Below are 56062 nucleotides of genomic sequence, written 5' to 3' on the forward strand. Positions count from 1 at the left end.
GGCTTTCCTCCGGGCTTTCGTTCTTGCGTTTCCGACTCTATCAGAGTCAGTCCCGCTTGCTTTCCGGGGTCTTCGCTTTCGCGCTTTCCCTTTCCGGCGATTCCGACTCTATCAGATCCTTTCGGGCCTGACCCCCAGTCAGCGGGTTGCGCCGCTTGGGCTGTTGGGCCCTTGCGGCGAGTGAGACAGTAGCGGATTCCTTGCCCCCGAACCTAATCGGCGGCTGCGTCCTCGGACACGGATTCCTCATTCGCAAATACGCATGAAAACGAGACGACACAGTGCGCCGTTCGTTCGAATGTGTAGTGCGGGATGGCTGTCCGGGGACCGACCGGAGTCGGCGCTCACGTCGGACAACTCGAAGAACCTTACGGATCTCGGACTCGCGTGTCAACTCCAGGACAGAGGCCACCCTGCAGGGCTAGCCTGGGGTCCATGACCACGCATGTGCCCACGCTCAGCCTTCGTTGGTGGGCCGCCTGACGGCGGCCGACCTTCCATACGAGCACGCATGCGCTCACGGCCGCCGCTTACGGCGGCCGTTTCTGTCTCTCCCCTCCCGGGAGTGGCTCGGTCGCCCGACGCGGCGGTCCGACACCCAGCCACGAACAGGGAGACAGGACATGAAGAGGATCTTCAGCGGGATCAAGCCGTCCGGGCATCTGACGCTGGGCAACTACCTGGGGGCCGTCCGGCAGTGGGTTGCCGCCGATCAGGCGCCGGACGAGGCGCTGTTCTGCGTCGTGGACCTTCACGCCCTGACCGTCGAGCACGATCCCGCGCGGGTGCGCCGGCTCAGCAGGCAGGCGGCGACGCTGTTCCTCGCCTCTGGGCTGGACCCGGAGAAATGCACCCTGTTCATGCAGAGCCACGTCGACGAGCACACCCGGCTCTCGTACCTGCTGGAGTGCACCGCCACCGACGGGGAGATGCGTCGGATGGTCCAGTACAAGGAGAAGTCCGCGCAGGCGCAGACGTCCGGGCAGGGCGTACGGCTGTCGCTGCTGACGTATCCCGTGCTGATGGCCGCCGACATCCTGGCGTACGGGACCGAGGAGGTCCCGGTGGGTGAGGACCAGCGGCAGCACGTGGAGCTGGCCCGGGATCTGGCGGTGCGGTTCAACCAGCGGTACGGGCACACGTTCACGGTGCCGAAGGTGACGCTGCCGCAGGTGGCCGCGCGGGTCATGGACCTGCAGGAGCCGACTTCGAAGATGGGGAAGTCCGGCGGCGCGGGGCCCGGCGTGGTGTTCATGCTGGACGAGCCCGGGGTGATCCGGAAGAAGGTCATGCGGGCCGTGACCGACAGCGGGGACGGAGGGGTCGTCTACGACCGGGCGACAAGGCCGGGAGTCGCGAACCTGCTGGACGTGCTGGCCGCCTGCACGGGCGGGGATCCGGCCGCGCTCGCGGAGGAGTACAGCGGCTACGGGGCGCTCAAGCGGGATGTCGCCGATGCGGTCGTGGAGGTGCTGCGGCCGGTGCAGGAGCGGCATGCCGAGCTGGCGGCCGACCCGGCGGCGGTGGAGAAGGTGCTGCGGGACGGGGCCGAGCGGGCGCGGGCCCTGGCGCGGCCGGTCGTGGACCGGGCGTACCGGGCGATCGGGCTGCTGGAGCCCTGACGGAGGCGCAGGTACGGGCCCCGCTCGAGCAGGAGCCCGTACCTGCGTGCCTCCTGGGTCAGCTGTTGCCGGAGGCGAGTTCGCGGCTGCGGTCGCGGGCTGCTTCGAGGGCTGCGATCAGGGCGGCCCGTACGCCGTGGCGTTCGAGTTCGACGATCGCGTTGATGGTGGTGCCTGCCGGGGAGGTGACGGCCTCGCGGAGCTTGACCGGGTGCTCGCCGCTGTCGCGGAGCATCACGGCGGCGCCGATGGCGGCCTGGACGATGAGGTCGTGGGCCTGGGCACGGGGCAGGCCGAGGAGGATGCCGGCGTCGGTCATCGCCTCGACGAGGAAGTAGAAGTAGGCGGGGCCGGAGCCGGAGAGGGCGGTGGCGGCGTCCTGCTGGGACTCGGGGACGCGCAGGGTCTTGCCGACGCCGCCGAAGATCTCCTCGGTGTGGGCGAGGTGTTCGGCGGTGGCGTGGCTGCCGGCCGAGATGACGGACATGGCCTCGTCGACGAGGGCGGGGGTGTTCGTCATGACGCGGACGACGGGGGTGCCGGAGGCGAGCCGTTCCTCGAAGAAGGAGGTGGGGATGCCGGCGGCGCCGCTGATGACCAGGCGGTCGGCGGGGACGTGCGGGGCGAGCTCCTCGAGGAGCTTGCCCATGTCCTGCGGCTTGACGGTGAGGATGAGGGTGTCGGCGCGCTTGGCGGCCTCGGCGTTGCTGACGGCCTCGACGCCGTAGCGGGCACGGAGCTCTTCGGCGCGTTCGGGGCGGCGGGCGGTGACGAGGAGTTTGGAGGCGGGCCAGCCGCCGCGGATCATTCCGCTGAGCAGGGCCTCGCCGATCTTGCCGGTACCGAGGACTGCGACTGTCTGGGTCATGCCCGATTCACCTCGCCGAACGTTCTTGCACGTGTGCTGCGTCTGCCTGCTCATCCTTGCACCCGTGCGCGCGGCGGCGAGGCGGTGTCCGCAGTGCGGTCAGGGCGTACGGCGGCGGAGGGTGGCCGCGCCGAGGGCGAGGACGAACAGCGCGCAGGCGGCGACGATCACGGCGTCGCGGACGAAGTCGGCGGTCATGTCGGTGTGGGTGAGGACCTGCGTCATGCCGTCGACGGCGTAGGACATGGGCAGCACGTTCGAGAGGCCTTCGAGGACGGGCTGCATGGTGTTGCGCGCGGCGAAGAGCCCGCAGAGCAGGAGCTGGGGAAAGATCACGGCCGGCATGAACTGGACGGCCTGGAACTCGCTGGCTGCGAAGGCGGAGACGAAGAGACCGAGCGCGGTGCCGAGGAGGGCGTCGAGCAGGGCGACGAGCAGGAGCAGCCAGGGGGAGCCGATGACGTCGAGGCCGAGGAGCCAGAGGGCGAGGCCGGTGGCGAGGAGGGACTGGACGACGGCGACGGCGCCGAAGGCGAGGGCGTAGCCGGCGATCAGGTCGCCCTTGCCGAGCGGCATGGCGAGGAGGCGTTCGAGCGTGCCGGAGGTGCGTTCGCGCAGGGTCGCGATGGAGGTCACCAGGAACATGGTGATGAGGGGGAAGATCCCGAGGAGGGACGCCCCGATGCTGTCGAACGTGCGGGGGTTCCCGTCGAAGACGAAGCGCAGCAGCGTCAGCATCAGTACGGGGACCAGGAGCATCAGCGCGATGGAGCGCGGGTCGTGGCGCAGCTGGCGCAGGACGCGGGCGGCGGTGGCGGCGGTGCGGGCGCCGCTGATTGCGGTGGTGGCGGTCATGGCGTCTGCTCCTGGGCGGCGAGGGTGTCGGCGTCGTCGACGAGGCGGAGGAAGCCCTCCTCGACGGTGGCGGAGTGGGTACGGGTGCGCAGTGCGCCGGGGGTGTCCTGGGCGAGGATGCGGCCCTCGCGCATGAGGAGCAGGTCGTGGCAGCGCTCGGCCTCGTCCATGACGTGGGAGGAGACGAGGATCGTGGCGCCGCGGGTGGCGGCGATGTCGTGGAAGAGGTTCCACAGGTCGCGGCGCAGGACGGGGTCGAGGCCGACGGTGGGTTCGTCGAGGACGAGGAGCTCGGGGGTGCCGAGGAGTGCGACGGCGAGGGAGACGCGGCTGCGCTGGCCGCCGGAGAGGTTGCCGGCGAGGGCGGCGGCGTGGGTGGTGAGGTCGACGTCGGCGATGGCGCGGGTGACGGTGGCGCGGCGGCGCTCGGCGGCGGCGCGGCCGGGGTCGAGGACGGCGGCGAAGTAGTCGAGGTTCTGCCGGACGGTGAGGTCGTCGTAGACGGAGGGCGCCTGGGTGACGTAGCCGATGCGGGAGCGGAGCTCGGGGTGGCCGGCGGGGCGGCCGAGGACGTCGAGGGTGCCGGTGACGTGGGCCTGGGTGCCGACGATGGAGCGCAAGAGGGTGGATTTTCCGCAGCCGGAGGGGCCGAGGAGGCCGGTGATGCGGCCGCGGGGGACGTCGAAGGCGATGTCGTCGATGACGGTGCGGGGCGCGCGGCCGGTGCCGCGCCGGACGGTGAGGCCGCGGGCGTGCACGGCGGTGGCCGTGGTCTCCGGCGAGGCTTGCGCCGTGGCCGTGGCGGCTTCTCGCTCTCGGTTATTCATCATGTGATGAATAATGCTCCTGGCGGTGCCGGGGCGTCAACAGGACGGGCCGGCTGAAGGGGCGGGGGCGGCCGAAGGGGCCGGGCGGCTACTTCTTCCGCTTGGGGCGGCGCGCGGCCGGGTTGCCCGTACGGGCGCTGCGGCGGCGGGCGAATTCGGCGATGGCGAGCTGGTACTCGGCGCGGCGCAGCTTCTCGCCGGGGGCTTCGGCGAAGCAGCGCAGGAAGTACGCGATGAGGGAGCCGATGAAACCGATCGTCTTCAGGCCCTTGAGGGCGGCCTCGTCGGAGGACGGGGCGGGACGGCGGTTGAAGGAGTCCCAGGTCTTGACGAAGGCGATGGAGCTCGCGATCGCGAAGAGGACGACGACGGAGATGCTGAGGAACGAGCCGACGTTGCCGATCTCCAGGCCCTCGTAGGCGAGGCGGAGCAGGACGGCCGCGGCCACGGCGGTGACGAGCGAGCCGGCGGCGAGGCCGACGCGGCGCAGGGCGTAGCCGCCGTCGTGGTTCAGCCAGGTGGTGCCGAAGAACCGGATCGGCTCGGGCTCGGGCCCGTCGACGCGGGCGGGAGCCGCAGGGGCCTGCACGGCCGGCTCGGCGGGGGTCTGGTCTCGCTGGTCGTCGTCGCTCACGCCAGCGATTATCCACCGCCCCGCCGACCCGGCCGGGGTCGTCTCACGTGGCAGACGGGCGGCCTCGGCTCAGGGCCTAGCCGCAGCGCGTGGCGACGTAGCCGTCGCTGCCCGTCTTCACATAGGCGTCGGACACGAAGCGGCCGTTGCCGATGCAGTCCCAGATGTCCGACGTGCCGTACGGGCCGGAGACGGTCGTGCCGTCGCACTGGCAGCGGATCGCGACGGACGCGCCGTAGGGCAGGACGTCGATGACCGAGTAGTTGGTGCCCGGGCCGCTGCGGACGTTCACGCGGTACCCCGGGGCGACCGGAAATGTCGGGAATCCGGAGTCGGCTGCGAGGCTCTGGACTTGGCTGGAATCATTCTCTGTCGTCATGCGAAATCTCCCCCCACGGGTGTTGCCGTGCGCAACTCGCGCAGGGTAGCAGGACCCTTGGAGATTCGTACGGGTCATCGACTAGGCTCCGGCGGGGGTGGTGAGCGGTGCATTCGCTGCGCGCGGACTACGTGGGCTTTCCGGAGTACGCCGGGCAGTACCGGCTCGAATCGGTGCTCGGCTCCGGAGGGATGGGAGTCGTCCATCTGGCCACCTCCGGCTCGGGGCTGAAACTCGCCGTCAAGATCGTGCATGCCGAGCATGCGGTCGATGCGGAGTTCCGGGCCCGGTTCCGGCAGGAGGTCACCGCCGCCCGGCGGGTGAGCGGGGCCTTCACCGCGCCCGTCGTGGATGCCGATCCGGATGCCGAACGGCCCTGGATGGCCACCCTGTTCATCGACGCCCCGACGCTGGCCGAGCGCGTACGGGAGCGGGTGCTGGACCCCGTCGAACTGGCCAGGCTCGCCGCCGGGCTGGCGGAGGCCCTGCGGGACATCCACCGGGCGGGTGTGGTGCACCGGGACCTGAAGCCCAGCAACGTACTGATGGCCCCGGACGGGGTGCGGGTCATCGACTTCGGCATCTCGCGGCCGGCCGACAGCGATCTGCGGACCGAGACCGGGAAGCTGATCGGGACGCCGCCGTACATGGCGCCGGAGCAGTTCCAGCGGCCGCGGGAGGTGGGGACGGCCGCGGACGTCTTCGCCCTGGGCGCGGTGCTCGTCCACGCGGCGACGGGGCACGGGCCGTTCGACTCCGACAGCCACTACCTCGTGGCGTACCAGGTCGTGCACGCCGAGCCGGACCTCAGCGGGCTGCCGGAGCGGCTCGTACCGCTCGTCGCGCGGTGCCTGGCGAAGGAGCCGGCGGACCGGCCCACGGCGGCGGAGCTGATCGCGGAGATGCGGGCGGTGGCGTACCCGACCTCCGAGGACACCCAGACGTTCATCCCGCGGCCGCGGGAAACGGGCGGGGCCAAGGAGACCACGCACCGGCGGGAGCGGATCGCCGTCGAGCCCGGTCCCGCCGGCCGGGGGCGGCGGCGCAGGGCGATGGTGGCCGCGGCGGTGGTGGCCGGGCTGCTGCTGGCGGGCGGGGCCCTGGGCGGGTACCTGCACTTCGGGGCGGGTGCCGGACCGCCGGGGAAGACCGCCGCCGGGACGAAGGCCGGTCCCGTGCCGTCGAAGCCTTTCGTCCCGTGGGCGGTTGCGCTGGGCGCGCCGGGGGCCGGGAGCCGGACCGGCGCCGGGTCCTGTTCCTGGGAGGCTGCGCTGTACTGCGCGGGGCCGGGGGTGACCGCGGCCCGGCTCGACCCCGCGGACGGCACGGTGCTGTGGTCGGTGAAGGCGGCCACCCCGGCCACGCGGACGGCGACGGCGACGGACAGCGCGCCGCTGCACGCGGGCGGGCTGGTCCTCGCGGTCGCCCCGGGCAGCGGGACGCTCCAGGCGCTGGATCCGGGTACGGGCGCCGAACGCTGGAAGCGGAGACTGCCGGACGGCGCGCGGGCGGTGGCCGCGGGCGGGCAGGTGCTGCTCGTGCCGCCGGACGGGAGCGTGACCGCGCTCGACGCGGCCAGCGGGGCCGTGCGGTGGACGAAGCAGCTCGGCGGGGTGGGCTCCGTGTGGTGGGGCGGAGGCCCGGGTTCCGCCGGGGCGCCGGTGATGTACGTGGCGACGCCGGACGGGGGCGGGGGCGGCGGTACGACGCAGCTCGCGGCGGTGGACCCGGCGAGCGGGGCGCTGAGCTGGCAGTTGCGGACGGCGGGGCGGCTGCGGCCGGCCGGCCTCGCGCAGGGCGGGCTGTTCCTGCTGGACAGCGACGCGGAGGCCAGGACCGGTGCGGTGGTCCGGGTGGACCTGACGACTCATGCCGTACGGCGGGTCCGGCTGTCGGCGCCGCTGTTCGACGCGGAGGCGTCGGTGGGCGCGGACGGCGTCGTGTACGTGGTGGGGGTGTCGGGCGGGCTGGTCGCGGTGGGCGCCGAGCGGGAGCAGTGGCGGCTGGAGACCGGCCTGGCCGTGGCGTCCCGGCCGGTGGCGGCCGACGGCCGGATCCACCTGGCGGCGCCGGACGGGCGGCTGTTGGCGGTCGATGCGGGCAGTGGGCGGCTGGTGGGGCAGACGAAGCCGCGGATGGGTGACGCGGGGGACGGCTTCGCGGCGGCGCTGCCTGCGCCGGTGTCTGCCGACGGGCGGGTGTACGGGACGGCACCGGACGGATCGGTCTTCGCGGTCGCCTCCGCCGACCCCGCCGGCTGGTAACCCGGCCGGGCCGCCGGTGGTGCCCGAAGCCCAGCCCGCCGGTGGACGGCCCCGCGCCGCCTGGCGGACCCGGCCGTGGTGGCCGCTGCGCGGGGCTGGTCCCCTACCCGCCCTTCCACCGTTCCCCGGGGCTCCGCCCCGGACCCGTGAAAGACCCGGGGGCCGGCCCCCGGACCCCGCGCCTCAATCGCCGGCGAGGCTCAAAGACCGGGGAACTCCAGCCCCGTCGGCGATTGAGGCCGGGGCAGCGCCCCCGGCAACGGCGCAGCACCCGAGCCGCTGCGCAAGGCCGCGTCAGGCACCCGCAAGCGGAGCCGCCTGCGCGCGTCCGCGTCGCGCACCCGGCAAGCGGAGCCGCGCCTACGCAGGACCAGGTCATGCACCCAGCAGGCGGAGCCTTGGTGGCCGGGCCGGTCAGCCGCCCAGCAGGGTGACGTCGCGGACTGCGCCCTTGTCGGCGCTCGTCGCCATCGCCGCGTACGCACGCAGGGCCGCCGAGACCTTGCGCTCGCGGTTCTTCGGGGCATAGACGCCGCCCAGGGCCTCGTGGCGGGCAGCCAGCGTGGCCTCGTCGACCAGGAGCTCGATCGAGCGGTTCGGAATGTCGATCCGGATCCGGTCGCCGTCCTCGACTACGGCGATGTCGCCGCCCGAGGCCGCCTCCGGGGAGGCGTGGCCGATGGACAGGCCCGACGTACCGCCGGAGAAGCGGCCGTCCGTGACCAGCGCGCAGACCTTGCCGAGGCCGCGGCCCTTCAGGAACGACGTCGGGTAAAGCATCTCCTGCATGCCGGGACCGCCGCGCGGGCCCTCGTACCGGATGACGACGACGTCGCCCGCCTTGATCTCCTTGCGGAGGATCTTGTCGACCGCCTCGTCCTGCGATTCGCAGACGACGGCCGGGCCCTCGAAGGTCCAGATCGACTCGTCGACGCCCGCCGTCTTCACCACGCACCCGTCGACCGCGATGTTGCCGCGCAGGACCGCCAGCCCGCCGTCCTTCGAGTACGCGTGCTGCACCGACCGGATGCAGCCGCCCTCGGCGTCGAGGTCCAGGGTGTCCCAGCGCTCGGACTGGGAGAAGGCGGTGGCGGAGCGGACGCAGCCGGGGGCCGCGTGCCACAGCTCCATGGCCTCCTCCGAGGCCGTGCCGCTGCGGGCGTCCCACTTCCCGAGCCAGTCCTCCAGGTTCTCGGAGTGGACCGTGGTGACGTCCTTGTTCAGGAGCCCGCCGCGGTGCAGTTCGCCGAGGATGGCGGGGATGCCGCCGGCCCGGTGGATGTCCTCCATGTAGTACGTGCCGCCGGGCGCCACGTTCGGCGCGACCTTGGCCAGGCACGGGACGCGCCTCGACACCTCGTCGATGTCGGTGAGGTCGTACTCCAGGCCCGCCTCCTGCGCGGCGGCCAGCAGGTGCAGGATCGTGTTCGTCGAGCCGCCCATGGCGATGTCGAGGGCCATGGCGTTCTCGAAGGCCTGGCGGGTCGCGATGGAGCGCGGCAGGACCGAGTGGTCGTCCTGCTCGTAGTACCGCTTGGTGATCTCGACGACCGTGCGGCCGGCGTCCTCGTACAGGGCGCGGCGGGCGGTGTGCGTGGCGAGGACGGAGCCGTTGCCGGGGAGGGCCAGACCGATGGCTTCGGCGAGGCAGTTCATCGAGTTGGCGGTGAACATGCCGCTGCACGACCCACAGGTCGGACAGGCGTTCTCCTCGATCCGCAGCACGTCCTCGTCGGAGACGTTCTCGTTGGACGCGTCGACCATGGCGTCGATCAGGTCGAGCTTGCGGACGGTTCCGTCGACGAGGATGGCCTGGCCGGCCTCCATCGGGCCGCCCGACACGAACACGACGGGGATGTTGAGGCGCATGGCGGCCATCAGCATGCCGGGCGTGATCTTGTCGCAGTTGGAGATGCAGATGAGCGCGTCGGCGCAGTGCGCCTCGACCATGTACTCCACGCTGTCCGCGATCAGGTCGCGGGAGGGCAGGGAGTACAGCATGCCGCCGTGGCCCATGGCGATGCCGTCGTCGACCGCGATGGTGTTGAACTCGCGCGGGACGGCTCCCGCGGCGCGGATGGCGTCGGAGACGATCCGGCCGACGGGGGCAAGGTGCGTGTGCCCGGGGACGAACTCTGTGAACGAGTTGGCGACCGCGATGATCGGCTTCCCGATGTCCTCGCTCGCTACGCCCGACGCACGCATAAGGGCGCGTGCGCCCGCCATGTTGCGGCCGTGGGTGACGGTGCGGGACCTCAGCTCGGGCATCGGGTTCACTCCCCATGAGTGCGGTGGCGCGAGGCGCCGGCCGCGACTTTACGACTGTGGATATGGCTCGGTTACGAGGCTACGCCCCTGGCCCGTCATGCGGACAGGTTGTCCGCATGACGGGACGCCCGGCTCATTCCTCGGTCAAGTAGCGCTGGAGGGTCGGGGCCACCAGGGCGACGATGGCCTCCGGGTCGGCGGACGCGAGGGGCTCGACCTGGACCACGTACCGCAGGAGCGCGATGCCGATCATGTGGGAGGCGGCGAGCTCGGCGCGGAAGGTGGGGTCGGGCACCTTGAGGTCGGCCGCGACCCGTTCCAGGACCCGGCGCAGGACCAGCCGGCGCAGCACGGCAGCCGCGGCCTCGTGGGTGAGGGCGGAGCGGACGACGGCGAGGAGCGGGGCCCGGGTGGCCGGGTTCTCCCAGACCCCCAGGAAATAACGCGCGAGCCGCTCGCCGATGCCGTCGGGGCCCTCTCCCACGATCGCGGGGAGGACGAGGGCCGGCTCCATCGTGACCTCGATGGCGGCGGCGAAGAGGTCGTCCTTGCTGCCGAAATAGTGGTGTACCAGCGCCGGGTCCACGCCGGCGACCTTCGCGATGCCGCGTACGGACGTCTTGTCGTACCCCCGCTCCGCGAACACCTCGCGGGCCGCGAGCCGGATCCGCTCCTGGGTGCCGGGGCCGTCGTCGGCCTCGTCCTGACGGGGCCGGCCGGGGCCGCGGCGCGGCTTGGCGGGTTCCGTCATGGCCGCGGGGTCCGGACCGGGGCGGCACCGGCACTGGCCGCGAGGTGCAGCCGGGTGAAGGCCAGTGCCTCGGCGAGGTCGGCCTCGCGCTCCGCGGAGGACATCGCGCGGCGGGTGTTCACCTCGATGACGACGTGCCCGGCGAAGGAGCTGGCCGCGAGACGTTCCAGCAGCTCGGCGCAGGGCTGGGTGCCGCGGCCGGGGACGAGGTGCTCGTCCTTGGCCGAGCCGTTCCCGTCGGCGAGGTGCACGTGCGCGAGCCGGTCCCCCATGCGGTCGATCATCGCGGTGGCGTCCGTACGGGCGGTCGCGGTATGCGAAAGATCGACGGTGAAATGCCGGTAGTCGTCCTTGGTGACGTCCCACTCGGGGGCGTAGGCCAGCATCTCCCGGTCCCGGTACCGCCACGGGTACATGTTCTCGACGGCGAACCGGACGTCGGTCTCGTCGGCCATCCGCCAGATGCCGCTGACGAAGTCCCGCGCGTACTGCCGCTGCCACCGGAAGGGCGGGTGCACGACGACGGTGGAGGCCCCCAGCCGCTCGGCCGCGGCCTGCGCGCGCTGGAGCTTGGTCCAGGGATCGGTGGACCACACGCGCTGCGTGATCAACAAACAAGGGGCGTGCACGGCGAGGATCGGCACCTGGTGATGATCCGAGAGCCGCCGCAGCGCATCGACGTCCTGGCTGACCGGATCCGTCCAGACCATCACCTCGACGCCGTCGTACCCGAGGCGCGCGGCGATCTCGAAGGCGGTCGCCGTCGACTCCGGGTACACGGAGGCGGTGGAGAGGGCGACTTTCGCGGTCGGGATCCGGACTGGTTTTGCCACGGGGACAGGGTACGGGCCCGACACCCTCCCCCGCCGTGACGACCACCACCCGAAGCGCACAGCGATCTGACGCGTCCTGCACCCCGATGATGGTCCGGTCGCTGCCCAACTCCGGCTGGGCCGACCACGACCCGGAACGGTCCTCCTCAGCAGCGTGAGGGTCCGGGGGGAGCCCAGTCGGCGGAAGTCGCTATGCCGGCCTAAGCGCGTAGCGATCTGATGCGTGCCGGCCGCCTGCCCGGCGCCGCTGGGTGGTCTGGTCGCCGTCCGGCTCCGGCTGGGCCTGCCCCGACCCGGGACGGGCCTGCTCATGGGCCCCGGCTGGGCATCCGGATCCCCCCGGAACCAAGGCTCGCGATCGCTGATGCTGCCCTGCTCAAGGCTTGTGTCCAGGTGACCGTCCTTTGGGGGGCTTCCCGACAGTCCTTGTCTTTCCGGGGCGGGACGGGCGGTCAAGAGGGGCCGAAGGCCCTCGCGAAGCGACGCGAAGCGCCCTTGAGGGCCCGGCCCGACACGGAGAGACGATGGGACTGGCGGGAAACCCCCGAACCCTCCCTGATCCCGACCCACGGGCATGCCGTCCCCCGGAGCCCCGGCCTGCCAGACAGCGCCTGCCTGAGCGCAATGCCGCCAAGCCCGACCCTGCGGGGCTACCGGACCCAGGGCCTCGATCCCGAGGGCGGCGGGTGGGCAACCAGCGCGCCCGGGCGGTGGAGCGACGGGGATGGAGGCGCCGCCCGCGCCGCAGGCCCCGTACGGGCCTCGCTACGGGAGGTGGTCCAGGCGGCGGAGGATGACGCCCTCGCGGAGGGCCCAGGGGCAGATCTCGAGTTCGTCGACGCCGAAAAGGTCCATCGCGCCCTCCGCGACCAGCGCCCCCGCCAGCAACTGGGACGCGCGGCCCTCCGAGACGCCCGGGAGGGCGGCCCGCTGCGCGGTCGTCATCGCCGCGAGCCTCGGGACCCACTCCTCCAGGGACTTGCGGGTCAGGTCCCGCTGTACGTACAGCCCGTCCGCCGAGCGCGCCGCGCCCGCGATGCGGGCCAGCTGCCGGAACGTCTTCGACGTCGCCACCACGTGGTCCGGCGCCCCGAAGCGGCTGAACTCGCCGACCGTCCGCGCGATCTGGGCCCGCGCGTGCCGCCGCAGGGCCCGTACGTCCGCCGCGTCCGGCGGGTCGCCCGGGAGCCAGCCCGTGGTGAGGCGGCCCGCGCCCAGCGGCAGCGAGACCGCCGCGTCGGGGTCCTCGTCGATGCCGTACGCGATCTCCAGCGAGCCGCCGCCGATGTCGAGGACCAGCAGCTTGCCCGCGGACCAGCCGAACCAGCGGCGGACGGCGAGGAACGTCAGCCGCGCCTCGTCCTCGCCGCTGAGGATGGGGAGGTCGACGCCGGTCTCGAGCTTCACCCGGGCCAGGACCTCGTCCGCGTTGGTGGCCTCGCGTACCGCGCTGGTCGCGAAGGGCAGCACGTCCTCGCAGCCCTTGTCCTCGGCGGCCTGCGCGGCCTCGCCGATCACCGATACGAGGCGCTCTATGCCCGCCGGGGTGACCGCTCCGGCCTCATCGAGCAGCTCCGCCAGCCGCAGTTCCACCTTGTGCGAGTGCGCCGGCTGCGGGCGCGCGCCGGGGTGCGCGTCCACCACCAGCAGATGGATCGTGTTCGAACCCACATCAAGGACACCGAGTCTCATACGAGGAAACGCTACTGTGCGGCTGGAGTATGGGTGGAGTAAGGGGCGCTTAGGCTTGGGTTTGTGCCAAATACGAAGAAGGCCAACAAGTCCAAGCCCGCCGGGAAGCCCGAGAAGGCCGAGAAGGCCGACGACCTCGAGCCGGCCGGCAAGGCCAAGCCGGCCAAGAAGGCGAAGCCCCGGGCCAAAACCCCGGTCGCGCGTGACGACGAGAAGGGGCTCGACTTCCCGCGGGCCTGGGTGGAGTTCCCCGACCCTGCCGACGCCGAGCAGGTCTTCCGCTGCGACCTGACCTGGCTGACCTCCCGCTGGACGTGCATCTTCGGCAGCGGCTGCCAGGGCATCCAGGCCGGCCGGGCCGATGACGGCTGCTGCACCCTCGGCGCGCACTTCTCGGACGAGGACGACGAGCAGCGGGTCGCCGAGCACGTGGCACGGCTGACCCCCGAGCTGTGGCAGTTCCACGACGTCGGCAGCGAGACCGGCTGGACGCAGCACGACGACGACGGGGAGAAGCAGACCCGCCGCTGGGACGGCGCGTGCATCTTCCTGAACCGGCCCGGGTTCCCCGCGGGCGCCGGGTGCTCCCTGCACATCCTGGCGCTGAAGAGCGGCCAGGAGCCGCTGGAGACCAAGCCCGACGTGTGCTGGCAGCTGCCGATCCGCCGGACGTACGAGTGGATCGACCGGCCGGACGACACCCGCGTGCTGCAGGTGTCGATCGGCGAGTACGACCGGCGCGGCTGGGGCCCGGGCGGGCACGACCTGCACTGGTGGTGCACGTCGGCGACGTCCGCGCACGGCGCCGGCGAGCCGGTGTACGTGTCGTACCGCGCCGAGCTGACGGAGCTGATGGGCAAGGAGGGGTACGAGGCCCTCGTGAAGCTGTGCGAGGCGCGGCTGTCCTCGTTGCTGCCGATGGCTCCGCACCCCGCGGACCCGGCGTAGCCGACAGCAGCGCCGGGCCCGTTCACGCCGCTCGTGATCAATACGCCTAGCCCGCAGGCCCGCCCGGGTCCACGGGTGGGGAAACCGTTCCTTCTGAGGCGCTCGGCGTCGGGGTGGGGGTCGGTGTGGGCGTCGGCGTCGGCGGCGTGGGGGTTTCCGTCGGCGTGGGGGTGGCTGTCGGGGTCGGCGTCGGGTGCGTGGGCTCCGTCGGCGTCGGCGCCGGGCGGCCTCGGCCCTGGATGGAGACCACCGCGCCGCCCGGGTCCACGCCGACCCGGGCGGACCAGGCGCCCACGGGCTGGGCTTCGGTGTCCACGGCGATCTGCAGGGTGATCGATTCTCCGGGGGCCAGCGTGCCCGCGGTCCGGCTCGCGCGCAGCCAGGGGGCGTCGGACCAGAGCCGCCAGTCCACCGGGGCCCCGCCGGACGCGGTGAGGGTGAGCAGGGTGGTGCCCCCGCGCGAGGAGGCGGCGACGGAGAGCCGGCCGGGGTTCCCGGACCGGTCGGGAGCCGCGGTCGGCCCGGTGCTGATCACCTCGACGGAGACGTCGGGGGTGTCCGGGGCGGCGCTGCCCGTGGCGAAGCCGGGCTCGCCGGTGGTGTGGGCGGTGTTGCCGGCGTTCTCGTACGCGCGCAGCGGGCGGCCGTCCTGGTACGGAACCGGGATCTCGGACTCGCTCGCGGAGATCCGGGTGGAATCCGCGCCGACGCTTTCACCGGTCTCCGGGGCGCCGCGGTACGCGGCCCACAGCGCGAGGACCGGCGCCGCGACCACGGTGGCGACGACGGTGGTGGTCACGGCCCGGGCGCGCAGCCGGTCGCGGCGGGCCGCGCGGTCCCGGGGGTCCATCGGGAAGCCCGTTCGGTCGAAGCGCGGGCCGGGACGGCGGCGGCGCCGGCCGCCGCCGCCGGAGCGGAGCATGGCCGCGCGGACGGCGGTGCGCGGGGCGGGGACCAGCGGGAGCGCCGCGTGGATGCCGCCGGTGCCGGGCCAGGGGGCGGCGGCATCGACGCGTTCGGCGACGCGTCGGCAGCGGGGGCAGTCGTCGACGTGGCGGACCAGCTCGGCACGCAGGGTGGTGGACAGGAGCACCTGGCCGTCGCCGGTGAGCCGGGAGACGGAGGGGCAGCCGCCGGTCTCGACGACGGCGAGGGCGGCGCGGGTCCGCTCCACCTCGCAGGCGGCACCGGCCAGCAGCTCCCGGGCGGTGGCGGGGGGCGTGCCGAGGACGGCGGCGAGTTCGGGGACGCCGAGGCGGTGGCGGACGGCGAGTTCGAGGGCCTCGCGCTGCGCGGGCGTGGTCCCGGCGGCCTCGGGCCAGGCGAGGCGGGCCAGCTCGGTGCGCCGGTAGGCATGCACGTCCAGGGAGCGGTGCGCCGCCGGCGCGCGCTCGGAATCCGTGCGCTCCGGCGTGCGCTGGGCGGAATGCGCTCCCTGCCGGGTCCGCCGGTGCTCGGCCAGCCGCTGCAGACATCCCCAGCGGGCGAGGGCGTACAGCCAGGCCCGCAGGCCCCCCTCGTCGGGACATCGGCCGGGGTGCCGCGCGGCGACGGTGAGGACGTCGGCGAGCACCTCGGTGGCGGTGTCGTGGTCGCAGAGGACCGACAGGCAGTACGTGAACAGGCCATCGAGGTACGGCTCGTGCCGGAAGGGGGGCGGGTGCTCTTCTCCTCCGGGGCCTTTGGGGCCCTCGGGAGGCGTGCGCCCGTGCGCCGGGGGTGCGCCGGTGCGCTGGGCGGGGCTCTCCTGGTCGCTGCTGTTCACCCTGGCGAAGGTAGGCCGCACGCCGGTGACGGCCGTGAAGCCTTCAGCTGTTTTAGCCCTTACGGGTGAACAGATCGAACCCGTGCTGACCGCGGCCCTGACGCCTGGCGTGCGGCGGGGCCACGGGCCGGGGCTCGGGCCGTGGCGGGGGCCGGGGCGCGGGCGCTGTCACAGGGTCCGGATACCGTGGGCCGCATGGCTGCCCGTACATCTCGTTCATCCGCCAAGGACCGGCCGTCCTACCGCTGCTCCGAGTGCGGCTGGACGACCGCGAAATGGCTCGGGCGGTGCCCCGAGTGCCAGGCGTGGGGCACCGTGGAGGAGATGGGCGGCGCGCCCGCCGTACGGACCACCGCCGCCGGGCGGGTCTCGGCGCCCGCGCTCCCGATCGCGCAGGTCGACGGCCGGACGGCGACCGCCCGCAGCACCGGAGTGGACGAGCTGGACCGGGTCCTCGGCGGCGGGCTCGTGCCCGGCGCCGTCGTCCTGCTGGCCGGCGAGCCGGGCGTCGGGAAGTCGACGCTGCTGCTGGACGTCGCTGCGAAGGCGGCCAGCGAGGCGCACCGCACCCTCTACGTCACGGGTGAGGAGTCGGCGAGCCAGGTGCGGCTGCGGGCCGACCGGATCAACGCGCTGAACGACCACCTCTTCCTCGCCGCCGAGACCGACCTGTCCGCCGTACTGGGCCACCTCGACGCCGTGCAGCCCTCGCTGCTGATCCTGGACTCCGTACAGACCGTGGCCTCGCCCGAGATCGACGGCGCGCCCGGCGGCATGGCCCAGGTGCGCGAGGTGGCCGGGGCGCTGATCCGCGCCTCCAAGGAGCGCGGGATGGCCACCCTGCTGGTCGGGCACGTCACCAAGGACGGGGCGATCGCCGGCCCGCGGCTGCTGGAGCATCTGGTGGACGTGGTCCTCAGCTTCGAGGGCGACCGGCATGCGCGCCTGCGCCTCGTACGCGGCGTCAAGAACCGGTACGGGGCCACCGACGAGGTGGGCTGCTTCGAACTGCACGACGAGGGGATCACCGGGCTCGCCGACCCGAGCGGGCTGTTCCTGACCCGGCGCGCGGAGGCCGTCCCCGGGACCTGCCTGACGGTGACGCTGGAGGGCAAGCGCCCGCTGGTCGCCGAGGTGCAGGCGCTGACCGTGGACTCGCAGATCCCCTCGCCCCGGCGGACCACCTCGGGCCTGGAGACCTCCCGCGTCTCGATGATGCTGGCGGTCCTGGAGCAGCGCGGCCGGATCACCGCGCTCGGCAAGCGCGACATCTACTCCGCCACCGTGGGCGGGGTGAAGCTGACGGAGCCCGCCGCCGACCTGGCGATCGCACTGGCGCTGGCCTCGGCGGCGAGCGACGTGCCGCTGCCGAAGAACCTCGTCGCGATCGGGGAGGTCGGCCTCGCGGGCGAGGTGCGGCGCGTGACCGGAGTGCAGCGGCGGCTCGCGGAGGCGCACCGGCTCGGCTTCACGCACGCCCTGGTGCCGGGCGACCCCGGGAAGGTGCCGGCCGGGATGAAGGTCACCGAGGTCGCGGACATGGGAGACGCGCTACGGGTCCTGCCGCGCGGGCGGTCGCGGGCGACGGCCAAGGAGTAGGCGCTGGTGACGGGGCATGAGGGGCCCGTACGGGGCCCCTCGGGAGCGCACCTGGCCAAGCCACGGCGGGCGCGCAGCGCACGCCGGTAGACTTTGTGCTGGTCCGCCCGGCCGTACGCAGGCGGCGCAACCCGCGACCGGAGGAGTGCAGTGGCAGCCAAGGACGGGGCAGCAGCATCCGGAAAGTCGGGCGCCAGCTCCAGGCAGGAGGCCATGATGCGCGCCTCGCTGAGCGCGGTCGCACCTGGTCAGCCCCTGCGTGACGGTCTGGAACGGATCGTCCGCGGCAACACCGGCGGCCTCCTCGTCCTCGGGATGGACAAGACCGTCGAGTCGATGTGCACGGGCGGTTTCGTCCTGGACGTGGAGTTCACCGCGACCCGGCTGCGCGAGCTGTGCAAGCTCGACGGTGCGCTGATCCTCGACAAGGACATCACCAAGATCCTGCGGGCCGGCGTCCAGCTGGTGCCGGACGCGTCGATCCCGACGGAGGAGACGGGCACCCGTCACCGCACCGCGGACCGCGTCTCGAAGCAGTGCGGCTTCCCGGTGGTGTCGGTGTCGCAGTCGATGCGGCTGATCGCGCTGTACGTGGACGGGGAGCGCCGGGTCCTGGAGGAGTCCGGGGCGATCCTGTCGCGGGCGAACCAGGCGCTGGCCACGCTGGAGCGGTACAAGCTGCGGCTCGACGAGGTCGCGGGCACGCTGTCGGCGCTGGAGATCGAGGACCTGGTCACGGTGCGCGACGTGACGGCGGTCGCGCAGCGGCTGGAAATGGTTCGCCGCATCGCCACGGAAATCGCGGAATACGTGGTCGAGCTGGGCACGGACGGGCGACTGCTGTCGCTCCAGCTGGACGAGCTGACCGTCGGCATCGAGCAGGAGCGGGAACTGGTGATCCGGGACTACGTGCCGGAGCCGACGGCGAAGCGCTCCCGCACGGTGGAGGAGGCGCTGCCGGCGCTGGACGCGCTGACGCATCCGGAGCTGCTGGAGCTCGGCATCGTGGCACGGGCGCTGGGGTACACGGGCTCGCCGGAGACGCTGGACTCGGCGGTGTCCCCGCGGGGGTACCGGCTGCTGGCGAAGGTCCCGCGGCTGCCGGGGGCCATCATCGAGCGGCTGGTGGAACACTTCGGGGGCCTGCAGAAGCTGTTGGCCGCGTCGGTGGACGACCTCCAGGCCGTGGACGGCGTGGGCGAGGCGCGGGCGCGCAGTGTCCGCGAGGGCCTGTCCCGCCTGGCGGAGTCGTCGATCCTCGAGCGCTACGTCTAAAGCGCCGGCGGGGCCGGAACGGGCCCGGGCGCCCCAGGGGCGGTCGGGCCGGAGCAGGCCCGGGCGCCCCCAGGGGCGCTAGTGCTGTGACCGGCAAGGTTCACCGGGTCGCGACGCCCGGCACGGCACCTCGCCGGCCACAGCACTAGTCCTGCTTGAGGACGAAGGAGGTTCGGGCTACCGGCATGCCCGGGGACTTGACCTCCACCACGTACGTGTCCGGAGCCGCGCTCCCCGCCGGAGGCGTCTGGCACTGGTCCGCCGCGCTGAACTTCCTGTCCCACTCCAGCGACTGCTTCGTCTCCCCCTGCGACGGCACCCGGAAGAACGCGTTGCCCGCGCCCGACGGGCAGTCCGCCGAAGACCAGACGGCCTTGCTGGTGCTCGCCTGAAGGATGGTCAGGACCGCCTGCTTCGGGCCGAGGTCGACCTTGCAGGTCGTGCCGGAGACATTGCGGGCGACCAGTTCGAGGCGGGGCTTCTCGCTCGTCTCGTACTCGTTCTTCACGCTCTTGACCTCCCACTGCAGCCCGCTCGGGGCGCACGTGGGAAGCGGGGAGTCCGCCGGGACCTGGGAGGTGGAGCCACCCGTACCGCCGCTGCCCCCGCCGGCGCCGCTGCCGGCGCCCGGAGCCGCTCCCGTGCCCGGAGTGCCGCCCGGTTCGCCGTTCTTGCCCGCGCCGCCGCCCGACTCCGCACGCCCGCCCGGCGCCTGACTGATCGCCGGCCCCGTCCCCGCCGGCCCGGGGGTGATCGAGGCGACCGGGTCGGGTCCCTTGTCGCCGCCCTTGCCGTTCGTACTCGACTTCCCCCCACCGGAACTGACGGTCCATACGGCGAGGAGCGCGAGCAGCGCGACAACGGACGCCAGCACAGCCCTCCGTCGCCAGTAGATGGAGGAGGGGAGCGGCCCGACCGGATTGCGCATAGATCCCACGGACGGAACTTTACGAGAGTCCGCGGCCCGATCTGCGCCCCACATGCCGCGCAAGCGGCTTGTTCTGCCGATGATCATCCTGCAGGCGGACGCCCGACCGTCGAGATTCGGCCAAGAGTCCCACGTCGGTCACGATCGCGTTTGAGTACGGTCGGTGAGCATCGACACCTCCGGCCTCTACCGCGACCTCACCGATTCCGCCCGCTCCGCACCCCGGCTGGGTGCAGTCGGCGTTCGAGGTCTGGACGGAGTACGGACTGCTGCTTTTCGGCCTGCTCTTCACGGCCGTTGTGGTGGCGGTCGCGCACCCGGGCCGGCCCGCGCGCCGTCGCCCTCGCCGTCCTCGCGCCGCTCGCCACCGCCGTCGCGTACGTCACCTCCGAGGTCGCCGCGCTCTACGTCCTCGCCTTCACCGGTCCGATCAGTACGATCACTGCCGCCATGCGGGCGAGCGGAGGGCGCGCCGCTGTCTGGTTCACCGGCCCGGGCCCCGCGCGGCAGCCCTGAAACGTGCCAGGATGCCGTCTGCCATGACTGCATCCACCAGCCCTTCCCCCGAGACGTTCCCCGACGTGACCCACGCGCTGCACTCCCCGGTCATCGCCTGGTTCGAGGAGCACGCCCGCGACCTGCCCTGGCGCCGCCCCGAGGCCGGCCCCTGGGGGGTCATGGTCAGCGAGTTCATGCTCCAGCAGACCCCGGTCAGCCGGGTCCTGCCGGTGTACGAGCAGTGGCTCGCCCGGTGGCCCCGCCCCGCCGACCTGGCCGCGGAGGCCCCCGGCGAGGCCGTACGGGCCTGGGGGCGGCTCGGCTACCCCCGCCGGGCCCTGCGCCTGCACGGCGCGGCCGTCGCGATAACGGAGCGGCACGGGGGCGACGTACCGAGGGAGCACGCGCAGCTGCTCGCGCTGCCCGGGATCGGCGAGTACACGGCGGCCGCCGTGGCCTCGTTCGCGTACGGGCAGCGGCACGCCGTGCTCGACACCAACGTGCGCCGGGTCTTCGCGCGCACCACGACCGGGGTCGAGTACCCGCCGAACGCCACCACGGCCGCCGAGCGGCGCCTGGCCCGGGCCCTGCTGCCCGAGGACGAGGGCACCGCGGCCCGCTGGGCGGCGGCCTCGATGGAGCTCGGCGCCCTGGTGTGCACGGCCAAGTCCCCCGACTGCATGCGCTGCCCGGTGGCCGGGCTGTGCGCGTGGCGGCTGGCCGGGAAGCCGGCGCACGAGGGGCCGCCGCGGCGCGGCCAGACGTACGCGGGGACGGACCGGCAGGTGCGCGGCAAGCTCCTCGCGGTGCTGCGGGATGCGGTCGGACCGGTTCCGCAGGCGGTGCTCGACACCGTCTGGGACGAGCCCGTGCAGCGGGCCCGGTCGCTGGACGGGCTGGTCTCCGACGGGCTGGTCGAACCGCTCGCCGGGGGGATGTACCGGCTGCCGCAGGGCCCCGCGGCGAACTGAGGCGGGCCGGAGCCGCGCCGGGCCGGACCGAGCTGAGCTGAGTCGGGGATTCCGCTTGTGTCGGGCAAACCCCAGCTCACGGCACTGTTACACAACCTATGGGTGTCCGTGCGTCCACCGAAGGCTGGCCCGCACAGGCCCGTGACAACCCCTCCGTACCTTCGAATGCGTAGGACACGGGGATGAGCGGTTGCACGGGACGGAGGCGGTCTGAGATGGCGCACGGCGAGGTACTCGGATTCGAGGAGTACGTACGCACTCGGCAGGATGCGCTCCTGCGCAGTGCCCGGCGCCTGGTCCCGGACCCCACGGACGCGCAGGACCTCCTGCAGACCGCGCTGGTGCGCACGTACGGCCGCTGGGACGGCATCGCCGACAAGTCGCTGGCCGACGCCTATCTGCGCCGCGTCATGATCAACACCCGCACCGAGTGGTGGCGCGCCCGCAAGCTGGAGGAAGTCCCCACCGAGCAGCTCCCGGACGCCTCCGTCGAGGACGGCTCCGACCAGCGCGCCGACCGCGCCCTGCTGATGGACATCCTCAAGGTTCTCGCGCCCAAGCAGCGCAGCGTGGTCGTGCTGCGACACTGGGAGCAGATGAGCACCGAGGAGACCGCCGCCGCGCTCGGCATGTCGGCGGGTACTGTGAAGAGCACCCTGCACCGCGCGCTGGCCCGGCTCCGGCAGGAGTTGGAGAGCCGGGATCTGGACATGCGTGCGCTGGAGCGCGGTGACCACCGCGGTGAACACACCATCCGGTACGAGGGGCGTGAGCGGTGCGCGGCCTGAACGGCCAAAGCTTGAGCGGCAGAAGTCCGCTGGTGCTGGTGTCGGCGGGGACGGTCGTCCTCGTCGGCACAGTGCTGTTCGCCGCCGGATGCGCCACCGGCGGCACCGGTCTGCGCGACGGCGGCCCGGCCCACACCGAAGCCGTCGCCAAGAGCGGCTCGCCGACGGCCGCCCCGCCGGACCACGTCCCGGCCACCACGGGGGCGTCGGGTGGTCCCGCACGGCGGGTCGACGCCGTCGCCCTGCTCCGGGCGGACCCGAAGGTCAGCGCCGAGGTCAAGCGGGACCTCAAGCCCTGCACGGGCAAGGAGTACCCGGTCGACGTGAGCTACGGGAAGGTCACCGGCGGCTCCGTCGTGGACATCGTCGTCAACGTGCTGTCCTGCGCCGATGCGCTGGGGCGGGGCTCGTACGTGTACCGGGCGGAGGGCGGGACGTACGAGAATGTGTTCTCGGACGAGCAGCCGCCCGTCTACGCGGAGATCGACCGGGGCGCCCTGGTGGTCACCAAGCCCGTCTACGGGAAGAGCGACGCCCTCGCCTATCCGTCGGGCGAGGACGTGATCACGTACCACTGGAACGGGGAGAAGTTCACCGAGCAGGACCGGGTGCACACCGACTACAGCAACATCGACGGTGCGGTCCAGCCGGCCCCGGCGGTCACCCAGAGGAACTGACGCCCCGAAGACCCGAAGACCAAGAAGTACCGACGGACCGAAGAAGCGAAGAACCGAGGCGAGGCTCCCGCATGGCCGAAACCCATGTCCTGTTCGTGGAGGACGACGACGTCATCCGCGAGGCCACGACCCTGGCGCTGGAACGCGACGGGTTCGTGGTCACCGCCATGCCCGACGGCCTGTCCGGCCTGGAGTCCTTCCGGGCCGACCAGCCGGACATCGCGCTGCTCGACGTGATGGTGCCCGGCATGGACGGCGTGAGCCTGTGCCGCCGGATCCGCGACGAGTCCACCGTGCCCGTGATCATGCTGTCGGCGCGCGCCGACTCCATCGACGTCGTCCTCGGCCTGGAGGCGGGCGCCGACGACTACGTCACCAAGCCCTTCGACGGCTCGGTCCTCGTCGCCCGGATCCGCGCCGTGCTGCGCCGCTTCGGCCACGCCGGCGGCCCGCAGAACGGCCGGCCGGGGGCGAACGGCGAGGACGGCTCCGAGGAGCGCGGGGTGCTGGTCTTCGGCGACCTGGAGGTCGACACCGAGGGCATGGAGGTCCGCAGGTCCGGCGCCCCGGTGGCGCTGACGCCGACCGAGATGCGGCTGCTCCTGGAATTCTCCTCCGCGCCCGGCACCGTTCTCTCGCGCGACCGCCTGCTGGAGAGGGTCTGGGACTACGACTGGGGCGGCGACACCCGCGTCGTGGACGTCCACGTCCAGCGGCTGCGCACGAAGATCGGACAGGACCGCATCGAAACGGTCCGAGGATTCGGATACAAGCTCAAGGGATGAGGCGCTTCACCCTCCGTACGGGGATCCGCTGGAAGATCACGCTCGCCATCGCCGCCGTCGGCGCGCTCGTCGCCGTGGCACTGAGCCTGGTCGTGCACAGTGCTGCCCGCGTCTCGATGCTCGAGAGCGCCCGCGACGCGCAGCTGGCCAACGTCAACGTCATCGCCCGCTTCGTCGAAGCCGGGCGCAAGCCGGCCCTGGGGGCCAAGGTCAACGACCCCGAGCTGCCCGCCGCGCTGCGCGAGAAGGCCCGGTCGGGGCGGCGCGGCACGTACATCCAGGAGTCGCGCAAGGGCGTGCCGGAGGTGTGGGCCGCGGTGCCGCTCGGGAACGGACAGGTGCTGTCGCTGCACAGCGAGTTCAAGGAGAGCGCCAACATGGTGCGCGACCTGGACCGGGCCCTGGTCGTCGGGTCGATCTCCGTCGTCGTCGCGGGCGCCGCGCTCGGCGTGCTCATCGGCGGGCAGATCTCGCGCCGGCTGCGCAAGGCCGCGGCCGCCGCGCAGCGGGTGGCGCACGGGGATCCCGACGTACGGGTGCGGGATGCGGTCGGGGGCGTCGTACGCGACGAGACCGACGACCTCGCGCGGGCCGTGGACGCCATGGCGGACGCGCTCCAGGAGCGGCTGGAGGCCGAGCGGCGGGTGACCGCGGACATCGCGCACGAGCTGCGGACCCCGGTGACGGGCCTGCTCACGGCGGCGGAACTGCTGCCTCCGGGGCGGCCGACCGAGCTGGTGCGGGACCGGGCGCAGGCGATGCGGGTGCTGGTCGAGGACGTACTGGAGGTGGCCCGGCTGGACAGCGCTTCCGAGCGGGCGGAGCTCCAGGACGTGGCGCTGGGCGAGTTCGTGAGCCGGCGGGTGACCTCGCTGATGCCGGAGGCTTCGGTACGGGTGGTCGCGGACGAGATCGTCAGCACCGACCCGCGGCGGCTGGAGCGGATCCTGGGCAACCTGCTGGCCAATGCCGCGCGGTACGGGCAGCCGCCGGTCCAGGTGGACATCGAGGGCCGGGTCGTCCGGGTCCGGGACCACGGGCCGGGCTTCCCGGAGGCGCTGCTGCGCGAGGGGCCGAGCCGGTTCCGGACCGGGTCGACGGACCGCGCCGGAGTGGGGCACGGCCTCGGGCTGACCATCGCGGAGGGGCAGGCGCGGGTGCTGGGCGCCCGGCTGACGTTCCGCAACGTGGCGGCTCCGGGCGGCGCGGACCGCGAGGGAGCCGCGGCCGGGGCGGTGGCGGTGTTGTGGCTGCCTGAGCACGCGCCGACGGCTACGGGAAGCTTCCCGGTCATCAAGGTCCAGGGCTGATCGCGAGCGGATCGGGACCGGGCCGTACGGCTGTGCGGACCGGTGTTTTAGCATCCGTGGCATGACCGACGGTACGAATCCCCCCAGCAACCCGCAGCCCGAGCCCACCCCCGGGAACGGGGGCTACGGGTTCCCGCCGGTCCCGCCGGCCTCCGCAGCCGGCTACGGCTACCCGCCCGGCACCCCGGCGCCGGGCGGCGGCACCTTCGGACCGCCGCCGGGCGTCCCCGCGGACGGCAGCGGCTACGGCTACCCGCAGCCGGGCGCTCAGCCCGGCCCGTACCAGCAGGCACCGGCCGCGGCGCCCCAGCCGTGGGCCCAGGGGCTCCCGGACATGGGCGGGCCGGCCGCGCCGGGCCCCGGGCTCCCCGGGCCGTTCGTGCCGCAGTCGGACCAACCGGACTGGGAGGCCATGGCCGACCGCTCGGCGGCCGAGAAGCGCAAGAAGCGGCTGTGGATGATCGGCGCCGCGGTGACCGTACTGGCGCTGCTCGCTGGCGGTGGAACGTTCCTGCTGCTGGGCGGCGACGACAAGGGCGAGGACGAGGCGAAGAACGACACGCCCTCCCCGTCGGTGTCGGCCTCACCCTCCCCCAGCGGGTCGAAGAGCAAGGTCCCGGTCGACAACACGCCGACCGTCAAGGACGACCCGACGCAGATCCGGGACCGCAGCGGGAAGGCCCCGCTGAAGATGGGCCCGGACGCCGGCGTCTTCCCGATCGAGAAGCGCTTCGAGATCCGGACGAAGGGCAACGAGAACTCGTACGCCGAGTCCGCGAAGGGCGTCGTGGACACGTCCAAGAGCTTCACCGTCTCGGCCCACGTCTGGAACCGCGCCCCGAAGGGACGCCAGATCGCCGTCAGCCAGGGCAACGAGAAGTCCTTCTCGTTCGAGCTGGGCCTGGACCAGGTGAACGGCAAGCCGACCTGGGTCTTCCGTGTCCAGACGGGCGACCAGGGCGCCGAGGCGACCGCGGTGACCGTGACCGGCGAGAGCCCCAAGATGGAGAAGACCTTCTCCACCCTGACGGGGACCTACGACGCCGAACGCAAGCAGATCGCCCTCTACGTCAACGGCAAGAAGACCGGCGAGGCCCCCGTCCCCGGCGTCTTCCAGGCACCGGGCCCGCTGCAGCTGGCGCGCTCGCGCCACGAGGACAAGTGGACCGCGCCGTGGAGCGGGGCCATGGAGACCGTGCAGACCTACGACGTGGTCCTCTCGCCCGCCCAGATCGACACCCTCAAGCCGGGCCGGGTCGACGCGAAGACGAAGCCGACGGGCTCCTGGCTCCTGTACTGACCTAGGTCAGAGGGCTCAGACGGTGACACCGGCGTTGCGCAGGAACGCGACCGGGTTCACGGCCGAGCCGTAGTTCGGGGTGGTCCGGATCTCGAAGTGGAGGTGCGGGCCGCTCGAGTTGCCGGTGTTGCCGGACAGCGCGACCTGCGTGCCCTTGGCGACCTTCTGGCCGATCCGGACCTTGATCTTCGAGAGGTGCGCGTACTGCGAGTACGTCTTGTTCGCGTGCTTGATCACGATGGCGTTGCCGTACGCCGGGCCGTCGCCGCCGCCGTTCGGGCCGGCCTTGACGACGACGCCCGCGGAGGCGGCCTTGACCGGGGTGCCGACGGGGCAGGCGAAGTCCTGGCCCGAGTGCTTGTGGGACCACATGCTGCCGCCCTTGCCGAAGGTCGCGGAGAGCGTGTAGCTGGAGACCGGCTTCTGCCACTTGGCGGTCTTCGCGGCGGCCGCGGGGGCCTGGGCGGCGCTCTGCGAGGCCGTGTCGGCGAAGGCGGCGGTCGTCCCGGCCCCGAGAGCCAGGACCGCACCGAGAGCGGTGGTGCCGATGGCGAGACGGGTACGACGGGTGCTGACGCGCTTCGCGAACATGTAAGGAGACCTCCGGGCCGGGGACAAGGACGGTGCGGGCATGAAGTCACCCGGCACGCTGGGAAGCGGATGCCGGGCTTGCCCATCCTTGGTAACCCGTGTCCCTGCGCATCCCCAAACGTCCCGATTACTACCGGGGCTCGTAGGCGCGGGGGGTGTGACGCAACCGGTTGACCGCTTCCCCACTGGGCCGAGGGCAAGGGTGAGTGGGGACAAAATGGACATTCCACCTACGAGACGTCCTAGTAGGTCCGTTTTGCCCTGTGTGGCTTGTCACCGGCGCGCGGCCTCCGGGGAGGCGCAAAAGGGGCGGCCCCGGAACCTTTCGGTTCCGGGGCCGCCCCTCGTGCAGCTCCTGCTTACGCGCCCTTGCTCAGGTCCGGGCCGGAGCCCGTGGCCTCGATCGGGGGGAGGTCGGGCAGGGCCGACTTCTCCTCGCCGCGGAAGGTGAACTTGGCTTCCTCGCCGTCGCCCTCCTTGCCCACGACCACGATGTGGCCGGGACGCAGCTCGCCGAAGAGGATCTTCTCCGACAGGATGTCCTCGATCTCGCGCTGGATGGTGCGGCGCAGCGGGCGGGCGCCCAGGATCGGGTCGTAGCCCCGCTTGGCGAGCAGGAGCTTCGCGTCGCCGCTCAGCTCGATGCCCATGTCGCGGTCCTTCAGGCGCTCGTCGACCTTGGCGATCATCAGGTCGACGATCTGGATGATGTCTTCCTGCGAAAGCTGGTGGAAGACGACCGTGTCGTCGACACGGTTCAGGAACTCGGGCCGGAAGTGCTGCTTGAGCTCTTCGTTGACCTTCGCCTTCATCCGGTCGTAACCGGTCTTGACGTCGCCCACGGCGGCGAAGCCGAGGTTGAAGCCCTTCGAGATGTCCCGCGTACCCAGGTTGGTCGTCATGATGATGACCGTGTTCTTGAAGTCCACGACCCGGCCCTGGGAGTCGGTCAGGCGACCGTCCTCCAGGATCTGGAGAAGGGAATTGAAGATATCCGGGTGGGCCTTCTCGACCTCGTCGAAGAGGACGACGGAGAACGGCTTGCGGCGCACCTTCTCGGTGAGCTGGCCGCCCTCTTCGTAGCCCACGTAGCCGGGGGGCGAACCGAAGAGGCGGGAAACCGTGTGCTTCTCGCTGAACTCCGACATGTCGAGGGAGATCAGCGCGTCCTCGTCGCCGAAGAGGAATTCGGCGAGCGTCTTGGAGAGCTCGGTCTTACCGACACCGGACGGACCGGCGAAGATGAACGAGCCACCCGGGCGCTTCGGGTCCTTCAGACCCGCACGGGTACGGCGGATCGCCTGGGAGAGCGCCTTGATGGCGTCCTTCTGGCCGATGACCCGCTTGTGGAGCTCGTCCTCCATGCGGAGCAGTCGCGAGGACTCCTCCTCGGTGAGCTTGAAGACGGGAATGCCGGTCGCGGTCGCGAGGACCTCGGCGATGAGCTCGCCGTCGACCTCGGCGACGACGTCCATGTCGCCGGCCTTCCATTCCTTCTCGCGCTTGGCCTTCGCCGCCAGCAGCTGCTTCTCCTTGTCGCGGAGAGAAGCCGCCTTCTCGAAGTCCTGGGAGTCGATGGCCGACTCCTTGTCGCGGCGCACGCCCGCGATCTTCTCGTCGAACTCGCGGAGGTCCGGCGGCGCGGTCATCCGGCGGATGCGCATCCGGGAGCCGGCCTCGTCGATCAGGTCGATCGCCTTGTCCGGCAGGAAGCGGTCCGAGATGTACCGGTCGGCCAGCGTCGCCGCCTGGACGAGGGCCTCGTCCGTGATGGAGACGCGGTGGTGGGCCTCGTAGCGGTCGCGCAGCCCCTTGAGGATCTCGATCGTGTGGGGGAGGGAAGGCTCCGCCACCTGGATCGGCTGGAAGCGGCGCTCGAGGGCCGCGTCCTTCTCGAGGTGCTTGCGGTACTCGTCCAGCGTCGTGGCACCGATGGTCTGGAGCTCACCACGGGCCAGCATGGGCTTGAGGATGCTGGCGGCGTCGATCGCGCCCTCGGCGGCACCCGCACCCACGAGGGTGTGGAGCTCGTCGATGAACAGGATGATGTCGCCGCGGGTGCGGATCTCCTTGAGCACCTTCTTCAGGCGCTCCTCGAAGTCACCGCGGTAGCGGGAACCGGCGACCAGGGCACCCAGGTCAAGCGTGTAGAGGTGCTTGTCCTTGAGGGTCTCGGGGACCTCGCCCTTGACGATCGCCTGGGCCAGGCCCTCGACGACGGCGGTCTTGCCGACGCCGGGCTCGCCGATGAGGACCGGGTTGTTCTTGGTACGGCGGGACAGGACCTGCATGACCCGCTCGATCTCCTTCTCGCGCCCGATGACCGGGTCGAGCTTGGATTCGCGGGCGGCCTGCGTGAGATTGCGGCCGAACTGGTCCAGGACGAGGGAGGTCGAGGGGGTGCCCTCGGCCGGGCCGCCGGCCGTGGCCGACTCCTTGCCTCCGCCGGAGTAGCCGGAGAGCAGCTGGATGACCTGCTGCCGGACTCGGTTGAGATCGGCGCCCAGCTTCACCAGGACCTGGGCGGCGACGCCCTCGCCCTCGCGAATGAGGCCGAGCAGGATGTGCTCGGTGCCGATGTAGTTGTGGCCGAGCTGGAGGGCCTCTCGGAGCGAAAGCTCCAGGACCTTCTTCGCCCGCGGAGTGAAGGGGATGTGGCCGGACGGGGCCTGCTGCCCCTGACCGATGATCTCCTCAACCTGCTGGCGAACAGCCTCGAGCGAAATCCCGAGGCTCTCCAGGGCCTTAGCGGCGACACCCTCACCCTCGTGGATCAAGCCCAGGAGGATGTGCTCGGTGCCGATGTAGTTGTGGTTGAGCATCCGGGCTTCTTCCTGAGCCAGGACGACAACCCGCCGCGCGCGGTCGGTGAACCTCTCGAACATCGTTTATCGCTCCTCAGAGCGGTCGGGCAGTTCGGGGTCGGTCCCCGCCCTGTCCTTCCGCATGCTAGTCCCGCGGGGCGGGACAGCTCATTCCAACTGCCGACATCCGTCCGCGGCTCACCCCCACGTCCGTGGGGAAAACCGGCTTCAACTGCCGACAACTGCTCCAACCCGATGGTGCGAGACGATGTTCCCGCAGGCCAGGCAGATACCCGTCACACGTGTACGCCGATGGCGAACGGACGCTGCCCAAAACAGCGTGTCGCCCCGTACCACTAGGAATGTCTTACCCGTAAGCACCGACACTCCATGCCGGTGGCACCGCTTCCCTCCGCTACGGGCGAACACGATTGCGTCCCGAATGTGGGACGCCACCCCGTCGGATGTTTACGTTCCGCATTGAAACCAGCGCGCTGCGTAACTCCGGGGCGGGTTCGGAGTTGCTCCCTGCATGGCCGTCACCGTTCCGCCGCCCCGCGTCGCACCCGAGGATTCACCCCCGGATTCGCCCCGGGACGCGTACGCGTCCTGGTACGCGGAGGTGCTCGGCTGGCCCGTCGCGGGCGGGCCGCCCGCCCGGCTGGTCACCGGGGCCCGGTTCGACGTACTCGAGCTGCCGGCCGATGCGGGGGCGGAGCTGCTGCGCAGGCCTCTCGCCACGGGTCCGGTGGCGCTCACGGGGGGCAGGATGCGCTTCCTGGTGGCCGCGGGGAGCGCCGACGAGCTGGAGGGGCTGCTCGACTGGCTGGAGTGGGGCGGGGTCGCCCTGGACCTCACCGCCCTGGGTGCGGGCGGCCGGATCACGGCCCCGGTTCCCCCGGGGCACCCGGAGGGAAGTCCCCGGGGGGCCGCCGTGTGGCTGCGACCCCCCGAGCAGGGGTGTGAGGCACTTCTGCCGTCCCTGCCCGGTCCCGGGCAGGCTGCCGGTCCCCGGCACGGTGGTGCCGGGCCCGATCTCGTACGCCTGGTCGCCGCGGCGGCGACGGAATGCCACCGGGCGCGCCTGTGGCGGCGTACGCCCCTGAGGAGCACCGCGGCCGGGCCCTGCACGGGCCGGCCGGGTCAGACCCTGACGGGTCAGGCCCGGTTCTCGTAGGCCTCGCGGATCTCCTGCGGGACGCGTCCGCGGTCGTTGACGCTCATGCCCTGGGCCTTGGCCCACGCGCGGATCTCGGCGGTGTCCGGGTTGCCGGACGTCGCGGCCGTCCGCGCCTTGGCGCGGCCGCCGGAAGCGCGGCCACCGGTGCGGCGGGCGCCCTTGACGTAGTCGGCGAGCGCGGAGCGCAGCTTCTCCGCGTTGGCGGTGGTGAGGTCGATCTCGTAGGTCTTGCCATCCAGAGCGAACGTCACGGTCTCGTCCGCCTCGCCACCGTCGAGGTCGTCGACAAGAAGGACCTGAACCTTCTGTGCCACCGGGATTTCCTTTCATCGAAAAGCAGTACGCGGAAAGGAAACCGCTTTTCCCTGGAAAACACAAACCCCCGGGGAGAGGTTCGAGACCGCAACGCGGCGGGAAACGTACGCGATTCGGACATAGGCCACAGGTGCGCGGAGCACGGGAAAAGCCGTCGTGATCGTTCAGAGGTGCAGAAGCATCCGGCTGTTGCCCAAGGTGTTCGGCTTCACTCGTTCGAGACCGAGGAACTCGGCGACGCCCTCGTCATAGGAACGCAGGAGCTCCATGTAGACATCCGTCTCGACCGGGGTCTCGCCGATCTCGACGAAGCCGTGCTTCGCGAAGAAGTCCACTTCGAAGGTCAGGCAGAAAACCTTCCGGACGCCCAGCGCGCGGGCGGTGTCCAACAACTGCCCGAGCAGCTGATGGCCGACTCCGGCCCCCTTCAAGTCGCGGTCGACGGCAAGAGTGCGTACTTCGGCGAGGTCTTCCCACATGACGTGGAGAGCGCCGCAGCCCACCACCTGACCGTCGGAGTCGCGTTCCGCGACCCAGAACTCCTGGATGTCCTCGTAAAGGACGACAGGGGCTTTGTCGAGGAGGATCCGCTGCTGCACGTACTGGTCGAGCAGGCGCCGCAGCGCGGGAACATCGCCGGTGCGGGCACGGCGGATCGTCACTGTTTTTGCCTGTGCAGCGGAAAACTCACCCATGCCCGGACGCTATCGCCCCGGCTCGGTCCCGCGCCCGGCGGAGTCCCCTTCGGCGGGAGCGGCTTCGGGGGGCGTCGCGGCAGGGGCTCCGGCGGCGGGCTCCGCCGCGGGCCCGGCGGCCACCCCGGTGGCCGGCTCCGCGGCCGGCTCTACGGCCGATCCGTCGTCGTACCCGACGATGCGGAAGGCGTCCCGGAGGGCGTCGCGCTGTTCCGCGGACATCATGCCGAAGAAGGCCACGAGGGCGGCCGCGGGGTTGTCGCTCGTCGACCAGGCTTCGTTCATCAGTGCGGCCGAGTAGGCGGCGCGGGTGGAGACCGCGGTATATCGATAGGCGCGGCCTTCGGCTTCCCGGCGGACCCAGCCCTTCTGATGGAGATTGTCCATAACCGTCATGACGGTGGTGTACGCGATGGACCGTTCCTGCTGGAGGTCTTCCAGGACTTCACGAACGGTGACCGGGCGGTTCCACTGCCACACCCGCGTCATGACCGCGTCTTCGAGTTCTCCCAGGGGGCGAGGCACAACAGCACGATAGTGCGGAATGTGCGGAATTGCCCGGCCATTCGGAACGCAACGCTCAACAAAATCGGGCGTACGGCTCTCGAAGCCGTACGCCCTGCGTGTGTCCGCGTGTGGCGCTTACTTCCCGGGCTGGGACTGCCGGGCGGCCTCGGCGCGGGCGATCACGGCGTCGACCGCCGCGTCTTCCTTGGCCTTGTTGGCGCCGCCCTGGCTCTTCACGATCGTCACGACGAGGGCGATGAAGAAGCCGGCCATCACTACGGGGGGCACGAGCGCGGAAACGTAGTCCATGCCCCCCAGCGTAGCTACCCGGCCGCGAGTCCGGCCGCCGGGGGCGGGGTGGGCTTGCGGCGCGGCGGGAACACCTCGCCGGGGGTCGGGATGGGCCGTTCGGAGGGCCGCTCGGGGCGCGGCTCCTTGGGGGCGGGTGCGGGTCGGGCCGGCTCTTCCTCGCCGTCCTTGCCCTCGCCGGCGTCCTTGGCGCCGTTCACGTCCTTGCCGCCGGCCAGGGCCAGCAGCCGGGTCCGGGGCGCCGGCGTGATCGAGAGCCGCCGCCGCACGGAGCGCTCGGCGATGTCCTGGGAGCGGGACAGCAGCGCCGCCGCGACCGGGTTGGCCCGCAGGGCGCGCAGGGCCGCGAGGTCGTCCGGCGCGGGCTCGTACCCCGCGGCCAGGGCGTCCTGGAGCAGCTCCAGGTAGCCGGAGAGGCTGCCGGGCAGGGCGCCGCGGTAGCGGACGAGGTCGGCGAGGAGGAACTCTCTGAGCCGCCCCGCCTCCTGGACCGCATCGTCCACCGACTGCGCGAGGCGCAGGCAGTCCTGGACCTCGGAGGTCGTCAGGGGGGCCGTGGAGGACTGGAGGGCGTGGGCGAGCGTTCGCCTGAGCACGTGCAGCTCGGCGGCGCTGAACGCCATGCCGCCGCGGGATCCGTAGGGCGTGGGCATGGGCCGAAGATACGCGCTAATCGGACAAAATCCCCTGAGCGGCGTGATTCCGGGCGCGCCGACGCCTACCCGTCCGCTTTGACGGCGTCGAGGAAGTCGGCCCAGGCGGCCTGGGTCGTGGCCAGAACCAGATGCGCCGGGTCGGCCCGGTCGGCCACGCGGACGAGGTGGCCGGGGGCCGCGGAGACGTAGACGCAGTTGTCTCCTTCGCCGCAGTACGTGGACTTCTGCCAGGCGGGGTGAGCGGTCATGGTGTCTCTCCTCCGGGGGACGGCTCCTTGCTTCCCGTGAAGGGACGGTAACTCCGAGAGGGGCCGACACCGACGACTTCGGCGGAATTCGGTGCGTCGTCGTTGCACCGGCCCCTCCCGGGCCCCCGTCTCCCCGCCCCGCCCTTGCGCCGTTCCCCGGGCCGTGCCCCGGTTACGCGTGGAGGTACGCCGTGAACGCCTCGACCGCCTCGGTCACGTCCTCCGGGGTCCAGGCGAGGCCCGGGGAGGTGACCTCCAGTTCCGTCGCCGAGACGCCCGGGACCACCGTCGGGGACCAGCGGCGGAAGAGGACCGTGCCCGTGTCCTCCGCCAGGCGGATCCCCGCCTCCGTCAGGCGGTCCGCCCCGTACGGCAGCCACACCTGGAACTGGTGCGTGTGCGGGATCTCCGGGTTGATGCGGAACCAGGGGACCCCGGCCGACTCCAGCGCGGGCCCCAGCGCCGCCGCCACCACGCGCGCCCGGGCCACGTACGACGGGAGGCGCGGGAGCTCCCGGTCCAGGCCGGCCAGCGCCGACAGCGCCTGCGGGAACTGGCGGAAGATCTGGCCCCCGTACCGGTGGCGCCAGACCTTCGCCTCCGAGATCAGCGACGCGGAGCCCGCCAGGGCCGCGCCGCTCAGGCCGCCGAGGGACTTGTAGAAGGACACGTACACCGAGTCCGCGAGCCCGGCGATCTCCGGCAGCGGCCGCCCGAAGTGCACCGTCGACTCCCACAGCCGGGCCCCGTCGAAGTGCACCACCGCATCCCGTTCGCGGGCCGCGTCGACCAGCGCCTCCAGCTCCTCCCAGGTGGGGAGCAGGAAGCCCGCGTCGCGCAGCGGGAGCTCCAGCATCAGCGTGCCGAAGGGCTCTGCCAGCGCCTCGACCTCCTCCGCCGTCGGCTGGCGCGGGTCCTTCGTCGGGTGCACCGTCCGCAGGCCGGAGACCAGCGACAGGGCCCCGCCCTCCCACAGCTCCGGATGGCTCATCGGGTGCAGCGCGACCACCGGGTTCCCGGTCCGCCCGGCCCAGCAGCGCAGCGCGATCTGCTGGGCCATCGTCCCCGACGGGAAGAACGCCGCGTCCTCCGTGCCCAGCAGCTCCGCGACCCGCCGCTCGAGCCGGGTCACCACGCCGTCCCCGTACAGGTCGGCCGGCTCGTCGGGATCCGGCGCCGCCAGACCCGACAGCAGCTCACCGACCGTCGCCTCGCGCAGGCTGCGGGAGAGCATCCGCTCGGCCCCGCGTCCCGCCGCCACCAGCCGCTTCGTCAGATCGTCGTCACCAGTCATGCCCCCGATCATCGCCGACAGGCCAACACGCCCAGGGGCTAGCATGGCGGCGTATCGTCCGGTACCCCCCGCGGACTGGAACGGAAGGCCCTCCCCGCGTGAACTCATCCCAGCAACCGCGCCCCGCCCGGCTCACCGTCGGCGTCGTCGGCGCAGGCCGGGTCGGCCCCGCGCTGGCCCGTGCGCTCCAGCAGGCCGGGCACCGGCCGGTCGCCGTGTCCGGCGTCTCCGACGCCTCCCGCCGCCGCGCCGAGCGGATGCTGCCCGACGTGCCGCTCGTACCGCCCGCGCAGGTACTGGAGCTGGCCGACCTGGTGCTGCTGACCGTGCCCGACGACGCGCTGCCGTCGCTCGTCGAGGGGCTCGCCGAAACCGGCGCCGTCCGGCCCGGCCAGCTCCTCGTGCACACCTCCGGGCGGTACGGGACGGCCGTGCTGGACCCGGCCCGCCGCGCGGGCGCGCTCCCGCTGGCCCTGCACCCCGCGATGACCTTCACGGGCACCGAGGTCGACGTCCAGCGGCTCGCCGGCTGCTCGTTCGGCGTCACGGCCCCCGAGGAGCTGCGGCTCGCGGCCGAGGCCCTGGTGATCGAGATGGGCGGGGAGCCCGAGTGGATCGCGGAGGAGAACCGTCCGCTCTACCACGCGGCCCTCGCCCTCGGCGCCAACCACCTGGTCACCCTGGTCGCCCAGGCCATGGAGCTGCTGCACAAGGCCGGGGTCGAGCACCCCGACCGGATGCTCGGCCCGCTCCTCGGCGCGGCCCTCGACAACGCCCTGCGCTCGGGTGACGCGGCGCTGACCGGCCCGGTGGCCCGCGGCGACGCCGGCACGGTCGCCGCGCACGTCTCGGAGCTGCGCAAGCACGCTCCCGCCTCGGTCGCCGGGTACCTGGCCATGGCCCGCACCACTGCCGACCGGGCCCTCGCGCACGGCCTCCTCAAGCCCGAACTCGCCGAGGACCTGCTCGGCGTGCTCGCCGATCCCGAGGGTGGGGACCAGTGACCGAGCTGCTGCTGATCGACACCGCGGAGGAGCTGCACAAGCTCCCGCGCACCGCCGACGGCCCCCGCGCCGTGGTGATGACCATGGGCGCCCTCCACGAGGGCCACGCCACCCTGATCCGTACGGCCCGCGAACGGGCCGGGGCCCGGGGCCAAGTCGTGGTCACCGTCTTCGTGAACCCGCTGCAGTTCGGGGCGAACGAGGACCTCGACCGCTACCCCCGCACCCTCGACGCCGACCTGGAGATCGCCCGGGAGGCCGGCGCCGACGCGGTGTTCGCCCCGGCCGTCGACGAGGTCTACCCCGGCGGCGACCCCCAGGTGCGGATCAGCGCCGGCCCGATGGGCGAGCGCCTCGAAGGGGCCACCCGGCCCGGCCACTTCGACGGCATGCTGACCGTCGTCGCCAAGCTGCTCCACCTCACCCGCCCCGACCTGGCCCTCTTCGGCCAGAAGGACGCGCAGCAACTCGCCCTGATCCGGCGGATGGTGACCGACCTGAACTTCCCCGTCGAGGTGGTCGGCGTACCGACCGTCCGCGAGGAGGACGGGCTCGCGCTGTCGTCCCGCAACCGGTACCTCTCCGCCCAGGAGCGCCGCAGCGCCCTGGCCCTGTCCCGCGCCCTGTTCGCCGGGCAGGACCGGCTCGCCGCGCAGGCCGCGCTGCTCGCCCGCGCCGAGGCCTCCCCGGCCAGCGACGAGCGGGCCACCGCCCTGGCCCGGCTCGGCGAGATCCGGGCCTCCGCCGACGCGCACGCCGTGTCCGCCGCGTCCGCCGCCGGCACCGGCCTGCCGGAGGCCGTACGGGCCGCCGCCCGCCACGTCCTGGAGGAGGCGGGCCGGCACGACCCGCCGCTGCTGCTGGACTATCTGGCACTGGTGGATCCGCAGGACTTCACCGATGTCGGCCCCGACTTCACCGGGCAGGCCGTGCTGGCCGTCGCCGCGAAGGTGGGGACGACCCGGCTGATCGACAACATCCCATTGGAGTTCGGAGCACACACGTGAGCACCCCAGGCACAGGCACCGCCGGTACCGGCATACGGCTGCACGCCAACGCCCCCGGCTGGGCCGTCGAAGCCGACGTCGTGGTCGTCGGCTCCGGCGTCGCCGGCCTGACCGCCGCACTGCGCTGCGCCGCCGCGGGCCGCCGTACGGTCGTGGTCACCAAGGCGCGGCTCGACGACGGCTCCACCCGCTGGGCGCAGGGCGGCATCGCCGCGGCGCTCGGCGACGGCGACACCCCCGAGCAGCACCTGGACGACACGCTGGTCGCGGGCGCCGGGCTGTGCGACGAGGCCGCCGTCCGGCTCCTCGTCACCGAGGGGCCGGACGCCGTGCGCCGCCTCATCGCCACCGGCGCCGTCTTCGACACCTCCGCCGAGACCGGCGAAATAGAGCTGACCCGCGAGGGCGGCCACCACCGCCGCCGGATCGCGCACGCGGGCGGCGACGCCACCGGCGCCGAGATCTCCCGGGCGCTGGTCGAGGCCGTCCAGGCGGCCGGCATCGAGACCGTCGAGAACGCCCTCGTACTGGACCTGCTGCAGGACGCGCAGGGCCGTACGGCCGGTGTCACCCTGCACGTCATGGGCGAGGGCCAGCACGACGGCGTCGGCGCGGTCCACGCGCCCGCCGTGATCCTGGCGACCGGAGGCATGGGCCAGGTCTTCTCGGCCACCACCAACCCGTCGGTGTCCACCGGCGACGGTGTGGCGCTCGCCCTGCGGGCCGGGGCCGAGGTCTCCGACCTGGAGTTCGTCCAGTTCCACCCGACCGTGCTCTTCCTGGGCCCGGACGCCGAGGGCCAGCAGCCCCTGGTGTCGGAGGCGGTCCGCGGCGAGGGGGCGTACCTGGTCGACGGCGACGGCGTCCGCTTCATGGTCGGGCAGCACGAGCTGGCCGAGCTGGCCCCGCGCGACATCGTCGCCAAGGGCATCATGCGCCGGATGCAGGAGCAGGGCGCGCAGCACATGTACCTGGACGCCCGGCACTTCGGCGCGCAGATGTGGGAGCAGCGCTTCCCGACCATCCTCGCCGCCTGCCGCGCCCACGGCATCGACCCGGTGACCGAGCCCGTCCCGGTCGCGCCCGCCGCGCACTACGCCTCCGGCGGCGTACGGACCGACCTGCACGGCCGTACCACCGTCCCCGGCCTGTACGCGTGCGGCGAGGTGGCGTGCACCGGCGTGCACGGCGCGAACCGGCTGGCCTCCAACTCCCTGCTGGAGGGCCTCGTCTTCGCCGAGCGCATCGCCGACGACATCGTCGCGGGCGCGCCCGCCGGCACCGGCCCGGGCATCCCGGTCCCCGCGACAGGCCCGCTGCAGCCCGCCGAGGCGCGGTACGAGGTCCAGCGCATCATGACGGAGGGCGCGGGCGTGCTCCGCTCCGCCGAGTCCCTGCGCACGGCGGCCGCCGCCCTCGAAGACCTGTACGCAACGGCGCTGACGGCGCTGGAGAGCGACGGCAAGACCGCCGTGCCCGGCACCGAGACCTGGGAGGCCACGAACCTGCTGTGCGTGGCCCGGGTACTGGTCGCCGCCGCCCTGCGCCGCGAGGAGACCCGCGGCTGCCACTGGCGCGAGGACCACCCCGACCGGGACGACGCCGCCTGGCGCCGCCACCTCGTCGTCCGGCTGTCCGCCACCGAGAAGCGGGCGCTGGTCGTCACCCCCACCGACTCCGCGGGCCTTCCGTCCGTACAGCACCCCCTGAGCCAGGAGCAGTCATCGTGAGCACCCCCGAACAGCACGACCACGAGCACGAGCACGCGGAGCTGCCGCTCCTCGACGAGTCCGCGGGCGGCTGCGGCGACGACTGCGGCTGCGGCGACGGCGAGGAGAGCGGCCTGGACCCGGCGCTGGCCCAGCTGCTGGCCGATGCCGGCCTGGACCCGATCGAGGTCGAGGACATCGCCCACATGGCGATCTCCGAAGACCTGGACGGCGGGGTCGACGTGACCACGGTGGCCACCGTCCCCGAGGACGCCGTCGCGCACGCCGACTTCACCGCGCGCGAGGCGGGCACGGTCGCCGGCCTGCGCGTCGCCGAGGCCGTGCTCTCGGTGGTCTGCGAGGACGAGTTCGAGGTCGAGCGGCACGTCGAGGACGGCGACCGCGTGCAGCCGGGCCAGGTGCTGCTGACGGTCAAGGCCCGCACCCGGGACCTGCTCACGGGCGAGCGCAGCGCGCTGAACCTGCTGTGCCTGATGTCGGGCATCGCGACGGCGACCCGCAAGTGGGCCGACGAGCTGGAGGGCACCAGGGCGAAGGTCCGCGACACCCGCAAGACCACGCCGGGCCTGCGCTCCCTGGAGAAGTACGCGGTGCGGTGCGGCGGCGGCGTCAACCACCGGATGTCGCTGTCGGACGCGGCGCTGGTCAAGGACAACCACGTGATCGCGGCGGGCGGTGTCGCGGAGGCGTTCAAGGCCGTCCGCGAGCAGTTCCCCGACCTGCCGATCGAGGTCGAGGTGGACACCCTCCAGCAGGTGCGCGAGGCCCTGGACGCGGGCGCGGACCTGATCCTCCTCGACAACTTCACGCCGATCGAGACCGAGGAGGCCGTCGCGCTGGTCCACGGCCGCGCGGTGCTGGAGTCCTCGGGCCGCCTGACCATGGCCAACGCCCGTACGTACGCGGAGACCGGCGTCGACTACCTCGCGGTCGGCGGGCTCACGCACTCGTCCCCGATCCTGGACATCGGCCTGGACCTGCGCGAGGAGCGGTAATGCTGCTGACCATCGACGTCGGCAACACCCACACCGTGCTCGGCCTGTTCGACGGCGACGAGATCGTCGAGCACTGGCGCATCTCCACCGACCCGCGCCGCACGGCCGACGAGATGGCCGTCCTGATGCAGGGCCTGATGGGCATGCACCCGATGCTCGGCAGCGAGCTGGGCGACGGCATCCACGGCATCGCGATCTGCTCGACGGTCCCGTCGGTGCTGCACGAGCTCCGCGAGGTGACCCGCCGCTACTACGGCGACGTCCCCGCGGTGCTCGTCGAGCCCGGCATCAAGACGGGTGTGCCGATCCTGATGGACAACCCCAAGGAGGTCGGCGCGGACCGCATCATCAACGCGGTCGCAGCCGTCGAGCTCTACGGCGGCCCGGCGATCGTGGTCGACTTCGGTACGGCGACCACCTTCGACGCGGTCTCCGCGAAGGGCGAGTACGTGGGCGGGGTGATCTCCCCGGGCATCGAGATCTCGATGGAGGCCCTCGGCGTACGGGGCGCCCAGCTCCGCAAGATCGAGCTGGCGCGGCCGCGCAACGTGATCGGCAAGTCCACGGTCGAGGCGATGCAGTCGGGCGTGGTCTACGGCTTCGCGGGCCAGGTCGACGGGGTCGTCACGCGGATGGCCAAGGAGCTGGCCGGCCCGCACGGCGACCCGGGCGACGTCCGCGTGATCGCCACCGGCGGCCTGGCGCCGATGGTCCTCGGCGAGTCCTCGGTCATCGACGACCACGAGCCGTGGCTGACCCTGATCGGGCTGCGCCTGGTCTACGAGCGCAACGCGCCGAACTTCGACTGAGGTCCTCGGTACGCCGCCGGCCGCCGGGCGGCGGCGTACCGCGGCGACTCACTCATCGCCGTTCTGAAGACTCGGGTCCGACCTGATGAATTAGCTTGGGCCCAACTCGTCGACAGGCACAGGACGGTCATATGGCCCGGGACACGGCGTACTTGAAAGTGGCCGACGCGCTGCGCGCACGGATCCGGGCCGAGGAGTGGCCCGTCGGCGCCAAGCTGCCGTCCCGGTCCCGGTTCGCCGAGGAGTACGCGGTCGGGCAGAGCGTCACGCAGCGCGCCCTGGAGCTGCTGATCATCGAGGGGCTCCTGGAAGGCCGCGCCGGCTCGGGCACGTACCGGTGCGCACCGCGCGAGCGGCTGCGCATAGTCCGCTCCCGGCGGCGCCGGCTGGCCGGGCTCGGCGGCGCGGGCGTGACCTGGGAGTCGCATTCCGCGGCCCGAACGCCGGCCCCGGAGCGGATCGCGGAGCGCCTCGCCGTCCCGCCGGGCGACCCGTGCGTGCTCACCACGTACGAGTTCCTGTCCGAGGGCCGGCCGGTGGAGATCTGCGAGTCCTGGGAGCCGATGGCGGTCACGGACGGCACCCCGGTCGTCCTGCCGGAGGCGGGCCCGTTCAAGGGGGCCGGAGTCATCGAGCGGATGCGCTCGATCGGCGTGCTGGTCGCCTCTTCGCTGGAGGTTCCCCGCCCGGGACGGGCGAACCAGCGGCAGGCCAATCTGCTCGGCATCAGCGTCGGCGACCTGATCACCGAGATCGAACGGACGTACTACGCGACGGACGGCCGGGCGGTGGAGACCGCCGACATCGTGGTCGCCGACCGCCGCTCCGAGATCGCGTACGAGATCGACTTCCACCCCGGAGACCGCTGACCGGGCCGCATCACGTGCGCCCCGGGGCGTGGCCCAGCCGGCACAGGGTGGCCCACCAGGGGTGCCGGGCCGCCCGGCCCTCGAGGACCGCCCGGAACTGGGCGTACGTACGGGCCGAGCGCAGGACGGCGACGTCGTCGCGGCCCGGCGGCGGGGGCATCGGGGCGCCCTGCTGGGAGGCGCGGTAGGTGTCGATGAGGTACTGCTCGATCGCTGTCATGCCTCCACCCTGGACCTGCTCGGGCCACCCCGCACGACGATTGACGCGCCGCGTCAATTGACCCGTGTCAGTCCAGGTCACGGGGGGTCCGGCAGGTGAGAATGGGCCGATGAGCGTCACCATCGACATCGCCGGGCTCCCCGCCGGACGCATCCGTTTCGCGCCCTCGCCGCTCTCCGAGCTCTGCATGACGCTGCACGGCCTGTCGCAGCCCGCCCACCACCCCGGTCTGGCTTCGTGGACCACCGCCACCGCGGCCGCGCTCGAGCCCTGCCTCGCGGACCGGCTGCTGGAGGGCGATTTCATGTGGCGCAGCTCCTTCTCCGACATCTTCATGGCCTTCGCGGGCATCCCCGGCGGCAGCGGCCTGCCCGCCGCGACCCTGGCCGAGGAGCTCGACGTACTCGACCGGATGGACGACGAGCGGTTCGTGATGGCCGCCCTGGAGCACTGCTGGCTGGCGCTGTACAACGAGGGCGGCGGGCCCTCCCCGCTGAAGAATCCGCAGGCCCGGGCCAAGGCGCTGGAGACGGCCGCCGCGCGCGGCCCCCGCCAGCTGGACTTCTCGCTGCGGCTGCTGGACGACACGGCTTCCGTACGGGTGTGGCTGCGGCGGCTCCTGGAGGACTGCGACGAGGCGTTCTTCGCGGAGACCTGGCGGCGGATCGAGCCGCAGCAGAGCGCGGACGCCCGGCACAAGACGGAGGTCCTGCGCCGCAAAGGGCTGGCGGCGACGCTGCACGAGGTGTCGCCGGCGCTGAGCGTCGACGAGGCCGCCACGAGGATCACCGTCGACAAGATGGTCCACGGCTCGGCGACCGCGACGGACCCGGAGACAGGCCCCGGCCTGGTCTTCGTGCCGACGAACTTCGGCTGGCCGCATCTGCTGGTGCTGCACGCGCCCGGCTGGATACCGGTGGTCCACTATCCGCTCCGCTCCCCCGAACTGCCCGAGCCCGGCTCGGTGGAGCTGCTCCAGCGGCGGATGGAGGCGCTGGCCCATCCAATGCGGATGATGCTGTGCCGGAGTCTGGCCCGGGCCCCGTACACGACGAGCGAGCTCGCGACCGTGCACGGGATCACGGCGCCGGAGGTGTCGCGGCACCTGTCGGCGCTGAAGAAGGCGGGCCTGCTGCACACCCGGCGCCAAGGGCGGTACGTCCAGCACCAGTTGGATCTGGGCAAAGTCGCCCGGATCGGCTCGGAGTTCATCGAGGGCATCCTGCGCTGAGGCCCTCCCGCGGCACAACAGGGCGGACAGTGGCCGGATTTCCACGGCGCAGATTCACCGATATGCGGAATTCATCAACCGGAAACAGCGAAAGCTCTGGCCAGATCGGCCACCCGGTCTATACCGTGCGTCCACCGTTCCCCCCGCGTACCGCGCACCGCTTCCGTCTGTCTGCTCGTCGTTGTCGTGGAAGGACCTCCATGCCCTCACGCCGTATAGCCGCAGCAACCGCCGCCCTGGCCGCCGCGGCCCTCGTCTCCCCGCTGGTGCTCGCCGGGCCGGCCGGTGCCACCGGCAGCCCGCAGAGCGATGCCGCCCGGGGCGACGCACTGGCCAGGAAACTGGTCAAGGACTCGACCGGCAAAGGTGCCAACAACCACCTGAAGGTCTTCCAGTCCATCGCCGACTACAACAACGGCACCCGCGTGGCCGGTTCCAAGGGCCACGTGCAGTCCGCCCAGTACGTCGAGGCCGTGATGCGGGCGGCCGGCTACAAGGTCTCGAAGAACGAGTTCGAGTTCGTGTACGTCGAGACCGTCGCCGAGACGCTGAAGGTCAACGGCGCGGGCGGGCGCGACGTCCCGATCAAGCTGATGACGTACACGGCGAGCGGCCCGGAGGGCGGGGTGAAGGCGCAGATCGCCGTCGCCCCGGTGGACGCGGACGGCACGAACGGCTGCGAGCCGGGCGACTTCGCCGCGGGCGCCTTCACGGGCAGGATCGCGCTGGTCAAGCGCGGCGGCTGCCCCTTCGCGGTCAAGCAGGCCAACGCGGCGGCGGCCGGCGCGGTCGGCGCGATCATCTACAACAACACCGAGGGCGCCCTCAACGGCACCCTGGGCGCGCCGGACGCGGGCAAGGTCCCGACGGGCGGCGTCACCCGGGCCGAGGGCGAGCGGCTCGCCGCCGAAGCCGCGGCGGGCCCCGTCGAGGTCACCCTCGACATCCGCGAGTTCCGGGAGAACCGCAAGACGTACAACGTCATCGCGGAGACGCGGGGCGGCGACGAGAACAACACCGTCTTCCTCGGCGCGCACCTCGACTCGGTCGCGGCGGGCCCCGGCATCAACGACAACGGTTCCGGCTCGGCCGGCATCCTGCAGGTCGCGCAGCGCCTCGCGAGCAGCCAGAACAAGATCAAGAACAAGGTCAAGTTCGCCTGGTGGTCGGCGGAGGAGTTCGGCCTGCTCGGCTCCGAGGCGTACGTCGGCGGCCTGACGGACGCGCAGAAGAAGCAGATCAAGCTGTACCTGAACTTCGACATGATCGCCTCGCCGAACGCCGCGTACTTCGTCTACGACGGCGACGACTCGGACAAGGTCGGCTCGGGCCCGGGCCCGGAGGGCTCGGCGCAGCTGGAGAAGGGCATCACCGACTTCCTCGACGCGCAGAAGATCCCGCACGAGGGCTCGGACTTCACGGGCCGCTCGGACTACGGCCCGTTCATCGAGGCGGGCATCCCGTCCGGCGGTACGGACACCGGCGCCGAGGGGATCAAGACGGCGGCGCAGGCGGCGAAGTTCGGCGGGCAGGCGGGTGTCGCGTACGACGTGAACTACCACGGCAAGGGCGACGACATCACGAACATCAACCAGAAGGCGCTGGACATCAACGTGGACGTGATCGCGAACGCGGTCGGTCACTACGCCTTCGACCTGGCCCCGCTGACGCAGCCGGTCGCCTCGGCGCCGACCACCGGCGGCAGCAGCGGCGGCGGCCTCCGCCCGGGCCACGACCACGAAGCCACCGAGTAGACGTTCCGCGGCTCCGCCCCCGACCCGGGGCGGAGCCCGGTGAACGGGAGAAGAGCGGGTGGGGGACGGCCCCGCGCAGCGGACTCGGGGTCAGGCCGGCCAGGGGGCGACCCCGACCGGCTGGATCAGCCAGGCGAAGTCGCCGAGCCCGCCGCGGGCGGTGAGTTCCGCCGCCTCGCCGGCGGAGGCGAGGGCCCGGACGTACCCCGCCGGGTCCGTGGAGGCCATCGCCAGCGGGGGGCGGGCCCCCGAGACCCCGAGAAGGCCCAGGGCCTCGCGCTGCGAAACCAGCACCGCCCCCTCCCCCGCGCACGCGTCCATGGCCACGTGAGCCGTCACATCGCACGTACCGTCCGGCACCGCCGCGACCTCCCGCCCCCCGCGAAAGCCCGTCAGGGTGCCGTACGGGGGCCGGGCGTCCAGGACGTGCGCGTAGTCCACGGCCACCGCCAGCCCCCGCTCCACCGAGCGAACGGCAACCGCCCACGCCTCGTCCCGCGCCCGCCCGATCTCCGACCGGCCGGGCCCAGGCCACCACCGCTCCAGCCATGCCCGGTCCGCGCCGGACACCGCCGGCCCGCGGCTCTCCGTACCGGCCCGGTCGACCAGTACGTAGTGCCCGTCCTCCGCCACGTCCAGCGGTACGTTGTCCAGCCACTCGTTCGCGAACAGCAGGCCCCGCGTCCCCGCGGGCGGCTCCGCCACCCACCGGATCCGCGGATCGAGCCCGTCCGGCCGCTCCGCCCGCTCCACCGCCCAGGCCCGCACCCGCGCCGCGACCTCCGCCGGGAGCGCGCCCAGCACGCCGGTCAGCAGCTCCCCCCGCCCCGCCCCGACGTCGACCAGGTCCAGCCCCTGCGGATGCCCGAGCTCGGCGTCCACCCGCTGCAGCAGGCGCGCCACCGCCCCCGCGTACAGCGGCGAGGCGTGCACGGAGGTGCGGAAGTGCCCGGCCGGGCCCGGCCCGCCCCGCCGGACGTAGAACCCGTCCGGCCCGTACAGCGCGGCCTCCATCGCCGTCCGCCACCGGACCGGAACCGGAACCGGAACCGGATCTGCGACTTCTCCCTGAGTGCTCATCCCCGAAAGGTTAAGCTCGGCCTCCACCTTGGGGAGTACACCTCCGTCACACGGATCGCACCTGTGGTTGACTCCAGCACCTATCTCCTTTGCCTACTCTGGGTTACGTGCAGCGCCTCTACGACTTCCTCCGCAGACACCCGACGGGCGTCGACAGCTTCTGGGCTGTCCTCCTCGTCGGGCTAGGGATGCTGCAAGTCGCCGAAGACAGCTTCAGCAGCACCACCGCGCGACTGATCGCCGTTCCCTCGGTGCTCGCGATGGGCGTCGTCGTGGCCCTGCGCCGCAAGTGGACGCTGCCGATGTTCTGGCTCGCCGTCGGCACCGGCGTCTACAAGCTGGTCACCCACACCGAGGTGATCAACTCCGACCTCGCGATGCTGATCATCCTGTACACGGTCGCGGCCTCGGCCGAGATCTCGCGCCGGATGTCCCGTACCGCGCTCGCGATCGGATTCCTCGCCTCCCCCCTCTACGCCCTGCGCTTCCAGGTAGACAAGGGCGACGCGCGCGCCGACTTCCTCTTCACGCTCTTCGCCATCGTCCCGTTCGCCCTCGCCTGGGTGCTCGGCGACTCCCTGCGCACGCGCCGGGCGTACTACGCCCAGCTCGTCGAGCGGAACCAGCGGCTGGAGAAGGAGCGCGAGGCCCAGGCCAAGGTGGCCGTGGCCGCCGAGCGCGCCCGGATCGCCCGCGAGCTGCACGACGTCGTCGCGCACAACGTCTCCGTGATGGTGGTCCAGGCGGACGGCGCCGCGTACGTCATGGACGTGGCCCCCGATCAGGCCAAGGAGGCCCTGCAGACGATCTCCGGCACCGGCCGCCAGGCCCTGGCCGAGATGCGCCGCCTGCTCGGCGTCCTGCGCACCGGGGAGCCCCAGGAGTCCGAGGACTACGTGCCCCAGCCGGACGTCGAGCAGATCGAGGTCCTGGTCGAGCAGGTACGGGCGGCCGGGCTCACGGTGGACTTCGAGGTCGAGGGCGCACCGCGCCGGCTGCCCAGCGGCGTCGAGCTCACCGCGTACCGGATCGTGCAGGAAGCACTGACGAACACCCGCAAGCACGGCGGCCCGGATGCCAGGGCGAGCGTCCGGCTGGTCTACTTCGACGACGGGCTCGGCCTGCTGGTCGAGGACGACGGCCGGGGCGCGGCCCACGAACTGTACGAGGACGGCGGCGCCGACGGCGCCGGGCACGGGCTGATCGGCATGCGCGAGCGGATCGGCATGGTCGGCGGCACCCTGGACGCGGGCCCGCGGCCCGGCGGCGGCTTCCGGATCAGCGCACTGCTCCCGCTCAAGACGAGATGACGAGGTCGAAATAACTGATGTCCATCCGAGTGATGCTGGTCGACGACCAGGTGCTGCTGCGCACGGGCTTCCGGATGGTGCTCGCCGCCCAGCCGGACATGGAGGTCGTCGCCGAGGCCGGCGACGGCCTGGAGGCGCTGGAGGTGCTGCGCTCCACGAAGGTGGACGTGGTGCTCATGGACGTCCGGATGCCGAAGCTCGACGGGGTCGAGGCCACGCGCCGGATCTGCGAGCGCGACGAGCACCCCGACGTGATCATCCTGACCACCTTCGACCTGGACGAGTACGCCTTCTCGGGTCTGAAGGCGGGCGCGAGCGGGTTCATGCTGAAGGACGTGCCGCCGGCGGAGCTGCTGGCCGCGATCCGCTCGGTGCACAGCGGAGACGCGGTGGTGGCCCCGTCCACGACCCGGCGCCTGCTGGACCGCTTCGCGCCGATGCTCCCGACGACCACGCAGGAGCCGCAGAACAAGGAGATCGAGCGGCTGACGGAGCGCGAGCGCGAGGTCATGCTGCTGGTCGCCCAGGGCCTGTCGAACGGCGAGATCGCGGCCCGCCTGGTCCTGTCCGAGGCCACGGTGAAGACGCACGTGGGCCGCATCCTGACCAAGCTGAACCTGCGCGACCGCGTCCAGGTCGTGGTCCTCGCGTACGAGAAGGGCCTGGTCCGCGCGGGCGGCGCCTGACGGCCTGGCCGGTCAGGTCATCCAGCGGTCCGGGCGGGCGTCCGCGCGGGAGGTGCGCGAGCGGGCCGCCTGGGCGTCCAGCAGGCCGGCGGCCTCGGCTGCCGGCCGCAGACGGGCCGTGACCGTGCCGTTCGCGCCGTTGTCCACATGGACGTCCGCCACGCCCCGGGCGCGCTCCCACGGGCCCTGGGTGAGCCGGACGCTCTGCACCTTGGCGTGCGGGACGATCTCCGTACGGCGGCACAGCAGCCCCTTGCGGGCGGCGAACACGTCCGCCGAGACGGCCAGCGCGTACCCCTTCCACCACACCGGAACCACCCACCGCGACCCGGTCTTCGGGGACGGGCCGAAGGCGAGGGCCGCGAGGTCCACACCCGGCAGCACCCGGGCGACGACCGCCTGGGCGGCGGCCCGCGTAGCCACCGGGACCAGGACCTCGTTCTTCGAGCCGGCCACCGCGAGCTCCACCCGCACCCACTCCCGGCGCCGCCAGAGCAGGGGCTCCACGATCCGTACGGTCTGCACCCGCCCCGGCGGTACGGTCTCGTGGGCCCGGTCCAGCAGCCCGTGGTCCAGGCGCAGCCCGTCCGGGGACTCGGCGACCCGCCAGTCGAACTCGGCGAGGAAGCGCCCGGCCGTACCCGCCCAGAGCCCGCCCAGCATGGGCAGCAGGGTGGCGATCGTCGCCCAGGGGTTCCCGCTGAACCACCACACGGCGACGGGGGCGATCAGCCCGGCGGCCAGCGCCGCCCACGCCGAGAGGGTGAGCAGCAGCGACACCGCCAGGTCCGCGGGGCGGACGCGCAGCAGCTCCTGCTGCGGGGCCTCGCCGAGCGCGACGGCCTCGGCGGGGGCGAAGCCGGCGGCCCGGGCCAGCAGCTCGGCGCGCAGCGCCACGGCCTCCCGCTCGTCGAGGAAGGCCAGCTCGTCCTTGTCCTCGGTGCCGATCACGTCCAGCCGCAGCTTGGCGACCCCGGCCACCCGGGCCAGCAACGGCCGGGTCACGTCCACCGCCTGGATCCGGTCGAGCCGGATGTGCGCGGTGCGCCGGAAGAAGAGCCCGCTGCGGATGCGCAGCTCGGTGTCGGTCACCGCGTAGTGGGTGAACCACCAGCTCAGGAACCCGTACAGGCCGAATACCACGACCAGGCCGGCCAAGGTCAGGGCCCGCAGGCCGGCCGGCAGCCCGACCACCCACCGCTCGACCTGTTCGCCCTGCTGGACGACGACGCCGACGGTCGCGGCGATCGGCACCCACGCCCGGCGCAGCGGCGTGAGCACGTGCAGCCGCCGCTCCACGGCGGCCGCGGATTCGGCGGTCACAGGCCCGCCGACCTTGCCTCGCCGAGCTCCGTCAGCCGGTCCCGCAGCCGCTCCGCCTCGGCCGGGACCAGGCCCGGAATCTTGGCGTCCGTGGCCGCGGCCGCCGTGTGCAGCTGTACGGAGGCCAGCCCGAAGCGCCGCTCCAGCGGCCCCGAGGCCACCTCGACCAGCTGCATCCGCCCGTACGGGACCACGGTCTCCTCCCGCCACAGCACGCCCCGGCTGATCAGCAGGTCATCCGCGCGCTCCGCGTACCGCCAGGACCGCCAGTTGCGGCCGAGCAGCACCCATCCCCAGGCCAGGCCCCCGAGCCAGAGCGCCCCCGCGGCCGCCCAGGCCGGGCCCGCCGTCAGCCCCAGCAGCAGGGCCGTCCCTGCCGCGAGCGGCACCGTCCAGATCACCAGCAGCAGCCGGCGCAGGTGGAGCAGCCCGCCCGGCAGCCCCACCCACGCGGGCCGGCTCGTCCCGCCCGCAGTCCCCGTTTCCATGCGTTCAGCGTAGGGGGGTGGCGCGTCGGCCAGGCCGGGCCCGCGGCGCCCGGCACCGAGCCTCCGCGCCTCGCCCTGATCTCCGACCTGACCGACGCGCCACCCCCGGCGGCTGCGAGAATGCGGCCATGACGGAGACCACGGTCGGCATCGGCGGCGCGGCGGAAAGCACCGACATGGTGCTCAACATCGGACCCCAGCACCCTTCCACGCACGGCGTGCTGCGCCTGCGCCTCGTCCTCGACGGCGAGCGGATCGTCAGCGCCGAGCCGGTCGTCGGCTATATGCACCGCGGCGCCGAGAAGCTCTTCGAGGCGCGCGACTACCGGCAGATCGTGATGCTCGCGAACCGCCACGACTGGCTGTCCGCGTTCTCCAACGAGCTCGGCGTGGTCATGGCGGTCGAGCGGATGCTCGGCATGGAGGTCCCCGAACGGGCCGTGTGGATGCGGACCCTTCTCGCCGAGCTGAACCGGGTGCTGAACCACCTGATGTTCCTCGGGTCGTACCCGCTCGAACTGGGCGGAATCACCCCTATCTTCCACGCGTTCCGTGAGCGCGAGGAGCTCCAGGCCGTCATGGAGGAGATCTCCGGCGGCCGCATGCACTACATGTTCAACCGCGTCGGCGGCCTCAAGGAGGACCTCCCGGCCGGCTGGCTCGGCCGGGCGCGCGCGGCGATCGCCGACGTCCGCACCCGCATGGACGTGTACGACAAGCTCGTCCACGGCAACGAGATCTTCCGCGGCCGTACGCGCGGGGTCGGCGTGCTGTCCCCCGAGGCGGTGCACGCGTACGGGGTCTCCGGGCCCATCGCCCGCGCCTCCGGCGTCGACTTCGACCTGCGGCGCGACGAGCCGTACCTGGCGTACGGGGAGCTCCAGGACGTCCTGAAGGTGGTCACCCGCACCGAGGGCGACTGCCTGGCCCGCTTCGAGTGCCTGCTGGACCAGACCCACAACGCGCTCGACCTCGCGGTCGCCTGCCTGGACCGGATGGCCGAGCTGCCGCCCGGGCCGATCAACCAGCGCCTCCCGAAGGTGCTGAAGGCGCCCGAGGGGGCGACGTACGCCTGGACCGAGAACCCCCTCGGCATCAACGGCTACTACCTCGTCTCCAAGGGCGAGAAGACCCCGTACCGGCTGAAGCTGCGCTCCGCCTCGTACAACAACATCCAGGCCCTGTCGGTGCTGCTGCCCGGCCAGCTGGTCGCGGACATGGTGGCGATCCTGGGCTCGCTGTTCTTCGTCGTGGGCGACATCGACAAGTGACACGTCGCGGGAACTCCCGTGATGGCGCGGGAGTTTTCTGCTTAGGGTGCGGGGATGACCCCTGGCGTACACGACGGCTACCTGCGGCGGCTCGGCTTCCCGCAGCAGCCCGGACCCACCGTGGAGGCGCTCTTCGCGCTCCAGCGCGCCCACCTCGAGCGCATCCCGTACGAGAACCTCGACATCCAGCTCGGCCGGCCGCCCGGCATCGACCCCGAGCTGTCCGCACGCCGCTTCGCGGCCGGGCGCGGCGGGTACTGCTTCCACCTCAACGGCGCCTTCGCGCTGCTCCTGGAGTCCCTCGGCTTCGAGGTGACCCGGCACCTCGCGGGCGTCCTCGGGGCGGCGGAGCGCGAGCGCCGCGACGTCAGCGGCGACCACCTCGCGCTGACCGTCCGGGTCGGGGGCGAGGAGTACTTCGTCGACGCCGGGCTCGGGGACGGCCCGTACGAGCCGCTGCCGCTGCGCGCCGGCATGCACCGGCAGGGGGAGTTCACCTACGGGCTGGGCCCGCTGAGGGGGGACGCGCCCGGCTGGAGGTACGTCAACGAGGCGAGCCCCTGCCCGGTGGTCAACATCCTCTCGGCTCCGGCGGCGACGGCCGATTTCCAGGCCACGCACGTACGGCTGTCGACCTCCCCGGACTCCGGTTTCGTACGGACCCTCGCGCTGCTGCGGCGCGACGCGCACGGGGTCGACGCGCTGCGGGGGCGGGTGCTGAGCCGCACCGATCCCGTGAAGGGGACGAGCGAGCGGATCCTGGACACGCCCGGGGAGTTCTGGGCGGTGGTGGGCGGGCTCTTCGAGCGGCAGCTCGACGATCTGACGGCAGCAGACCGGGCGGCGCTGTGGGACCGGGTGTGCGCGGCCCACGAGAAGTGGCTGGCCGACCGGGCGGAGGCGGGTACGGCTGCCCGGGGCGCGGGCTCCGGCAGCTGACGGCGGCGCCGATGCCGGTGCTCACGTCGGCGCCGGCGGCAGAGCGCACGGCAGTGCCGGCGGCAGTGCACACGGCGGTGCCGGCGGCGGTGCCGGCGGCGGTGCCGGCGGCGGTGCCGATGTCATTGCGGGAGTGCAGACTTGGGGCATGTCCCACTCCCCCAGACGGGCCTGCCCCGCATGCGGGCGCGACTGCGCCGTGACCGCCGGCCGGATCTCCCGCCACGACCCTCCCGCCGGGCGGGGCCGCGGCGACCTGGTGTCCTGCCCCGGATCCCGGGCGCGGGTGGTGCTCGGCGCATCGGCGCCGGCGCTGGACGGCTTCGTCCTGTCGGAACTGCCGGGTCAGCTGCCGCTGTTCTGAACGCCCGGCCCGGCCTGAGTACGCCGGTCCCGCCGATCTGAGTACCCGCGCGGATCCCCCGTACCGGCCGCGCCGACAGGATGGCGGCATGTCCTGGAACCCGCAGACCGCCCTCCTCGCCCCCACCCCCGAACCGCCGGCCGAAGCCGCCGCCCGGCGCGTCCGCAGGAACGCGGGGATCGCCGCCCTCCTGCTCCTGCCCGCCCTGGTGGCCGCGAAGGTCCTCGTACTGTCGACCGAGGCCGGCGGCCGCTGCCTGATGCAGGGCGGCTGCCGGCCGTTCCCCGGGGAGGTGTTCCTCGCGCTGCTCGCCGCGGTCGTGGCGTCCTGCGTGGTGGTGCAGTCCGCGCCCCGCAGGTTCCAGAAGCGCGCCCTCACGGCCCAGTTGGCCCTGGAGGCCCTGGCCGTCCTCACGGTCCTGGCCTACCCCTGAGCCCCGCCGCCCGGCGGCCCCACGGGCGGACCGGCTAGGAGATGGCCGTGCGCAGCCGGACGACGTCGATCGGCTCGGTCTCGTCGTGCGCCGTCAGGTCGATGACCTGGCCCACCGCGCGCTGCTCGGGGGTGGCCGGCTTGAAGCCCTGCTCCTTGACCGGCGGCTCGGCGGCGGCCCGGGCCGACTCCGCCTTGTGGACCTCGAGGGCCTCCGCGCCGACCACGTCGGCCAGGTCCTCGTTCTGGACCGATTCGATCACCGCTCGGGCCTGGGCCGCGGTCTTGGTGCCGAAGAAGTCGAAGCCGCCCTCGACGCGGGACGCCGAGCGGCGTACGGCCGAGTACGGGGCCACCGCCGCGGCCGGCCGGCGCGCCGGGACCGCCGCCGGAGCGCCCGTGGCGCCGTCCGTACGGGAGGGCGGTCCACCGGCCTCCAGGGCCCTGGGCTCGGCGCCCCGGCCCTCCAGCACCTTCGGCTGGGCCGGGTCCGCCTCGGCCTTGCGGGCGAGGGCCTTCATGGCCGCATGGGCCCGGGCGTAGCCGACGCTGGTGGGAGCGCCGCTCGACGTGCGCTCCTCGGAGACCGCCGGGAGCTCCTTGGGTGCCGCCGCCGGGGCCGCGGAGGCCTCGATGGCGAGCAGCCGGCGGCCCTCCAGGGCGCTGGCCCGCTCGGTCTCGGCGGTCGCGTACCGCCGCAGCAGCGCCGCGTGCTCGCCGCGCAGCCCCGCGAGTTCGACCCGCTTGGCGCGCAGCTTCGCGTCGAGCTTGGCGCGCAGCGCCCGGGCCTCTTCGAGGTCGGACTCGAGCTCGGCTATCCGCTCCTCGGTCTTCCACTCGTCCTTGACCCGTTCGCGCGCGAGTTCCGCGACGCGGCGCCCGGCCGAGCGGTCCCAGGCGCGCATGACGACGGCGCCGGCCACGCCCGCGGCCGCCGTCAGGGCCACGAGCAGGCGTAGCGGCAAAGGTTCCGCGATCAGCCAGGCCACGGCCGCACTGGCGACGGAGACTCCGGCCACGGTCGTCGGCGTGAGCAGCCGGTGCAGGGGTTCGGGATTGCGGTGGCGTCCACGGGGCATGGCCTGAAATTTACAGGGCGTGGGGGTCCAGTGGGGTAACTGCCCGGCAATCTGTGGCCGGGCAGTTACCCGTCATTTCTCCACCAAACCCGTCACTACTCCTACTTCGTCAGGCCCTTCGCCTTCAGATAGGCCTTCGCGACATCCGCCGGCTTCTCGCGCTGCGCGTCCACCTTCTTGTTCAGCTCGACGAGGTCGGCGGTCGTCAGGACCTTGGTCAGCTTGTCGAGGGCCGCCGCGATCTCCGGGGATCCCGCGTCCTTGGCGTTGACCACCGCCAGGACGTTGTCGGCGTTCTGGAGCTTCTTGTCGTCCTCCAGCAGGACCAGCCCGAAGCTGTCGAGCGTGGCGTCCGTGGTCGTGGTGAGCGCCAGCTGGTCGACGCCGTCCTTGACCGCCTGCTTGGCCTGCGGGGTGCCGACGCCCTTCGGGTCGATCCCGGAAACGTCGATTCCGTACGCCTTCTTCAACCCGGGCGCGCAGAAGGGCCGTACGGCGCATTCGTCACCCGCCGCGATCTTCACCTTCAGACCCGACTTGCCAAGATCGGAAAGAGTCTTCAGGTTGTTCTTCTGGGCGAATTCCTTCGATACCGCGAACGCGTTCTGGTCTACCGCCGGGCCCGCCGGCAGCACCTTCAGGCCGAGCGGGGCCGCCAGCTTCTCCAGCCCCGCGACCGTCGCCGCCACGTCGCTCGACGCGACGGGCTTCTCCTCCGGCGCCTTCGGCCCGTTCACCTTGGCGTTGAGGAACTCCGCGAGGGTGGCCGCGTACTCCGGGACGACGTCGATCTCGCCCTTCTCCAGCGAGGGCTCGTACAGCTCCCGGTTGTTCACCGTGGTGATCGAGGTGCCGTAGCCCGCGTCCTTGAGCACCTGCGCGTACAGCTCCGCCAGCACGCTGGACTCGGTGAACCCGGCCGCACCGATCACGACCTTGCCCTTGCCGGAGCCGGAACCCGGGTCCGAGGGCGCGGACGCGGCTGCACCGCTGTCCTTGCTCTTCTCCAGGCTGTCTCCGCCGCACGCCGTGAGCGAGGCGGTCAGGGCCACCGCCCCCAGTACGGCGCCGAGGACGCGCGTGGACTTGCTCATCTTTGCTCCTCCAAGGGAGTGGGAACGACAAAGGACGGACAGCGAAGGGAAACGCCGGCGGGCCGGCCGGAGGGTCAGCGCGCCGCCGGACGCGTCAACAGCCGGTCGGCCGCCACCAGGGCGCCCTCGACCAGCAGGGCGAGCGCCGCCACCAGCAGGGCCCCCGCGACGACCTGTGGGGTGTTGTACGTGTTGAAGCCGGCGGTGATGATCCGGCCGAGGCCGCCCTGGCCGACCATGGCCGCGATCGTGGCCGTGGCGATGACCTGGACGGCGCCCGAGCGCAGCCCGGTCATCACCAGCTGCCGCGCGAGCGGCAGTTCCACCCGCCAGAAGAGCTGGCCGCCGGACATGCCCATGCCCCGGGCGGCCTCCACCACCGAGCGGTCCACCTCCCGCATGCCGACGTACGCATTGGTCAGCAGCGGCGGGACGGCGAAGAGCACGAGGGCGGCGATGGTGGGCAGATAACCCGCGCTGCGCAGTGGCGAGACCATGAACAGGGCCAGCACCGCGAAGACGGGCACGGCCCGCCCGGCGTTGGACACGTTGACGGCGAGCGCCCCGCCCTTGCCGATGTGGCCGAGCCACAGGCCGACCGGGAGGGCCACCGCGCAGGCGATGGCGAGGGAGATCCCGCTGACGTATGCGTGCTCGCCGAGCCGGTGCCACACGCCGTTCTCCCCGGCCCAGTTGGCCCCGTTCGCCAGCCAGTCCCAGGCCTGTTCCATCACGCCCATCGCCTCATGCCCCCTTCGCCGTCCGCGTCAGGCGCGCGGCCCGGCCCGCCCGCTCCGTCCGCGCCGGCCGCGCCGCCCGGGTCCACGGCGTGAGCAGCCGCTGCAGGCCGAGCAGCAGCAGGTCCGCCACCAGCGCGAGCAGCACGCACAGCACGGAGGCGGTGAGCACCTGGGCCTTGAAGGAGCTGTTGACCGCCGGTGCGATGAGGTTGCCGAGGCCGCCCTTGCCGACGATGGAGCCGACGGTGGTCAGCGCCACCGTGGACACCGTGGCGATCCGCACGCCGGCGAGCAGCGCGGGCAGCGCGAGCGGCAGTTCGACCTGCCACAGCAGCCGCGCGGGCCCGTAGCCCATCCCGCGCGCGGCCTCCCGTACCTCCTCGGGGACGGCTTCCAGGCCGGCCATCGCATTGCGGACCAGGATGGTCAGCGAGTACAGCACCAGACCGGTCACCACGAGCGAGGCCGACAGCCCGAACAGCGGCAGCAGCAGCGAGAACATGGCGAGCGAGGGGACCGTGTAGAGCAGGGTGGTCAGGCCCAGCACGGGCGCGGCCCAGCGCCGGCCGCGGCGGGCCAGCAGGGCCAGCGGGAGGGAGACGGCGAGGCCTATGAGCACCGACACGCCCGTGATCCACACATGTTGGACCGTGGCGTCGGTGAGCTCCGGGGAGCGGGACGTGACGTAGTCCCAGCAGATCCAGTCGTTCTCCACCAGGCAGTTCTGCCCGGCCATGCCCTCACCCCCCTGCCTCCGCTGCGTACACCCGTCCGAACGGGGTCGGTCAAGAGCGACCCTAACCCCCTGCGCGGACAATGGCCGGAAAGCTTCGCACCGGGGTCATGCTCCCGTCACAAACAACCCGCAGTGTGTGGGGGAGGATGGGCAGGTGATCCGATTCGAGCATGTGACCAAGCGCTACCCCGACGGGACCACGGCCGTCGAGGACCTGTCCTTCGAGGTGGCGGAAGGCGAGCTGGTCACCCTCGTGGGCCCGTCCGGGTGCGGCAAGACCACCACGATGAAGATGGTCAACCGGCTCATCGAGCCGACCTCCGGCCGGATCCTGCTCGGCGGCGAGGACATCGCGAACGCCGATCCGGTCGAGCTGCGCCGGCACATCGGGTACGTCATCCAGCAGGTCGGGCTGTTCCCGCACAAGACGGTGCTGGAGAACACCGCGACCGTGCCCCAGCTGAT

The 56062-nt window shown here is 72.5% G+C and carries 56 protein-coding genes (1 of these 56 cut by a window edge); 28 read left to right on the forward strand and 28 right to left on the reverse strand.

Annotation, left to right across the window (positions count from 1 at the left end; translation table 11 throughout):
* Positions 1-623 precede the first annotated feature (623 nt).
* Complete coding sequence (gene trpS / locus IF09_RS0129155) at positions 624-1622, forward strand: tryptophan--tRNA ligase (protein ID WP_030300627.1); 999 nt, start codon at positions 624-626, stop codon at positions 1620-1622.
* A 58-nt stretch (positions 1623-1680) separates the two neighbouring features.
* Here the strand turns inward: trpS and proC are convergent, their stop codons facing one another.
* From proC to IF09_RS0129180, 5 genes are all read right to left on the reverse strand, one after another.
* Entirely contained in the window at positions 1681-2490 is an 810-nt protein-coding gene (proC, locus tag IF09_RS0129160; RefSeq protein WP_030300629.1) for a pyrroline-5-carboxylate reductase, read from the reverse strand.
* Between the two features lie 99 nt (positions 2491-2589).
* The gene (locus IF09_RS0129165; RefSeq protein ID WP_030300631.1) at positions 2590-3345 is read right to left on the reverse strand and encodes an ABC transporter permease; all 756 of its coding nucleotides are present in this window, start codon (positions 3343-3345) and stop codon (positions 2590-2592) included.
* Complete coding sequence (locus IF09_RS0129170; protein ID WP_030300633.1) at positions 3342-4175, reverse strand: ABC transporter ATP-binding protein; 834 nt, start codon at positions 4173-4175, stop codon at positions 3342-3344. Before IF09_RS0129170 ends, IF09_RS0129165 begins: the two co-directional genes overlap by 4 nt.
* Before the next feature lie 85 nt (positions 4176-4260).
* The gene (locus IF09_RS0129175; RefSeq protein ID WP_030300635.1) at positions 4261-4806 is read right to left on the reverse strand and encodes a hypothetical protein; all 546 of its coding nucleotides are present in this window, start codon (positions 4804-4806) and stop codon (positions 4261-4263) included.
* Between the two features lie 76 nt (positions 4807-4882).
* Positions 4883-5185, reverse strand: a complete 303-nt coding sequence (locus IF09_RS0129180; RefSeq protein WP_030300637.1) for an SH3 domain-containing protein — start codon at positions 5183-5185, stop codon at positions 4883-4885.
* 107 nt (positions 5186-5292) lie between these two features.
* On the opposite strand from IF09_RS0129180, the gene IF09_RS0129185 reads away from it, so the two are divergent.
* The gene (locus IF09_RS0129185; protein ID WP_030300639.1) at positions 5293-7449 is read left to right on the forward strand and encodes a protein kinase domain-containing protein; all 2157 of its coding nucleotides are present in this window, start codon (positions 5293-5295) and stop codon (positions 7447-7449) included.
* 414 nt (positions 7450-7863) lie between these two features.
* Here the strand turns inward: IF09_RS0129185 and ilvD are convergent, their stop codons facing one another.
* From ilvD to IF09_RS0129205, 4 genes are all read right to left on the reverse strand, one after another.
* Positions 7864-9717 carry a dihydroxy-acid dehydratase gene (ilvD, locus tag IF09_RS0129190; RefSeq protein WP_030300641.1) on the reverse strand — a complete coding sequence of 618 codons (1854 nt, stop codon included), beginning with the start codon at positions 9715-9717 and terminating at the stop codon, positions 7864-7866.
* Between the two features lie 133 nt (positions 9718-9850).
* Positions 9851-10468: a TetR family transcriptional regulator gene (locus IF09_RS0129195; RefSeq protein WP_030300643.1), complete on the reverse strand. Its 618-nt coding sequence runs from the start codon at positions 10466-10468 to the stop codon at positions 9851-9853.
* Entirely contained in the window at positions 10465-11301 is an 837-nt protein-coding gene (locus IF09_RS0129200; RefSeq protein ID WP_030300645.1) for a sugar phosphate isomerase/epimerase family protein, read from the reverse strand. The genes IF09_RS0129195 and IF09_RS0129200 overlap by 4 nt, the downstream gene beginning before the upstream one ends.
* A 765-nt stretch (positions 11302-12066) precedes the next feature.
* Positions 12067-12993, reverse strand: a complete 927-nt coding sequence (locus IF09_RS0129205) for a Ppx/GppA phosphatase family protein (protein WP_030300647.1) — start codon at positions 12991-12993, stop codon at positions 12067-12069.
* Between the two features lie 63 nt (positions 12994-13056).
* Here IF09_RS0129205 and IF09_RS0129210 point away from each other — a divergent pair, with 63 nt between their 5' ends.
* Entirely contained in the window at positions 13057-13941 is an 885-nt protein-coding gene (locus IF09_RS0129210) for a hypothetical protein (protein WP_030300649.1), read from the forward strand.
* A gap of 46 nt (positions 13942-13987) precedes the next feature.
* Here the strand turns inward: IF09_RS0129210 and IF09_RS0129215 are convergent, their stop codons facing one another.
* The gene (locus IF09_RS0129215) at positions 13988-15706 is read right to left on the reverse strand and encodes a BACON domain-containing protein (protein ID WP_030300651.1); all 1719 of its coding nucleotides are present in this window, start codon (positions 15704-15706) and stop codon (positions 13988-13990) included.
* Between the two features lie 195 nt (positions 15707-15901).
* Between IF09_RS0129215 and radA the strand changes: the two genes are divergently transcribed.
* Positions 15902-17305, forward strand: a complete 1404-nt coding sequence (radA, locus tag IF09_RS0129220) for a DNA repair protein RadA (protein WP_030300653.1) — start codon at positions 15902-15904, stop codon at positions 17303-17305.
* 150 nt (positions 17306-17455) lie between these two features.
* Positions 17456-18580 carry a DNA integrity scanning diadenylate cyclase DisA gene (disA, locus tag IF09_RS0129225; RefSeq protein ID WP_030300655.1) on the forward strand — a complete coding sequence of 375 codons (1125 nt, stop codon included), beginning with the start codon at positions 17456-17458 and terminating at the stop codon, positions 18578-18580.
* A gap of 145 nt (positions 18581-18725) precedes the next feature.
* Here the strand turns inward: disA and IF09_RS0129230 are convergent, their stop codons facing one another.
* Positions 18726-19454 carry a hypothetical protein gene (locus IF09_RS0129230; RefSeq protein ID WP_324606874.1) on the reverse strand — a complete coding sequence of 243 codons (729 nt, stop codon included), beginning with the start codon at positions 19452-19454 and terminating at the stop codon, positions 18726-18728.
* Positions 19455-19805: 351 nt separating this feature from the next.
* On the opposite strand from IF09_RS0129230, the gene IF09_RS47395 reads away from it, so the two are divergent.
* From IF09_RS47395 to IF09_RS0129265, 7 genes are all read left to right on the forward strand, one after another.
* Positions 19806-20024: a hypothetical protein gene (locus tag IF09_RS47395; protein ID WP_030300660.1), complete on the forward strand. Its 219-nt coding sequence runs from the start codon at positions 19806-19808 to the stop codon at positions 20022-20024.
* A 23-nt stretch (positions 20025-20047) separates the two neighbouring features.
* The gene (locus IF09_RS0129240; RefSeq protein ID WP_030300662.1) at positions 20048-20977 is read left to right on the forward strand and encodes an A/G-specific adenine glycosylase; all 930 of its coding nucleotides are present in this window, start codon (positions 20048-20050) and stop codon (positions 20975-20977) included.
* A gap of 215 nt (positions 20978-21192) precedes the next feature.
* A complete protein-coding gene (locus IF09_RS0129245; RefSeq protein WP_030300663.1) occupies positions 21193-21765 on the forward strand; it encodes a SigE family RNA polymerase sigma factor in 573 nt (190 codons plus the stop codon).
* Positions 21766-21803: 38 nt separating this feature from the next.
* A complete protein-coding gene (locus IF09_RS0129250; protein WP_051833076.1) occupies positions 21804-22442 on the forward strand; it encodes a hypothetical protein in 639 nt (212 codons plus the stop codon).
* Positions 22443-22513: 71 nt separating this feature from the next.
* Positions 22514-23227, forward strand: coding sequence for a two-component system response regulator CseB (cseB, locus tag IF09_RS0129255; RefSeq protein ID WP_030300666.1), 714 nt, complete (start codon positions 22514-22516; stop codon positions 23225-23227).
* The gene (gene cseC / locus IF09_RS0129260) at positions 23224-24537 is read left to right on the forward strand and encodes a two-component system sensor histidine kinase CseC (RefSeq protein ID WP_030300668.1); all 1314 of its coding nucleotides are present in this window, start codon (positions 23224-23226) and stop codon (positions 24535-24537) included. Before cseB ends, cseC begins: the two co-directional genes overlap by 4 nt.
* Before the next feature lie 61 nt (positions 24538-24598).
* Positions 24599-25837 (forward strand): LamG domain-containing protein, encoded by a 1239-nt coding sequence (locus IF09_RS0129265; protein ID WP_030300670.1) that lies wholly within the window; start codon positions 24599-24601, stop codon positions 25835-25837.
* Positions 25838-25852: 15 nt separating this feature from the next.
* Here IF09_RS0129265 and IF09_RS0129270 read toward each other — a convergent pair whose 3' ends face one another.
* A complete protein-coding gene (locus tag IF09_RS0129270; protein ID WP_030300672.1) occupies positions 25853-26428 on the reverse strand; it encodes a M23 family metallopeptidase in 576 nt (191 codons plus the stop codon).
* 359 nt (positions 26429-26787) lie between these two features.
* Positions 26788-29313 (reverse strand): ATP-dependent Clp protease ATP-binding subunit, encoded by a 2526-nt coding sequence (locus IF09_RS0129275; RefSeq protein ID WP_030300674.1) that lies wholly within the window; start codon positions 29311-29313, stop codon positions 26788-26790.
* 451 nt (positions 29314-29764) lie between these two features.
* Between IF09_RS0129275 and IF09_RS0129280 the strand changes: the two genes are divergently transcribed.
* Positions 29765-30409 (forward strand): SCO3374 family protein, encoded by a 645-nt coding sequence (locus tag IF09_RS0129280; protein WP_030300676.1) that lies wholly within the window; start codon positions 29765-29767, stop codon positions 30407-30409.
* Here the strand turns inward: IF09_RS0129280 and IF09_RS0129285 are convergent.
* From IF09_RS0129285 to IF09_RS0129315, 7 genes are all read right to left on the reverse strand, one after another.
* Entirely contained in the window at positions 30391-30726 is a 336-nt protein-coding gene (locus tag IF09_RS0129285; RefSeq protein ID WP_030300678.1) for a histone-like nucleoid-structuring protein Lsr2, read from the reverse strand. The genes IF09_RS0129280 and IF09_RS0129285 overlap by 19 nt on opposite strands.
* A gap of 165 nt (positions 30727-30891) precedes the next feature.
* A complete protein-coding gene (locus IF09_RS0129290; protein ID WP_030300680.1) occupies positions 30892-31422 on the reverse strand; it encodes an amino-acid N-acetyltransferase in 531 nt (176 codons plus the stop codon).
* Between the two features lie 9 nt (positions 31423-31431).
* Positions 31432-31947 (reverse strand): BlaI/MecI/CopY family transcriptional regulator, encoded by a 516-nt coding sequence (locus IF09_RS0129295; protein WP_078613521.1) that lies wholly within the window; start codon positions 31945-31947, stop codon positions 31432-31434.
* A gap of 117 nt (positions 31948-32064) precedes the next feature.
* Entirely contained in the window at positions 32065-32238 is a 174-nt protein-coding gene (locus IF09_RS46425; protein WP_030300685.1) for a hypothetical protein, read from the reverse strand.
* A 14-nt stretch (positions 32239-32252) separates the two neighbouring features.
* Positions 32253-32891: a hypothetical protein gene (locus IF09_RS0129305; protein ID WP_234321187.1), complete on the reverse strand. Its 639-nt coding sequence runs from the start codon at positions 32889-32891 to the stop codon at positions 32253-32255.
* 65 nt (positions 32892-32956) lie between these two features.
* The gene (locus tag IF09_RS0129310) at positions 32957-33142 is read right to left on the reverse strand and encodes a DUF397 domain-containing protein (protein ID WP_030300689.1); all 186 of its coding nucleotides are present in this window, start codon (positions 33140-33142) and stop codon (positions 32957-32959) included.
* A 172-nt stretch (positions 33143-33314) separates the two neighbouring features.
* Positions 33315-34436: a threonine aldolase family protein gene (locus tag IF09_RS0129315; protein ID WP_030300691.1), complete on the reverse strand. Its 1122-nt coding sequence runs from the start codon at positions 34434-34436 to the stop codon at positions 33315-33317.
* Between the two features lie 98 nt (positions 34437-34534).
* On the opposite strand from IF09_RS0129315, the gene IF09_RS0129320 reads away from it, so the two are divergent.
* The 6 genes from IF09_RS0129320 (at position 34535) to IF09_RS0129345 (ending at position 40850) form a co-directional block, all read left to right on the forward strand.
* Positions 34535-35440, forward strand: a complete 906-nt coding sequence (locus IF09_RS0129320; RefSeq protein WP_030300693.1) for a Rossmann-like and DUF2520 domain-containing protein — start codon at positions 34535-34537, stop codon at positions 35438-35440.
* Positions 35437-36447: a pantoate--beta-alanine ligase gene (gene panC / locus IF09_RS0129325; protein WP_030300695.1), complete on the forward strand. Its 1011-nt coding sequence runs from the start codon at positions 35437-35439 to the stop codon at positions 36445-36447. Before IF09_RS0129320 ends, panC begins: the two co-directional genes overlap by 4 nt.
* Positions 36444-38177 carry an L-aspartate oxidase gene (locus IF09_RS0129330; RefSeq protein ID WP_030300697.1) on the forward strand — a complete coding sequence of 578 codons (1734 nt, stop codon included), beginning with the start codon at positions 36444-36446 and terminating at the stop codon, positions 38175-38177. Before panC ends, IF09_RS0129330 begins: the two co-directional genes overlap by 4 nt.
* The gene (gene nadC / locus IF09_RS0129335) at positions 38174-39172 is read left to right on the forward strand and encodes a carboxylating nicotinate-nucleotide diphosphorylase (RefSeq protein ID WP_030300699.1); all 999 of its coding nucleotides are present in this window, start codon (positions 38174-38176) and stop codon (positions 39170-39172) included. Before IF09_RS0129330 ends, nadC begins: the two co-directional genes overlap by 4 nt.
* Positions 39172-39981 carry a type III pantothenate kinase gene (locus IF09_RS0129340; RefSeq protein ID WP_030300701.1) on the forward strand — a complete coding sequence of 270 codons (810 nt, stop codon included), beginning with the start codon at positions 39172-39174 and terminating at the stop codon, positions 39979-39981. The genes nadC and IF09_RS0129340 overlap by 1 nt, the downstream gene beginning before the upstream one ends.
* A 131-nt stretch (positions 39982-40112) precedes the next feature.
* Positions 40113-40850, forward strand: a complete 738-nt coding sequence (locus IF09_RS0129345) for a GntR family transcriptional regulator (protein ID WP_030300702.1) — start codon at positions 40113-40115, stop codon at positions 40848-40850.
* A gap of 10 nt (positions 40851-40860) precedes the next feature.
* On the opposite strand, the gene IF09_RS40775 is transcribed toward IF09_RS0129345, so the two are convergent.
* The gene (locus tag IF09_RS40775; protein WP_037636304.1) at positions 40861-41070 is read right to left on the reverse strand and encodes a hypothetical protein; all 210 of its coding nucleotides are present in this window, start codon (positions 41068-41070) and stop codon (positions 40861-40863) included.
* A 109-nt stretch (positions 41071-41179) separates the two neighbouring features.
* Here IF09_RS40775 and IF09_RS0129355 point away from each other — a divergent pair, with 109 nt between their 5' ends.
* Both IF09_RS0129355 and IF09_RS0129360 read left to right on the forward strand, forming a co-directional pair.
* Positions 41180-42301, forward strand: coding sequence for a DUF5937 family protein (locus tag IF09_RS0129355; protein ID WP_030300705.1), 1122 nt, complete (start codon positions 41180-41182; stop codon positions 42299-42301).
* A 200-nt stretch (positions 42302-42501) separates the two neighbouring features.
* On the forward strand, positions 42502-44055 hold the full coding sequence (locus IF09_RS0129360; RefSeq protein WP_030300706.1) for a M28 family metallopeptidase: 1554 nt from the start codon (positions 42502-42504) through the stop codon (positions 44053-44055).
* A 90-nt stretch (positions 44056-44145) separates the two neighbouring features.
* On the opposite strand, the gene IF09_RS0129365 is transcribed toward IF09_RS0129360, so the two are convergent.
* Positions 44146-45135, reverse strand: a complete 990-nt coding sequence (locus IF09_RS0129365; protein ID WP_051833073.1) for an SAM-dependent methyltransferase — start codon at positions 45133-45135, stop codon at positions 44146-44148.
* A 107-nt stretch (positions 45136-45242) separates the two neighbouring features.
* Here IF09_RS0129365 and IF09_RS0129370 point away from each other — a divergent pair, with 107 nt between their 5' ends.
* Both IF09_RS0129370 and IF09_RS0129375 read left to right on the forward strand, forming a co-directional pair.
* Complete coding sequence (locus IF09_RS0129370) at positions 45243-46445, forward strand: sensor histidine kinase (protein ID WP_030300708.1); 1203 nt, start codon at positions 45243-45245, stop codon at positions 46443-46445.
* Positions 46446-46462: 17 nt separating this feature from the next.
* Positions 46463-47131 carry a response regulator gene (locus tag IF09_RS0129375; protein ID WP_030300709.1) on the forward strand — a complete coding sequence of 223 codons (669 nt, stop codon included), beginning with the start codon at positions 46463-46465 and terminating at the stop codon, positions 47129-47131.
* A 12-nt stretch (positions 47132-47143) separates the two neighbouring features.
* On the opposite strand, the gene IF09_RS0129380 is transcribed toward IF09_RS0129375, so the two are convergent.
* Entirely contained in the window at positions 47144-48454 is a 1311-nt protein-coding gene (locus tag IF09_RS0129380) for a PH domain-containing protein (RefSeq protein ID WP_030300710.1), read from the reverse strand.
* A complete protein-coding gene (locus tag IF09_RS0129385; RefSeq protein WP_030300711.1) occupies positions 48451-48942 on the reverse strand; it encodes a PH domain-containing protein in 492 nt (163 codons plus the stop codon). The genes IF09_RS0129380 and IF09_RS0129385 overlap by 4 nt, the downstream gene beginning before the upstream one ends.
* Before the next feature lie 128 nt (positions 48943-49070).
* Between IF09_RS0129385 and IF09_RS0129390 the strand changes: the two genes are divergently transcribed.
* The 4 genes from IF09_RS0129390 to IF09_RS0129405 all read left to right on the forward strand — a co-directional run bounded on the left by IF09_RS0129390 (position 49071) and on the right by IF09_RS0129405 (position 51949).
* On the forward strand, positions 49071-50213 hold the full coding sequence (locus tag IF09_RS0129390) for an NADH-quinone oxidoreductase subunit D (protein ID WP_030300712.1): 1143 nt from the start codon (positions 49071-49073) through the stop codon (positions 50211-50213).
* A gap of 54 nt (positions 50214-50267) precedes the next feature.
* Entirely contained in the window at positions 50268-51152 is an 885-nt protein-coding gene (locus IF09_RS0129395) for an arylamine N-acetyltransferase family protein (protein ID WP_037636311.1), read from the forward strand.
* 148 nt (positions 51153-51300) lie between these two features.
* Complete coding sequence (locus tag IF09_RS0129400; RefSeq protein ID WP_030300714.1) at positions 51301-51516, forward strand: hypothetical protein; 216 nt, start codon at positions 51301-51303, stop codon at positions 51514-51516.
* An 88-nt stretch (positions 51517-51604) separates the two neighbouring features.
* Positions 51605-51949, forward strand: coding sequence for a hypothetical protein (locus IF09_RS0129405; RefSeq protein WP_030300716.1), 345 nt, complete (start codon positions 51605-51607; stop codon positions 51947-51949).
* 34 nt (positions 51950-51983) lie between these two features.
* Here IF09_RS0129405 and IF09_RS0129410 read toward each other — a convergent pair whose 3' ends face one another.
* From IF09_RS0129410 to IF09_RS0129425, 4 genes are all read right to left on the reverse strand, one after another.
* The gene (locus IF09_RS0129410) at positions 51984-53027 is read right to left on the reverse strand and encodes a hypothetical protein (protein ID WP_030300718.1); all 1044 of its coding nucleotides are present in this window, start codon (positions 53025-53027) and stop codon (positions 51984-51986) included.
* 101 nt (positions 53028-53128) lie between these two features.
* Positions 53129-54121, reverse strand: coding sequence for an ABC transporter substrate-binding protein (locus tag IF09_RS0129415; RefSeq protein WP_030300720.1), 993 nt, complete (start codon positions 54119-54121; stop codon positions 53129-53131).
* Positions 54122-54195: 74 nt separating this feature from the next.
* Positions 54196-54861 (reverse strand): ABC transporter permease, encoded by a 666-nt coding sequence (locus IF09_RS0129420; protein ID WP_030300722.1) that lies wholly within the window; start codon positions 54859-54861, stop codon positions 54196-54198.
* Positions 54862-54865: 4 nt separating this feature from the next.
* Entirely contained in the window at positions 54866-55597 is a 732-nt protein-coding gene (locus IF09_RS0129425) for an ABC transporter permease (protein WP_030300724.1), read from the reverse strand.
* 154 nt (positions 55598-55751) lie between these two features.
* Here IF09_RS0129425 and IF09_RS0129430 point away from each other — a divergent pair, with 154 nt between their 5' ends.
* Positions 55752-56062: the 5' portion of an ABC transporter ATP-binding protein gene (locus IF09_RS0129430; protein WP_030300726.1), read on the forward strand. Its footprint extends 667 nt past the window's final position; the window shows 311 of its 978 coding nt (coding positions 1-311); it begins with the start codon at positions 55752-55754; its stop codon lies beyond the right edge, outside the window.

The organism is Streptomyces katrae, from assembly GCF_000717655.1.
Classification (GTDB): Bacteria; Actinomycetota; Actinomycetes; order Streptomycetales; family Streptomycetaceae; genus Streptomyces; species Streptomyces katrae_B.

Coding starts and splice junctions, on each gene's coding strand:
- radA (WP_030300653.1), top strand. CDS start 15,902: ATGGCTGCCCGTACATCTCGTTCATCCGCCAAGGACCGGCCGTCCTAC.
- IF09_RS0129310 (WP_030300689.1), bottom strand. CDS start 33,142: ATGACCGCTCACCCCGCCTGGCAGAAGTCCACGTACTGCGGCGAAGGA.
- IF09_RS0129205 (WP_030300647.1), bottom strand. CDS start 12,993: ATGAGACTCGGTGTCCTTGATGTGGGTTCGAACACGATCCATCTGCTG.
- IF09_RS0129385 (WP_030300711.1), bottom strand. CDS start 48,942: ATGGAAACGGGGACTGCGGGCGGGACGAGCCGGCCCGCGTGGGTGGGG.
- IF09_RS0129305 (WP_234321187.1), bottom strand. CDS start 32,891: ATGCCCACGCCCTACGGATCCCGCGGCGGCATGGCGTTCAGCGCCGCC.
- proC (WP_030300629.1), bottom strand. CDS start 2,490: ATGACCCAGACAGTCGCAGTCCTCGGTACCGGCAAGATCGGCGAGGCC.
- cseB (WP_030300666.1), top strand. CDS start 22,514: ATGGCCGAAACCCATGTCCTGTTCGTGGAGGACGACGACGTCATCCGC.
- IF09_RS0129170 (WP_030300633.1), bottom strand. CDS start 4,175: ATGATGAATAACCGAGAGCGAGAAGCCGCCACGGCCACGGCGCAAGCC.
- IF09_RS46425 (WP_030300685.1), bottom strand. CDS start 32,238: ATGGACTACGTTTCCGCGCTCGTGCCCCCCGTAGTGATGGCCGGCTTC.
- IF09_RS0129180 (WP_030300637.1), bottom strand. CDS start 5,185: ATGACGACAGAGAATGATTCCAGCCAAGTCCAGAGCCTCGCAGCCGAC.
- IF09_RS0129240 (WP_030300662.1), top strand. CDS start 20,048: ATGACTGCATCCACCAGCCCTTCCCCCGAGACGTTCCCCGACGTGACC.
- IF09_RS0129340 (WP_030300701.1), top strand. CDS start 39,172: ATGCTGCTGACCATCGACGTCGGCAACACCCACACCGTGCTCGGCCTG.
- IF09_RS0129420 (WP_030300722.1), bottom strand. CDS start 54,861: ATGGGCGTGATGGAACAGGCCTGGGACTGGCTGGCGAACGGGGCCAAC.
- IF09_RS0129315 (WP_030300691.1), bottom strand. CDS start 34,436: ATGACTGGTGACGACGATCTGACGAAGCGGCTGGTGGCGGCGGGACGC.
- IF09_RS0129270 (WP_030300672.1), bottom strand. CDS start 26,428: ATGTTCGCGAAGCGCGTCAGCACCCGTCGTACCCGTCTCGCCATCGGC.
- IF09_RS0129365 (WP_051833073.1), bottom strand. CDS start 45,135: ATGAGCACTCAGGGAGAAGTCGCAGATCCGGTTCCGGTTCCGGTTCCG.
- IF09_RS0129280 (WP_030300676.1), top strand. CDS start 29,765: ATGGCCGTCACCGTTCCGCCGCCCCGCGTCGCACCCGAGGATTCACCC.
- IF09_RS0129425 (WP_030300724.1), bottom strand. CDS start 55,597: ATGGCCGGGCAGAACTGCCTGGTGGAGAACGACTGGATCTGCTGGGAC.
- IF09_RS0129390 (WP_030300712.1), top strand. CDS start 49,071: ATGACGGAGACCACGGTCGGCATCGGCGGCGCGGCGGAAAGCACCGAC.
- IF09_RS0129360 (WP_030300706.1), top strand. CDS start 42,502: ATGCCCTCACGCCGTATAGCCGCAGCAACCGCCGCCCTGGCCGCCGCG.
- ilvD (WP_030300641.1), bottom strand. CDS start 9,717: ATGCCCGAGCTGAGGTCCCGCACCGTCACCCACGGCCGCAACATGGCG.
- IF09_RS40775 (WP_037636304.1), bottom strand. CDS start 41,070: ATGACAGCGATCGAGCAGTACCTCATCGACACCTACCGCGCCTCCCAG.
- IF09_RS0129290 (WP_030300680.1), bottom strand. CDS start 31,422: ATGGGTGAGTTTTCCGCTGCACAGGCAAAAACAGTGACGATCCGCCGT.
- IF09_RS0129415 (WP_030300720.1), bottom strand. CDS start 54,121: ATGAGCAAGTCCACGCGCGTCCTCGGCGCCGTACTGGGGGCGGTGGCC.
- IF09_RS0129405 (WP_030300716.1), top strand. CDS start 51,605: ATGTCCTGGAACCCGCAGACCGCCCTCCTCGCCCCCACCCCCGAACCG.
- IF09_RS0129355 (WP_030300705.1), top strand. CDS start 41,180: ATGAGCGTCACCATCGACATCGCCGGGCTCCCCGCCGGACGCATCCGT.
- IF09_RS0129410 (WP_030300718.1), bottom strand. CDS start 53,027: ATGCCCCGTGGACGCCACCGCAATCCCGAACCCCTGCACCGGCTGCTC.
- IF09_RS0129400 (WP_030300714.1), top strand. CDS start 51,301: ATGTCCCACTCCCCCAGACGGGCCTGCCCCGCATGCGGGCGCGACTGC.
- IF09_RS0129345 (WP_030300702.1), top strand. CDS start 40,113: ATGGCCCGGGACACGGCGTACTTGAAAGTGGCCGACGCGCTGCGCGCA.
- cseC (WP_030300668.1), top strand. CDS start 23,224: ATGAGGCGCTTCACCCTCCGTACGGGGATCCGCTGGAAGATCACGCTC.
- IF09_RS0129375 (WP_030300709.1), top strand. CDS start 46,463: ATGTCCATCCGAGTGATGCTGGTCGACGACCAGGTGCTGCTGCGCACG.
- IF09_RS0129245 (WP_030300663.1), top strand. CDS start 21,193: ATGGCGCACGGCGAGGTACTCGGATTCGAGGAGTACGTACGCACTCGG.
- IF09_RS0129265 (WP_030300670.1), top strand. CDS start 24,599: ATGACCGACGGTACGAATCCCCCCAGCAACCCGCAGCCCGAGCCCACC.
- trpS (WP_030300627.1), top strand. CDS start 624: ATGAAGAGGATCTTCAGCGGGATCAAGCCGTCCGGGCATCTGACGCTG.
- IF09_RS0129275 (WP_030300674.1), bottom strand. CDS start 29,313: ATGTTCGAGAGGTTCACCGACCGCGCGCGGCGGGTTGTCGTCCTGGCT.
- IF09_RS0129165 (WP_030300631.1), bottom strand. CDS start 3,345: ATGACCGCCACCACCGCAATCAGCGGCGCCCGCACCGCCGCCACCGCC.
- IF09_RS0129395 (WP_037636311.1), top strand. CDS start 50,268: ATGACCCCTGGCGTACACGACGGCTACCTGCGGCGGCTCGGCTTCCCG.
- IF09_RS0129195 (WP_030300643.1), bottom strand. CDS start 10,468: ATGACGGAACCCGCCAAGCCGCGCCGCGGCCCCGGCCGGCCCCGTCAG.